Here is a 56,392-nt window from a genome sequence, read left to right on the forward strand (position 1 = left end):
CGCTCATGCAAACAGAAGAAGAAGTGTGTAGGCCGAGAAGAGGTTGAGAGATCTTTTTTTAGCTTACAGGTTTACTTCAATTCCGCTTGAGTGAGTGAGTTTTTAAGAGATCGAACTAAAGAGTTTGATCCTGGCTCAGATTGAACGCTGGCGGCATGCTTTACACATGCAAGTCGAACGGCAGCACGGGTGCTTGCACCTGGTGGCGAGTGGCGAACGGGTGAGTAACACATCGGAACATGCCCAGTCGTGGGGGATAACTACTCGAAAGAGTGGCTAATACCGCATGAGATCTACGGATGAAAGCAGGGGACCTTTGGGCCTTGCGCGACTGGAGTGGCCGATGGCAGATTAGGTAGTTGGTGGGGTAAAGGCCTACCAAGCCTGCGATCTGTAGCTGGTCTGAGAGGACGACCAGCCACACTGGGACTGAGACACGGCCCAGACTCCTACGGGAGGCAGCAGTGGGGAATTTTGGACAATGGGCGCAAGCCTGATCCAGCAATGCCGCGTGCAGGACGAAGGCCCTCGGGTTGTAAACTGCTTTTGTACAGAACGAAAAGGGCTGGGTTAATACCCTGGTCTGCTGACGGTACTGTAAGAATAAGCACCGGCTAACTACGTGCCAGCAGCCGCGGTAATACGTAGGGTGCGAGCGTTAATCGGAATTACTGGGCGTAAAGCGTGCGCAGGCGGCTATGCAAGACCGATGTGAAATCCCCGGGCTCAACCTGGGAACTGCATTAGTGACTGCATGGCTGGAGTGCGGCAGAGGGGGATGGAATTCCGCGTGTAGCAGTGAAATGCGTAGATATGCGGAGGAACACCGATGGCGAAGGCAATCCCCTGGGCCTGCACTGACGCTCATGCACGAAAGCGTGGGGAGCAAACAGGATTAGATACCCTGGTAGTCCACGCCCTAAACGATGTCAACTGGTTGTTGGGAATTAACTTTCTCAGTAACGAAGCTAACGCGTGAAGTTGACCGCCTGGGGAGTACGGCCGCAAGGCTAAAACTCAAAGGAATTGACGGGGACCCGCACAAGCGGTGGATGATGTGGTTTAATTCGATGCAACGCGAAAAACCTTACCCACCTTTGACATGTACGGAATCCTTTAGAGATAGAGGAGTGCTCGAAAGAGAGCCGTAACACAGGTGCTGCATGGCTGTCGTCAGCTCGTGTCGTGAGATGTTGGGTTAAGTCCCGCAACGAGCGCAACCCTTGTCATTAGTTGCCATCATTAAGTTGGGCACTCTAATGAGACTGCCGGTGATAAACCGGAGGAAGGTGGGGATGACGTCAAGTCCTCATGGCCCTTATAGGTGGGGCTACACACGTCATACAATGGCCGGTACAAAGGGTCGCGAAGCCGCGAGGTGGAGCCAATCCCATAAAGCCGGTCGTAGTCCGGATCGCAGTCTGCAACTCGACTGCGTGAAGTCGGAATCGCTAGTAATCGTGGATCAGCATGTCACGGTGAATACGTTCCCGGGTCTTGTACACACCGCCCGTCACACCATGGGAGCGGGTTCTGCCAGAAGTAGGTAGCTTAACCGCAAGGAGGGCGCTTACCACGGCGGGGCTCGTGACTGGGGTGAAGTCGTAACAAGGTAGCCGTACCGGAAGGTGCGGCTGGATCACCTCCTTTCTGGAAAAGACAAGCGAAGGCTTGCCAAACGTCCACACTTATCGGTTGTTGGAAGACGAGCTGTTGATTACATCCTGGTGCCGAGGGTTCTGGGTGTGGTTGGTAGTGCTTGGGTCTGTAGCTCAGCTGGTTAGAGCACCGTCTTGATAAGGCGGGGGTCGTTGGTTCGAGCCCAACTAGACCCACCAAGAATCCAATGGATAGAGGATAGTAGGGGGATTAGCTCAGCTGGGAGAGCACCTGCTTTGCAAGCAGGGGGTCGTCGGTTCGATCCCGTCATCCTCCACCAAGAATCGTTGAACACCAAAGGAGCTTTCGCCAAAAGGCGAAGGATTCTTTGTTGTTTGTCGATGGAGATCGATGAATACGGCTGTTCTTTAAAAAATCATAGAGTCGAATCATTGTTGCTGATGGAAAGAGTGCGAAAGTGCTCACCGTGCCATCAGCGGCAAAATTGATTGCGTCAAGAACGAACATGCGGGCGAGGCGAAAGCTGAGCCTGGATGCTTCAAGTAATTGACGATTGTTCTCAGGGCATGCACGCGAGTGCGTGCCTGGCAAGACAAGCGTGAATTACGGCAATAACGCGTTAGAGAAGTTTGCTTGATTGAGATGGCAGAGGGCTTTGTGGTGAGAGCTGCAGAGGCCAAAGTTATAGGGTCAAGTGACTAAGAGCATGTGGTGGATGCCTTGGCGATTACAGGCGATGAAAGACGTGATAGCCTGCGATAAGCTTCGGGGAGCTGGCAAATGAGCATTGATCCGAAGATTTCTGAATGGGGAAACCCACCCGCGAGGGTATCCTTGGCTGAATACATAGGTCAAGGAGGCGAACCTGGGGAACTGAAACATCTAAGTACCCAGAGGAAAAGAAATCAACCGAGATTCCGAAAGTAGTGGCGAGCGAAATCGGAGCAGCCGTCTAGAGATAGCACAGGGGATATTGGAACGCATTGGAAACTGCGGCCATAGTGGGTGATAGCCCCGTACAAGAAAGACCTGTGTGGTACTAAGCTAGAGACAAGTAGGGCGGGACACGTGAAATCCTGTCTGAAGATGGGGGGACCATCCTCCAAGGCTAAATACTCGTAATCGACCGATAGTGAACAAGTACCGTGAGGGAAAGGCGAAAAGAACCCCGGGAGGGGAGTGAAATAGATCCTGAAACCGCATGCTTACAAAAAGTCGGAGCCCTGAAAGGGGTGACGGCGTACCTTTTGTATAATGGGTCAGCGACTTACATTCAGTGGCGAGGTTAACCGAATAGGGGAGCCGAAGAGAAATCGAGTCCGAATAGGGCGTCTAGTCGCTGGGTGTAGACCCGAAACCGAGTGATCTATCCATGGCCAGGTTGAAGGTGCCGTAACAGGTACTGGAGGACCGAACCGACTACTGTTGCAAAAGTAGCGGATGAGCTGTGGATAGGGGTGAAAGGCTAAACAAACTCGGAAATAGCTGGTTCTCTCCGAAAACTATTTAGGTAGTGCCTCAAGTATTACCTGCGGGGGTAGAGCACTGTTTTGGCTAGGGGGTCATGGCGACTTACCAAACCAAGGCAAACTCCGAATACTGCAGAGTAGAGCTTGGGAGACAGTGCACCGGGTGCTAACGTCCGGACACGAGAGGGAAACAACCCAGACCGCCAGCTAAGGTCCCTAAAATTGGCTAAGTGGGAAACGAGGTGGGAAGGCACAGACAGTCAGGATGTTGGCTTAGAAGCAGCCATCATTTAAAGAAAGCGTAATAGCTCACTGATCGAGTCGTCCTGCGCGGAAGATGTAACGGGGCTAAGCCAGTTACCGAAGCTGCGGATGCACAGATAACTGTGCGTGGTAGGAGAGCGTTCTGTAAGCCTGCGAAGGTGGCCTGTGAGGGCTGCTGGAGGTATCAGAAGTGCGAATGCTGACATGAGTAGCGTTAAAGGGGGTGAAAAGCCCCCTCGCCGTAAGCGCAAGGTTTCCTACGCAACGTTCATCGGCGTAGGGTGAGTCGGCCCCTAAGGCGAGGCAGAGATGCGTAGCTGATGGGAAGCAGGTTAATATTCCTGCACCGATTACAAGTGCGATGTGGGGACGGATCTTAATAGGTTATCTGGCTGTTGGAATAGCCAGTTTAGGCAGAAGTAGGCGTGTGTTAGGCAAATCCGGCACACATAAACCGAGGCTGTCGATCGAGCGGGCTTGCCTGCGAAGTAACTGAACGGGGTCCCAGGAAAAGCCACTAAGCTTCAGCTTGTAACGACCGTACCGCAAACCGACACTGGTGCGCGAGATGAGTATTCTAAGGCGCTTGAGAGAACTCTGGAGAAGGAACTCGGCAAATTGACACCGTAACTTCGGGAGAAGGTGTGCCCTAGTAGTGTGAGGTGAACAGCCGAGCATGAATGGGTTGCAAAAAATAGGTGGCTGCGACTGTTTATTAAAAACACAGCACTCTGCAAACACGAAAGTGGACGTATAGGGTGTGACGCCTGCCCGGTGCTGGAAGATTAAATGATGGGGTGCAAGCTCTTGATTGAAGTCCCAGTAAACGGCGGCCGTAACTATAACGGTCCTAAGGTAGCGAAATTCCTTGTCGGGTAAGTTCCGACCTGCACGAATGGCGTAACGATGGCCACACTGTCTCCTCCAGAGACTCAGCGAAGTTGAAATGTTTGTGATGATGCAATCTCCCCGCGGAAAGACGGAAAGACCCCATGAACCTTTACTGTAGCTTTGTATGGGACTTTGAACAGATCTGTGTAGGATAGGTGGGAGGCTTTGAAGGCAGGATGCTAGTTCTGCTGGAGCCGTCCTTGAAATACCACCCTGGTGTGTTTGAGGTTCTAACCTGCGCCCTTGAATCAGGGCGGGGGACAGTGCATGGTAGGCAGTTTGACTGGGGCGGTCTCCTCCTAAAGCGTAACGGAGGAGTTCGAAGGTACGCTAGGTACGGTCGGACATCGTGCTAATAGTGCATAGGCATAAGCGTGCTTGACTGTGAGACTGACAAGTCGAACAGGTACGAAAGTAGGACTAAGTGATCCGGTGGTTCTGTATGGAAGGGCCATCGCTCAACGGATAAAAGGTACTCTGGGGATAACAGGCTGATACCGCCCAAGAGTTCATATCGACGGCGGTGTTTGGCACCTCGATGTCGGCTCATCTCATCCTGGGGCTGAAGTCGGTCCCAAGGGTATGGCTGTTCGCCATTTAAAGAGGTACGTGAGCTGGGTTTAAAACGTCGTGAGACAGTTTGGTCCCTATCTTCCGTGGGCGCTGCAGATTTGAGGGAACCTGCTCCTAGTACGAGAGGACCGGAGTGGACACACCTCTGGTGTACCGGTTGTCACGCCAGTGGCATCGCCGGGTAGCTATGTGTGGACGAGATAACCGCTGAAAGCATCTAAGCGGGAAACTTCTCCCAAGATGAGATCTGCCGGGGCCTTGAGCCCCCTAAAGGGTCGTTGAAGACCACGACGTTGATAGGCTGGGTGTGCAAGTGCAGCAATGCATTGAGCTAACCAGTACTAATTGCCCGTGCGGCTTGACCCTATAACTTTGGTTTCTCACCAACCAACCAAGGCAAACCAACCAACGCGTTGCCTCGCAATCAATTACCATTCGACTCTATGATAGGCTCGCAGCTTGAAACACCAAAACCCTCAAGCCGCAGCCTCACCAGTTATGCCTGATGACTATAGCAGTCTGGTACCACCCCTTCCCATCCCGAACAGGACCGTGAAACAGACTCGCGCCAATGATAGTGCGGATCCCCGTGCGAAAGTAGGTCATCGTCAGGCTCCTACTCCAACAAGCCCCTTGCAATCCCCTTTGCAAGGGGCTTCGTTCTTTCTAATTCCCCCCTCTTGCCTTCGCGCCTCGGGCGGGTGAGCTAAAGTGAAGTGCTTCGTGCCGCCGCGCACACCTCGTGGGGCAGCAGGAGCGTGATTGCATGACAAGTGGTCAGGTCGGCCGCGTGTCTTCCGTTCCTATCCCCTCGCGGACAACGTGGTGTGCCCTAAATCTCGTGACCAGGTCTTGGAAATGGGTTGTCGTCTTTCAGACGCGCGGCACAATGGCTGCTTTGCAGCGTTTGGGCAGCGAGACTTCGGGTGAGGCGTCTGCCGCTTTGGTTTCCCCTTTTGGACAGGCAGGAATGCGACGATGATTAAGTCCGCAAGTGGTGCATTGACTGCGGTCACTCTATCGCCTCGCCAACGCGCGTGGAGGCGCTTTAAGCGCAACCGGCTGGGTTATTGGAGTCTGCTGCTGTTTGCCATGATGCTTGTGCTCAGTCTCGCTGCAGAGCTGTGGTCAAACGACAAGCCACTGCTGCTCAAGTATCAGGGGCAGTACTACGTGCCGCTGCTCAAGACCTACTCCGAAAAGACGTTTGGCGGTGATTTTGACGCGGAGGCCGATTATCTGGACCCGTTCATCCGCGAGCGCATCACGACGGGGGGCAATTGGGCGCTGTTTCCGCTCAACGAGTATGGCGCGCGAACCATCAATTACTACAGTACGACGCCCGATCCGGCGCCTCCCTCTGCGGACAACTGGCTGGGGACGGATGATCGCGGGCGCGATCTTCTCGCACAGCTGGTTTACGGGTTTCGGGTCAGTGTGTTGTTCGCGTTGGCGTTGACGGCAATCGGCGTGGTGCTGGGGGTGCTGGCAGGCGCCATCCAGGGTTTTTTTGCCGGCAAGGTGGACCTGGTGGGTCAGCGCTTCATCGAAGTGTGGAGCTCGATGCCCGAGCTTTTCCTGTTGATTATTCTTAGTGCCATCTTTCAGCCAAGTATTGGCCTGTTGCTGGTAATTCTCAGTCTGTTCGGTTGGATGGGCCTGTCAGATTATGTGCGTGCCGAGTTCTTGCGCAATCGGCAGCTCGATTACGTACGCGCCGCGCGCGCACTTGGGGTGTCGAACTGGCAGCTGATTCGTCGGCACATTCTGCCCAACAGTATGACTCCGGTCGTGACTTTTCTGCCGTTTCGCATGAGTGCGGCGATTGCATCGCTGGTCGCGCTGGATTTCCTGGGGCTTGGTGTGCCCCCTGGTACGCCGTCCCTGGGCGAGTTGCTCAATCAAGGCAAAAGCAATTTGGACGCATGGTGGATAGGGGTGTTTACCTTCGGGCTGATGGTATTGACCCTGTTGCTGTTGACGCTGATGGGCGATGCGTTGCGTGACGCATTGGATCCCCGCAAGACAGTCGCCACAGAAGGTGGCGCGTCATTGTCAGGGAGCGCGTGTGAACACGCGGTGGATAGCCTTCCGGATGGATCTGATGCACCGGCACTGAAAGGTGGTACGTCATGAAGGTGGAACAAACATCCGCGGATGGGGGAGGCAGGGACCACGCTGCGCCCCTTCTTTTGGTGCGGAATTTCTCCGTACGATTTGGCGGCGCCGCGGCGCGCGCGGTTGTCGATAACGTCCACTTCGACGTTGTGGCCGGTGAAAAACTTGCGTTGGTGGGTGAGTCCGGCTCCGGCAAGACGGTCACTGCGCTGAGTCTGCTGCGCTTGCTCGAAGGAGCGCAGCTGTCAGGCCAGGCGGTGTTTGATGGCCAGGATTTGCTGCGATTGCCCGACAAGCAGTTGCGTGCTGTGCGCGGTGGTGACATCGCCATCATTTTCCAGGAGCCGATGACAGCACTGAATCCGCTCATGTCGGTGGGGCAGCAGATTGCGGAGGTGGTGCAGCTCAAGCAAGGGCTGCAGCAGCGCGCAGCGTGGCAGCAGGCCATCGCGCTGCTGGAGAAAACTGGTATTCCCGAGGCGCAGCGCCGCGCGGCCAGTTACCCGCACCAGCTAAGCGGCGGGCAACGGCAGCGTGCCATGATTGCGATGGCACTGGCCAATCGGCCGAAGCTGCTGATTGCTGATGAGCCGACCACGGCGCTCGATGTAAGCTTGCGCCAGCAAGTCATGCAGCTGCTGGGCGATCTGCAGGCCGAGACGGGTATGTCCATCTTGTTGATCACCCACGATCTGCATCTGGTGCGTCAGTTTGCTGACCGGGTGGTCGTGATGCGTGCTGGCCGCGTCGTCGAGCAGGGGCCTGTCCAGCGGGTGTTTGACGCGCCTGCACAGGCCTATACCAGGCAGCTGCTCGATAGCCGCCCGGTTCGTGACGTGGCAGATGTGCCGGCGACAGCGTTGCCCGCTTGCATCGAGGCCAGTCAACTAGCGGTGCATTATCCGATCCGTGAGCCTGGCCTGCGTGGCTGGTGGCGCGCAGGGCGGTTCACTGCGGTCCACCCGATGGACTTTACGATGCAGCCGGGAGAGACACTGGCGGTGGTCGGAGAGTCAGGTTCTGGCAAGACGACGCTTGCTCAGGCCGTACTGGGCCTTCTGCCGTTCGACGGCGCGCTAAAGCTTGGCGGGCAGCACTGGCAGCAGCCAGCGATGCGCAACTGCGCGCACAATCGGCGCCTGCGCCAACGGGTGCAGGTCGTATTTCAGGATCCTTTTTCGGCGCTGTCTCCGCGCTTGACGATCGGTGAGATCGTGGAGGAGGGGCTCCTCGTGCATGCGCCAGCGCTGTCTCAACAGCAGCGACGTGAGCGCGTGCTGGCGATGCTGGCTGAAGTGGGGTTGACGCAGGTGCAGTTTCCCGGTCTGCTGGAGCGGTACCCGCATGCTTTTTCAGGAGGCCAGCGACAGCGCATTGCCATTGCGCGTGCGCTGATGGTCGAACCGGAAGTGCTTGTGCTGGACGAGCCGACCAGCGCGTTGGATGCAACAGTCCAGCAACAAGTGCTGATGCTGCTGCAGCGTTTGCAGCGCGAACGCAAGCTGGCCTATCTGCTCATCACCCATGACGTGGATGTCGTGCGCGCGATGGCGCACCGCGTGCTGGTCATGCGGCGCGGCGAGGTGGTCGAGTGCGGCGCTGTGCAGGCGGTGCTCGGTGAGCCGCAGCACGCATACACGCAAGCGCTGGTTGCCGCTGCCGGATATGGTCGGCAGCAGTCTGCGCCGAGCGTTGTGCGGGAGGCATGAGAGCTGGCGCAGGGCGCTGCCGTAGCCGCCCGCTCAACGCGTTCGCTTCCGGCGCACGGGGCTACTGAGTGGCCGACGGCACCTTGTCAGCCCGTTGGGCATCTGTGGTTTTTGCGTCCTTGTCAACGCCAATGCCGGCGCCATGCAGGATCAGGTCGATGGCGTCGATCGTGGCTTCGCGCAGGTCGAACGCGCCCGGGGTGAGGACCCAGCTGTCAATCATGCCCATCAGTGCATGTTGCATGGTACGCGCGACGGCTTCCGGCTGTACGCCCGGCCGCAATGCTGCCATGACACGGGGATGCCGAAAGGCGGCCAGGTTGCGTGCGTAGACGGCACCTCGCGCCTGCAGCATGCGCTGGCGCACGGCCGCCATTTCCCCGGTGTACTCCGTCTGGTAGGAGCAGATGCTCAGCAGGCGCTGTACTTGGGCGTCTCGTGCGATGATGTCCACGCATTCGAGCATCACGGCTCGCAGTGCGCCAATGGGATCGTCCTGTTCTCTGACACTCGTCTGATCTTCGCGGTACAGATAATCCCATTCAATGGGCCAGGCGATGCGGTCCATCATCGCGTTGAAGAGGTCGGCCTTGTCCTTGAAGTGCCAATAGATGGCTCCGCGGGTGATGCCGGCTTCCGCGGCGATGGCCTGCAGCGTGGTGCGCGAGACGCCGTCGCGTTCGAACAGGCGCTCCGCAGCGTCCAGAATGTCCTCTCGCGTTTTCAGCGCATCTTCCTTGGTACGACGAGCCATGACAAGTGTGTCTCCTTCATGATCCAGGTGCCGTCGCGCACCGTTGCGTTTGTGTTCCGAATTTCAGTCGCCTGTCAAACAACCGCAGGAAACGGACAGATACCTTTGGGGATTCTATACATGCATTCATGAATGTATATATACTCCGCGGCTTCGACTCAAGTTTTCAATCCGCCTTGCCTTTTCTCATTCGATGTGCTGCATGGCGCTGTCGGGAATGAGCCAGATCCCTTGGCCAGGGTACCGATCGCGAGAGCGTGCGGTGATCACGAACTTGTATTTGTTGCCATGCACAATGACGTGCTGACACGCATGGTTCTTGCTACTGTGTGCGGTGCTCGTATGATTTCCAGCCCTACCTCTATGACTAGGCTTCCTATGCTTGATCCTTTGCACTCTCCTGCCAGTGGTGATGCGCCCGCGCACCGCCGTGGTCCGCTGTCGCTGCGCGCTGCGACCTTTTCCGCTGTTCTGGTGACCGCGTTGGCGCTGGCTGCCTGCTCGCAGGATGGCGGCCAGACTTCAGAGGCCGCTGCGGGCGGTGCCGCTGCGCAGGCTCCGGCGCCAGAGGTTGGCGTGGTGATTGCCAAGCGCGAGGTCGTTGGAATGATGGCCGATTTGCCGGGCCGGGTGGAAGCCTCCCGTGTCGCGCAGGTGCGCGCACGCGCGGCCGGCATCTTGCAGAAACGACTGTTTACCGAAGGTAGCGACGTCAAGGCAGGTGAGCTGCTGATGAAGATCGATCCGGCGCCCTATCAGGCCGCCGAGCAGAGTGCACGGGCGCAGCTGGCGCGTGCAGAGGCCGCACTGGCGCAGGCCAAGGCGGTGGTCGATCGCTATCGGCCACTGGTAGCGGTCAATGCCGTCAGCCAGCTGGAGTTCGACAACGCCGATGCAGCCTTCAAGGCGGCGCAGGCTGATGTTGCGGCCAGCCGCTCGGCCCTGCGCACGGCACAGATCAACCTTGGCTACGCGGATGTGACGGCCCCGATCTCGGGACGTATCGGCCGCGCGCTGGTTACCGAAGGTGCACTGGTGGGGCAGGGCGATGCGACGCCGCTCGCAGTGATTCAGCAAATCAACCCGGTGTACGTCAATTTCACGCAGTCCAGCACGGAGATGCTGGAGTTGCGTCGCCGCATGCGTGAGGGGCAACTGCTGCGGGTTGAGGGCGAGGATGCGGCGCAGGTCCAGCTGGTTCTGGAGGACGGTACGATCTACGGCGAGCCGGGCAAGCTGCTGTTTTCCGACGTGTCGGTTGATCCGGCCAGCGGCCAGGTCATGCTCCGCGCGGAGGTGCCCAACAATGACGGCACGCTGCTGCCAGGCATGTATGTGCGCGTCAGACTGGAGCAGGCCAAGCTTGCCGATGCCATTGCCGTGCCTCAGGAGGCTGTCACGCGCACCCAGAATGGTGATTTCCTGACGATTGTTGATGCCAAGGGCAACCGCCAGCAGCGCGAGGTGAAGATCATGTCCGCCAGCGGCAACCGCTGGTTGGTCACGCAAGGCCTGGAGGAGGGCGAGATGGTCATGGTGGACGGGCTCTCGCGTCTGCAGATGTTGCCACCCAATGTGCAGGTCAAGCCGGTTGTAGTGGATGGAGCAGGGGGCCAGCCCGTTGCACCAGCTCCCGTGCAGAGTCAGGCAGCGGGTGGTAGTGATGCGGCGTCGGAATAAGTTGGCCCCAGCAGCAGACCCAGGAAAGTCGCATCATGCCTAAGTTTTTTATTGACAGACCCATTTTCGCTTGGGTCGTATCGCTGTTCATCATCATCATCGGTCTGGTGTCGATCACGCAGCTGCCCATTGCGCAGTATCCGCCGGTAGCGCCGCCTACGATCAGCGTCTCGGTTACCTATCCTGGCGCGTCCGCCGAGGTGCTGGACGAGACGGTGCTGTCAGTCATTGAGCGTGAAATGAACGGCTCGCCCGGCCTGGCCTATATGGAAGCCAGCAGTGAAGCCAATGGCCGCGGCCAGCTTTCGCTGAGCTTCGAGCCGGGCACCGACCCTGACATGGCGCAGGTGGACGTGCAGAACCGGTTGGCGCGTGCCACACCCAGGCTGCCCGCGGCGGTGACGCAGCAGGGCATCCGGGTCGAGAAGTCTTCCTCCAACTTCCTGATGTTCGTGACGCTGGTATCGAGCCGCGACGAGCTGACGGTGTATGACCTGGGTGACTATGTCTCCCGCAACGTGTTGCCGGAGATCCAGCGTATCGATGGCGTGGGGCAGGCGCAGTTGTTCGCCGCCGAGCGTGCGATGCGCATCTGGCTTGATCCCCAGCGCATGGCCGGGTTTGATCTGTCCGTTGCCGAGGTCAACGCTGCCATTGCTGCGCAGAACGTGCAGGTCTCGGCCGGCACCATCGGCGCGCTGCCGAGCGTGGATGAGCAGACTATGTCGGCGACGGTGGTACTGCGCGGGCAGCTGACGACTCCCGAGCAGTTCGAGGACATCGTCTTGCGTGCCAACACCGATGGCTCGACGGTCCGGTTGCGTGACGTTGCACGGATTGAACTGGGCTCCGAGAGCTATGCATTCTCGTCGCGTTTTGACGGTCAGCCTTCCACCGGCATCGGTGTGCAGCTGGCGCCCACGGGCAATGCGCTGGCCACGGCCACGGCCGTGCGTGAACGCATGGAAGAACTGGCGCCGTACTTTCCGGAAGGTGTCAGCTGGGCAGTCCCCTATGACTCGTCCACCTTTGTGAAGGTCTCCATCAAACAGGTGGCCAAGACGCTGCTTGAGGCGGTGGTGCTGGTGTTCCTGGTGATGTTCCTGTTCCTGCAGAACTGGCGCTACACGGTCATTCCGACGATTGTCGTGCCGATTGCGCTGCTGGGGACCTTTGGCGTGCTGCTGGCGGCGGGATTCTCCATCAACGTGCTGACCATGTTTGGCATGGTGCTGGTGATCGGTATCGTGGTGGACGATGCCATCATCGTGGTCGAGAACGTCGAACGCATCATGAGCGAGGAGGGGCTACCGCCTCGCCAGGCGGCGTACAAGGCGATGAAGCAGATTCAGGGCGCCATCATCGGCGTGACGCTTGTGCTCATTGCGGTGTTTGTGCCGCTGGCGTTCTTCGCCGGCTCGATTGGCAACATTTACCGCCAGTTCTCCGTCACCATGGTGGTGTCGATTGCATTTTCGGCTTTTCTCGCGCTGTCGCTCACGCCGGCGCTCTGCGGCTCGCTGCTCAAGCCGGTCAAGGCAGGTCATCACCACGCCGGTCGTGGTTTCTTTGGCTGGTTCAATCGGTCGTTTACACGTACTGCCAAGACCTACGAGCGGGGGGTGTCCTGGGCGCTGCGGCGCAGCGTGGTCATGATGGCCGCTTATGTGGCGGTCGCCGCTGCCGCCGCATGGATCTACATGAAGCTGCCAACGTCTTTTCTGCCCAATGAGGATCAGGGCTTTGTGGTTGTCAATGTGCAGCTGCCGCCTGGTGCTACGCAACAGCGGACGCTGGAAACCGTCAAGCGCATTGAGCAAGTTGCACACGGCATCGATGAAGTGCAGCACGTGGTGTCGATTCTCGGCTTCAGTTTCACAGGGCAAGGCCAGAACGCTGCATTGATGTTCCTGCCGCTCAAGGATTGGTCCGAACGGCATGGTCCGGGTCAGAGTGCGGAGGAGATTTCCGCGCGTCTGATGGGGGGCGCAGCAGATGTGCGCGATGGGCTGGTTTTCGCACTGTCACCGCCTCCTATTCCTGAGCTTGGAACCGGCTCCGGTTTTGATCTGCGTCTGCAGGACAGGGCCGCGCAGGGCCATGCGGCGCTGCTGAATGCACGCAACCAGCTGCTGGGCATGGCCCGACAAAGTCCGTTGCTCAAGGATGTGCGACCGGACGGACTGGAAGATGCGCCGCAGTTGCATCTGGAGATCGACCGCGACAAGGCCAATGCGCAAGGGGTTGACTTCGCGGCCATTGCCAACACGCTTTCGAGCAGCCTTGGGTCTGCTTACATCAACGATTTTCCCAATCGGGGGCGACTGCAACGCGTGATCGTGCAGGCCGAAGCCGCAGCGCGCATGCAGCCGGAAGATCTGCTGGAACTCAACGTTGTCAACAACCAGGGTGTCTCGGTGCCACTGTCGTCGTTCGCCACCACGCGCTGGGAGGTCGGTGCCATGCAGGCGGTGCGCTACAACGGCTATCCGTCGATGAAGATCACTGGCGAGCCTGCGGCGGGCGTCAGCAGCGGCGAGGCCATGGCGGAGATGGAGCGACTGGTCGCGCAGCTGCCGTCGGGCTTTGGCTATGAGTGGACCGGCACGTCCCGCGAGGAAAAGCTTGCCGGCAATACGGCGCTGATCCTCTACGCTTTCTCGGTACTGGCGGTGTTCCTGTGTCTGGCAGCGCTGTATGAGAGCTGGAGCATTCCGTTTGCGGTGATCCTGGTGGTGCCGCTGGGTGTGCTCGGGGTGGTGTCCGCTGTGTTCCTGCGTGGACTGCCGCAGGACGTGTATTTCCAGATCGGTCTGGTGACCATCATCGGCCTGTCTGCGAAGAATGCGATTCTGATCATTGAATTTGCCAAGGACCTGCAGGCGCAGGGCAAATCCGCCCTGGAGGCGGCATTGCAGGCGGCGCATCTGCGGTTCCGCCCTATTCTGATGACCTCGCTGGCCTTCACCTTCGGCGTGATTCCGCTGTTCTTTGCCTCAGGCGCCAGTTCAGCCAGCCAGCGTTCCATCGGCACCGGCGTGGTCGGCGGCATGATCACGGGCACCGTGCTGGCGCTGGTGTTTGTACCCACGTTCTATGTGGTGGTGCGCAAGCTGTTTGGCTCGCGAACAAAATCGGAGCACGGCACCGGCGCTTACGATCCGGTCGACCCGAGCGTGCCTGCTTTGGACCAAGACAATGCAACCCGGGGATAAGCATGCCTGATTCCACCATGACGTTTTTCCTGGCTCGCAGCCTCACTGCGGCCGCTGCAGTGGCCGTGCTGGCAGGCTGCTCCCTGATGCCGACCTATGAGCAGCCGCCTTCACCGGTGGCTAGCGACTGGCCGCTGCACGGCCTCAGTGATGTCGACGCGCAAAATGCGCAGGGCGGCCAGGCGCTGCTGCAGTGGCAGCAGTTCGTGGCCGATCCCAATTTGCGCGAGTTGATTGCGCTGTCGCTGCAGAACAACCGTGACCTGCGCGCAGCCACCCTGGCCATTGAACAGGCGCGCGCGCAATACAACCTTGCTGGCGCCGGGCCGTTCCCGACTATCAACGCAGGCGTAACCGGGCAACGCCAGAGCACAGGCGAAGACCAGCCCATCACCTCGATGTATCAGGGCGGACTGATGGTCAGCGCCTGGGAGATCGACCTATTTGGTCGCCTGGCCAGCCTCACCGAAGCCGCGCGTGCGCAATTCTTTTCCACGGCCTATGCCCGTGAAGCCGTGCAGACCAGCCTGGTTGCCGGTGTGGCCAGCGCCTGGCTGAACCTGCAGACGGCCGAAGCAATGCTGGCGCTGACCGAGCAGACACTGGCCACCCGTGAAGAGTCGCAGCGGCTGATGCAGTTGCGATTTGATAACGGCGTGGCCTCGGCGCTTGAGATGCGCCAGGTCGAAACCCTGACCGCAACGGCCCGCGCCACGCTGGCAGAGCAGCGGCGTCTGCGGGCGCAGGCGATCAATGCGCTGGAATTGCTGGTTGGACAGCCGATTGCGGAGCAACTGCTAGTCAAGAGTGATCTGCCGCTGGATGTGTTTGCCGATGTGCCCGCAGGACTACCCTCGGATCTTCTCATTCGCCGGCCCGATATTCAGCAGGCGGAATGGACGTTGCGCGCGGCCAACGCGAATATTGGTGCGGCACGTGCGGCGTTCTTCCCAAGCATTTCTTTGACTGCCAGCCTCGGTTCGGTCAGCTCCAGCCTTTCTGACCTGTTTTCCAGTGGCACTTTTGGCTGGTCACTTGCACCGCAGGCCATCCTGCCAATTTTTGATGCCGGTCGCAATCGTGCCCGTCTTGAAGGCGCGCAAGTGGAGCGCGACATCGCTGTGACGCGCTATGAGCAAGCGATTCAGACCGCATTCCGCGAGGTTTCCGATGCGCTGGCTGGCCGCGCTACCCTGGGCGAGCAGTTACAGGCGCAGCAAGAACAAGTGCAGGCCGAGCAACAGCGCTATGAGCTGGCCAATATGCTCTACCGCAGCGGGGTTTCCAGTTTCCTGGACGCGCTGGATGCACAACGCGCGCTTTTCAGTGCTCAGCAGGCTGTGCTGCAGACGCGCTCGGCGCTGCTGGCCAATCGCATCGAGCTGTACCGTGTGCTGGGAGGGGGCTGGTCGCCCGAGCAGGCCGAGACGGCTGCCATGCCTTCCACCAGTTCGTAGCAGGAGCGGGAGGAAGTGCTGCCAGGCGTGTCCTGACGCGTGTCGTGTACCTTGCGCAGTTGTGGCGTCGGCGCCCGGCAGCATTGCCCACTGCATGATTGCCGAACTGCGCAACGCATGAAGAGATTGTGAGCAGATTCTGAGGGATGGCACCTGCAGCGCTTGCGCGGGGCATGCTGCATGGCTTGCTGTGCGCGCCTTGTGTTGGTCGGCAGAGGGCGCGATGCGTGCTATCCAGCGGCTATTTCTGCGGTCCTGCGCGTTTGCGCAGGGCCGCTCATCGTTCTGGGCCTCGGTTAGGAGTGTGCAGACGGGTTCTGTCAAAGGTTGTTTGATTATTTCTTTGGGAGAGACAATTTGTCGCGTGGATGCGGATTGTTCTTTTGATTGGCGTTTCTACAATGGCAGCAGGCCCGTATTGGGTGATGAGGAAATCTGCCATGATGCAACGTCGCCATTTGCTGGGTGCCCTGTCGGCGCTGGCCAGTCCCGGATTTGCCGCACCTCAGGTGCAGCCCCTGTCTGCTGCCACTCTGGCGCAGACCTTTGGTGGTCTCAGGCCGTCCACGCGCCAGCCCGTATTGTTCGTGGGGCATGGCAGTCCGCTGAACGTGCTGCCCGGCAATGTCTGGCACGATAGTTGGCGGCAGCTGGGCGCGCGTTTGCTCGCACAGGCAGAGCCTCCACAGCTGATTGTCAGCATCTCGGCCCATTGGCTTACGCGGGGGGGCTGGCAGGTCACGGGCATGGCCACGCCGCGCACCATCCATGACTTTGGGGGATTCCCCGACGCGCTGTATACCATGCAGTATCCGGCGCCAGGCCATCCAGCCGCCGCAGCTGCACTGGCTGACGCCTTGGGGCAGGGATTGCCCGAGGGCATCGGAATGGAAGTGGACACGCAAGACTGGGGGTTGGACCATGGCACCTGGTCGGTACTGCTGCCCATGTTTCCACAGGCTGCGATACCGGTGCTGCAGCTGAGCCTGGACTACGCCATGCCCTGGGCCGAGCACTATCGGTTTGGCCAGCAGTTGCGGCAGTGGCGCGACCATGGTGTGCTGGTGCTGGGCAGCGGCAATATCGTCCACAACTTGCGCCGCATGCAGTATGAGGCGTCGCCGCATCAGGCCTACGACTGGGCCTTGGAATTCGACGAGGCGGTGTACCAGCGCATCCAGCGTGGCGAATTGGCTGCCCTGGCGGAATTCTCGCCAGATGACCCGCTGGTGCGCCTGGCGCATCCCACGTACGACCACTATTTGCCGTTGCTCTACGCGGCAGCGGCCACGTATCCAGACGAGCCGGTGGAGGTCTTCAATCGCGGCTTCCAGCTCGCCTCCGTCTCGATGCAGTCCGTTCTCTGGGGAGCCGCGTCTTCCTGAAGCCGCGCGCCTGACTGTTCCGAGGGGATTGCGGTGCCGGCGGCAGCGTGCCGGTCAATGGCAAGGTGCAAGCGGACAATCGCGCGGCGGCGCCGCTGCCGGCCTGGCCTCGGCATGCGGGCCAGTCCCCGCGCGTTAATGCACGCTTGCGCAAATTGCCCCGGTGCGCAAGTGCCCTGCGATATTGCCATGCGAAAAGGTCTGTCAAGCCATTTCACCTATTGATATTTGCGGGGGCAAGGGCCAGAATACGCCGCTTTCGCAATTACTCGTTTTCCCTAGTTTTGACCATGTCGACAATCCAGGTTCGAGCCGCCACGCTTCGCGATGCCAAGGCCATCGCGCAAATTCACACCGCAGCCATGCAGGCCGCCTACAAGGGGCTGGTGCCGGACGAGCATCTGAAATCGATCAATCTGGAAAAGCGCATCGCTTACTGGCGTGAAGCCATCGAGTACTGCGAGCCGCAGGTCAAGGTCGCACTCGAGAACGACAAGATCGTCGGTTTCGTCGGTTTCGACCGCTCCCGTGATGAGAAGACCCGTCCCACTACTGGCGAGATCTGGGCCATCTACATCGCGCCGAGCCATTGGAACAAGGGCGTTGGTGCTGCACTGTGGCAGGCCGCACGGGAAGGACTGCACGAGGAAGGCTGCACCAACGTGACGGCCTGGGTGCCGGTGCAGAACGAGCGTGCCCTCAAATTCCATGAAACAGCGGGCTTCGAGCGTGACACCTGCAGCGTCAAGACTGCTGTGATCGGCGGCATGAAGCTTGAGGAGATCCGCGTCAAGCGTTCGCTGACTACCGGACGAATCTGATTGGTGCAGGGCCCACTGTCAATTGAATGGGTGCCGGGAGCGGCAGACCGTTGCAGAGGCCGCTCAGATGCGGCCTTTGTCATGTGGGCAGGCGCTGCGTCTGCCGTGGGAGTGCCGTGCGGTAGGGACGTGATGGATAATGGACCGGGCGATGCGTCCGATGGTATCTGGCTATTTGCGTCCGATGCAAGAAGGAGAGATGTGCGGTGATGGTGACAAAAACTATGCAGGGCGGTGTGAGTAAAAAACTGCTCGTTGCAGTCGCGCTGGCTGTCACGGTGGCCGGGTGTCAGCTTAACGACGGCATCCTGAATGCCGGAGGCAAGGCGCTGGCGGCTGCCTTTCTGAGCGATCAGGATGTGGCTGCGCTGTCGCAGCAGGCCTGCGAGGCCGCCGACGCGGAGAACCGTGTTGCCGCCAGCGGCAGTCGCTACGCGCAGCGTCTGGCGCGACTGGTTCAGCCGTTCCCGCGGCAAATCAATGACCAGCCACTGAACTACAAGGTCTATGAGGGAGAGGAAGTCAACGCGTGGGCCATGGCCAATGGCTGCGTGCGCGTCTACACCGCGCTGATGGACCTGATGAACGACGCAGAACTGCAAGGCGTTATCGGCCATGAAATCGGGCACGTTGCGCTGGGGCACTCGGCCGCGCGGCTTCGCACCGCGTACATGACATCGGCAGCGCGCGAGGCCGTTGCTGCCAGCGGCAGCACGACAGCGGCGGTGTTGTCGCAATCGGTGGCGGGGGACCTGGCGGAGACCCTCATTCACGCGCAGTTCTCGCAGGCCAACGAGCTGGCTGCAGACGACTATTCAGTGAGCCTGCTGCAGCAGCTGGGCATCGATCCGCGCGCGCTGGTGACGGGTTTCCAGAAACTCAGTGCGCTCAGCAGTGGCGGTGGTGCCATCGCCAATCTGGTCAGCAGCCATCCGCCTTCGGCGCGGCGCGCCGAGCATATCGAGCGGCGTCTTGCTGGCGGCCGATGAGCGGCTGCACCGACCGCCATATTCTTTTGCAACCAGGAGCTGTATTGCCGTGACTGATGAATCGCCATCCAAATACGCTGCGGACATCCTGCCCGAGCAGGCCTGGGAGTGGGTGCAGCGCGGTGAAGCGGTGCTGGTTGACGTGCGCAGCGATGCCGAGCGCGAGTGGGTCGGCGCGGTGCCGGGCGCACTGGCCGTGCCGCTGAAGCAGTGGCCGGGGATGGCCATGAATCCGGACTTCGACGCAACACTGCTTGCCCAGGTGCCGGTGGGAAGCAAGAAGCTGCTCATGCTCTGCCGCAGCGGCGTGCGCTCGATGGCTGCCGCAGAACGCGCCACGGCACTGGGCTACGAGGCCTACAACGTGCTGGAAGGCTTTGAAGGCCCACTCGATGAGAACGGGCACCGTGGCACATTGGGCGGCTGGCGCAAGCGCGGTTTGCCATGGGTACAGCGTTGAGGCGCTGTTGACGGGTGCCCCCAGAGGCCCCGGGCAGTCGGGCAATGCCGCTGCACCGGGCGTAGCCCAGCGGCCCGTGGGCGTTTAACCTGCCAGCGGCCTCGCTGCTGCGTGGCAATTCCTCGGCGAGCATCCTGCCCGGATGGGTGTTTGTGCCTTGCAGGCCATTCCCTGGAAATGCTAGCGGTGGGGCCTTGCTGTGTCGCAGCCGCAAAAAAAACGGCGCCACGAGGCGCCGTCCATGGTTGTTGGGTGGCACTGGACCCTATGACGTCAGAGGGGCGGGATGCGCAGCTTCTGGCCAGGATAGATCTTGTCCGGATCGCTGAGCATGGGCTTGTTGGCTTCGAAGATCACCATGTATTTGTTGGCATCGCCGTAGTATTTCTTCGCGATGGCCGAGAGCGTGTCGCCTTTTTCGACGTCGTGATACTGCGCCTCGGGCTCCGGGTTGGTGACGGTCAGCTGGTTGTCCACCTCCGTGACGTTGGCCACGTTGCCGGCGCTGAGGATGACCTTTTCCGCGTCCTGCTGCGTCGCCGCCGTACCCTTGACGGTGACCTTGCCGGTGTTGCCATCGAACGTGACATGCAGATCCGTCACGTTGAGATTCTGGGCCTGGATGTATTTCGTGATGGCTTGCGCGGCGCTTGTGTCAAGCTGCGCCTGTGTGGCCGCACCGTTGGCATCAGCGGCGGGAGCCGCTGTAGCTTCCTTGCCTCCAAACAGTTTCTCCCCTGCGCTTTGGATGAACTTGAAAAGTCCCACAGTCAACCTCCTGGATGAACGTGCCGCGCCGACATGGCGCAGCTTGTATACCCGGAGTGTAGCAACCTCGCAGGCCGAGCCCAGCTGGCTGGCGCGCATACCCGAGCGTATGATTTTGCCCTTGCGTCCCACAATGGTTCCATCGCGATGACTTTTCTTGCTATCGACATAGGCAATACCCGATTGAAATGGGCGCTCTACAGCCAGGCCCGCAAGGGCGCTAAACTGCAGGCGCAGGGCGTGGAGTTTCTCGATCACATCGATCGCCTTTCGGAGAATCATTGGGCGGGTTTGCCCGCACCGTCGCTGATGCTGGGCTGTGCGGTGGCCGGCGATGCGGTGCGCCGCCGCGTCATTGAGCAGCTGGAGATCTGGGACATTGAGCCCCAGTGGGTGCATTCCAGCAAGCAGGCAGCGGGGGTGATCAATGGCTACGACCATCCCGGTCGGCTGGGGGCCGATCGCTGGGTGGCGATGATTGGCGCGCGCAATCGCATGCTGGCCCGAGAAGCCGAACCGCGGCCGATCATTCTCGTCATGGTCGGCACTGCCGTGACGGTGGAGGCCATTGATGCGCAGGGCCATTTTCTGGGCGGGCTGATCCTGCCTGGGCATGGCATCATGCTGCGGGCGCTGGAATCGGGAACGGCGGGCCTGCATGTGCCAACCGGCGAGGTCAAGCCGTTTCCGACAAATACCAGCGATGCCCTGACCAGCGGCGGTACCTATGCCATTGCCGGGGCGGTCGAGCGCATGACGCAGCACCTGCAGCAACGCACCGGCCAGGCGCCAGCCTGCATCATGACTGGCGGTGCAGGCTGGAAGATGGCGCCCAGCATGGTGCGGCCCTTCGAACTGGTGGAAAGTCTCATCTTCGAGGGATTGCTGGCGCTGGCCGAGGAGCGCGCCGACGCGGCCGTCGGCGCATAGCGGCGCAGGCCGGGATGCGGCGGCGCATTCGTTTCTGACAGACCCTGGCGGCGTAGAGCAATGGCCGGCAACAGGGCCTGTCCTGCGCTGTAGCTGAAGCGGGGGTGAGAACGGGGCCTTGTAGGGTCAAGGCCCCTTGAAAAGGCCCCTTCGTTGCCGGAGCGAGGTCGGGCGCGGCTAGTGACTTTCCCTAGATGTGAGACAGGGTCAGGGAAAAGTCAGGTTTATCTCCTTATGCTCACGTCAGGCGCGGGCCTGCCGAGCGCTGACACGGGTTTCCGGGAAGAACGAGAACTGGAGTTGGAATGCTGATAAAGAGCCAAAAGGATTTTTTTGCCGGGTTGATGTTTGCGGTTGTAGGCGTGGCCTTTGCCGTGGGCGCTACGAACTACAGTATCGGCACGGCGGCGCGCATGGGGCCGGGATACTTTCCGCTGCTGCTGGGGATTTTGCTGGCCGTGCTGGGGGGGCTGATCATGTTGACAGCCATTTTCCGCCGCAACCCGCGGGCCGACGGCGATCCTGTCGGGTCGTGGGCATGGCGACCACTGGTGCTGGTGCTGGGGGCGAACTTTGTGTTTGGCATCCTGCTGGTGGGGCTGCCAAGCCTGGGCATACCGTCGATGGGGTTGATGGTGGCGATTTTTGCGCTTACGGTCATTGCCAGTCTGGCCGGTCATGCCTTTTCTTGGCGCAGCGCCATCGTGCTGGCTATCGTGCTGTGCATCGGCAGTTATCTGGTCTTCATCAAGAGCCTGAATCTGGTGATTCCCGTCTGGCCCAGCTTTTTGGGTGGGTGATGGACATTCGGATCGTTTCTAGGAGCCATTGCCATGTCTGACATGCTTGCCAACCTGTCGCTGGGTCTGAGCGTTGCGTTCACGGCCACCAACATTCTCTACGCCTTCGTCGGCTGTCTGCTGGGCACGCTGATTGGCGTGCTGCCCGGGCTGGGGCCCGTGCCTACGATCGCGATGTTGCTGCCCATTACCTATGGGCTTGAGCCGGTCTCGGCGCTCATCATGCTTGCCGGAATTTACTATGGGGCCCAGTACGGCGGCTCGACCACGGCGATTCTGGTCAACCTTCCGGGGGAGGCTGGATCGGTGGTGACCGTGATTGATGGACACCAGATGGCCCGCCGTGGCCGGGCCGGGCCTGCGCTTGCGGCAGCGGGCATCGGCTCGTTCATTGCCGGCAGCTTCGCGACGCTGGTGATTGCCGCCTTTGCCGTGCCGCTGACGGCGGTGGCGTTCATGTTTGGTCCCGCAGAGTATTTTTCACTGATGGTGCTTGGCCTTATTGGCGCGGTCGTACTGGCTTCGGGCTCGCTGCTCAAGGCCATCGCGATGATCGTGCTGGGACTGCTGCTCGGCATGATCGGCACCGACATCAACTCCGGGGTGGCGCGATATGCGTTCGATATTCCGGAGCTGACAGACGGTATTGACTTCGTCGCCATTGCCATGGGGGTTTTTGGGTTCGGCGAGATCATCGCCAATCTCGGGCGGCCTTCCGAGCAGCGCGACATCGTGGCGACCAAGGTCACGGGCCTGATGCCCACCCGGGATGACTTCAGGCGCATGGCACCAGCCATCCTGCGCGGTACGCTGATGGGATCGGTGCTGGGCATCTTGCCGGGCGGTGGGGCATTGCTGTCGTCCTTTGCGTCGTACACACTTGAGAAAAAGACCCGGCTACGGCCGGGCGAGCTGCCGTTTGGCCAGGGCAATATCCGCGGGGTGGCCGCGCCGGAGTCTGCCAACAATGCCGGTTCGCAAACCTCGTTCATCCCGCTGCTGACACTGGGTATTCCATCCAACGCGGTGATGGCGCTGATGGTGGGCGCCATGACTATCCATAACATCCAGCCCGGTCCCGAGGTGATGAACAGCAATCCCGAGCTGTTCTGGGGTCTGATCGCATCGATGTGGATCGGCAATGCCATGCTGATTGTGCTCAACCTGCCGCTGATCGGCATCTGGGTGAAGCTTCTGACTGTGCCTTACCAGTGGCTGTTTCCCGCCATCGTGCTGTTCTGCTCGCTGGGGGTCTACACCACCAACAACAATGTGTTCGACATATGGATGGTGGGAGTTTTTGGCCTCGTAGGCTACCTCTTCCACAAGCTGGACGTGGAACCTGCGCCGCTGATCCTGGGCTTCATCCTGGGGCCGATGATGGAGGAGTACCTGCGCCGGGCACTGCTTCTGTCGCGCGGTGATTGGTCCGTGCTGGTCACGCGCCCGATCTCGGCGGGGCTGCTGACTGCTGCCGCCATACTGTTGTTGGTGGTGCTACTGCCCTCGGTGCGCAAGAAGCGCGAGGAAGCCTTCGTCGAGGAAGGCTGATACGCCTTTTGCAGACGATGGGTGCGGCCGCTCCGCGCGCACCGGGCCTACCCGGATCTGCGGCTGCGCGAGATGGGTCGCCAGCTTGGCGGTTATCCGATGGTTTCTTTGCTGCCGGCGGCGCTGCAAACCTGCGTACGATTGTGGCATGCGTAGTGCAGCGGACGCGGCTCGCAGCCCACAAACCGCAAACAGGTTCTAATGCGCAATAACAGACGTTCAGCAACGCAATTCAAGGAGGCTTTAGCGATGGATGTTGCACTCAGAGTAGGCTTTGCCGCGAACGTGGCGCATCATCAGAGCGTGTTGCGCGACTGTCTGTCTGCGTGCGAGCAGGGTGTTCGTGAACTGGGCGTGCAGCTGCGGGTGGTGGGCCGCACGTATGACGCGATTGCCGAAGCAGGCCTGCTGCAGGGCTACGACGGCTTGCACAAGTATCCCTACGGCAGGGATGGCGGGCTGATGCGTCTGGTGGCCGAGGTCGTCGGACTGGGGCCGGACCGCACGCTCGACGGGGTGATTTACCTGATCGATCCGGTCGATCCCTCGTCGATATTTCCGGAGGCCCTGGCGCTCAAGCGCCAGTGCGTCATTCATGGCAAGCCCTTCGTTTCCACGATGGCGGGCTTGCGCGACTGGCTGGAGATGGAGCGAGTGACGCGTGGCCTAGCGCCGGACGCGCAGGTCGACGATCTGCACCAGTTCGAGGCGCAGACGCTCGCGCTGATTGCGCACGATGCGCTCAAACCGCAGATGCTGGCGTTCGTCGAGCGCAATTTTGCGCTGCTCTCACGCTTTGGCCAGCGGGTGGGCACGGGAACCACGGGCCAGCAACTGAACGAGCTTGCGCGGCGCCTCGGCTGGCAAGGCCCCGGAGACTGGATACAGCGTTTTCAGAGCGGCCCGCTCGGCGGCGACGCGCAGATCGCCGATCTGGTGTTGCAGGGGCGATGCCAGCGCGTGATCTTTTTCGAAGACCCGCACGTGGCGCGCCAGCACGAAGCCGATATCCAGTTGCTCGAGCGCGCCGTCACCACCCGCACGCGCAGCGTGGTGTGCACGACCAGCCCGCCGGTAGCACAGCGCTGGTGCGACGCCGCGCAGGCGCGTGCCCGCGCGCGCGGCGCCTCACACTGATACGCGTTGCCTCACCGGGCGAGCGCGCTGGCTTCACGCGCGAGTTCGGTGATGCGGCGCCAGTCGCCGGCGCGCACGGCGTCATCAGGCACCAGCCAGGAGCCGCCGACGCAGGCGACGTTGGGCAGGGCGAGGAACTGCCCGACGTTCTCTGCGGAGATGCCTCCCGTCGGGCAGAAGCGGATGTCGCCGAACGGCCCGTGCCACGCCTTGAGCAACGCAGCGCCGCCGGCCGGCACGGCCGGAAAGAACTTGAGCACCTCGTGGCCGTCATGCGCAGCCTGCATGATCTCGCTGGCGGTGGCCACGCCGGGCAGCAGGGGCAGGCCGGCCTCGCGGCAGGCCGCGCCGAGCGTGCCGCAGTAGCCAGGGCTCACCGCAAAGCGGGCACCGGCGGCAGCCGCCGACGTGACGTCCGCAGGGGTGCGTACGGTGCCGGCGCCCACGACCGCCTGCGGCACTTCGCGGGCAATGGCGGCAATGCAATCCAGCGCAACAGGTGTGCGCAAGGTGACTTCGAGCATGCGGATGCCGCCCGCCACCAGAGCCTGGGCAAGGGGCACGGCATGCGCCGTCTCACGCAGGACGATCACGGGAATGACGGGTGCGTCGGCCACCACGTCGTGGGCAGAAAGAGAATGCTTGAGTGTCATGATGTCAGGCGCACCGGGGTTGGGCGCAGATCGATTCGAGTTGGGCACGAGTGGGCAGGCCGTCGGAGTCGCCCGGAAACTGCACGACGCGCGCGCCGATGGCATTGCCACGCGCGGCCGCCTGCGGCAGGCCCAGCCCTTCGAGCAGGGCGCTGATGACGCCCACTGCAAAGCCGTCGCCCGCCCCCACCGTATCCACGACGTGAGCGACGGGGATGGCTTCGGCGATTCCGCCTTCGCTGGCGTCCTGCCACCAAGCGCCTTGCGGACCGAGCTTGACCACCACGCGCTGCGCGCCGGCTTGCAGATAGTGGCGGGCGATCGCCTGCGGATCGCGCGTGCCGAGCAGCACTTCGCCTTCCGCCCTGCCCGGCAATATCCAGTCGGCCAGGGCGGCGATCCGGTTGAGCGTATCGACCATGATCTGCTGCGAGGGCCACAGACGCGGACGCAGGTTGGGATCGAAGGAGATGCTCGCGCCGGCCGCACGAGCGCGCGCCACCAGTTCCAGCACCATGGCGAGCGTGCTGCCCGACAGCGCGGGCGTGATGCCGGTCAGGTGCAGGTGACGCGCGGGAAAGACGCGGGGCAGATCGTCCACCCCGAGATGGCTGGCGGCCGAGCCCGCGCGATGGTATTCGATCTGCGGGTCGCTGCCGTCGTCGGTTTTCGACTTGAGCATGAACCCGGTGCGCTGCGCGGCATCGCGCACAACGTAGCTGTCGTCGATGCCTTCCCGGCGCAGTTCGCCCGCGAGATAGTCGCCGAACGAATCCTGGCCGAGCCGCGTGATGTAGCCGCAGCGCAGCCCGAGCCGGGACAGGCCGATCGCCACGTTCAGTTCGGCGCCGGCGGCGCAGCGCACAAAGCGCGATACGCTGTGCAGCGGCCCGGGATCGGCCGCGGCAAACAGCACCATGGGCTCGCCCACGGTCAGGACGTCCAGGCGCGCTGAGGCGCCGGAGGGTGTGTCGGACATTACGGAGACGGTCATGCGTTGCGTCACATTACAGCGCCGAGTTGCCACGGCAGGAATTCGTTGTCGCCCAGGCCATTGAGCTCGCTCTTGCTGCGCTCGCCCGATGCAGTGGCGATCATCAGCTCGAACAGCGCCTCGGCCGCCTCATCGATGCGCATCGTGCCGTCGATGATCTCGCCGCAGTTGAAGTCCATGTCGAGCTCCATGTGCCGGAACATCGCGGTATTGGTGGCGAGCTTCAGCGAAGGCGTGGGCTTGCAGCCATACGTCGAACCACGGCCGGTGGTGAAACAGATCAGGTTGGCGCCACCGGCGACCTGGCCAGTGGCCGAGACCGGATCGTAGCCCGGGGTGTCCATGAACACCAGCCCTCGGGCGGTCACGGGTTCGGCATATTCGTACACGGCCATCAGCCCGCTGGAGCCGGCCTTGGCGACCGCGCCCAGGGACTTCTCCAGAATCGTGGTGATGCCGCCGGCCTTGTTGCCCGGCGACGGGTTGTTGTCCAGGTCGCCGCCGTGCAGCGCGGCGTAGCGCTCCCACCACGCCAGACGCTGCATCAGCCGCTCGGCGACCTCGGGGCTCGCGGCCCGGTGCGTGAGCAGGTGTTCGGCGCCATAGATCTCGGGCGTCTCCGAGAGGATGGCCGTGCCGCCGTGCGCGACCAGCAGGTCGACCGCGGCGCCCAGCGCGGGGTTGGCGCTGATGCCGGAGTACCCGTCGGAGCCGCCGCATTGCAGGCCGACGACGAGGTGATCGAGCGGCACGGGCTGACGCCGACACGCGTTGGCCTGTGGCAGCATCGCCTGTACCAGTTGACGGCCCCGCTCGATGGTGCTGCGCGTGCCGCCTTCTTCCTGGATCGTCAGGGTTGCGAGCAAGCCCTCATCGCGCGGCTGCAGCGTGCCCAGCAACGGCGCGATCTGGTTGACTTCACAACCGAGCCCGATGATGACGATGCCCGCGAAGTTCGGATGGTTGGCGTAGCCGCGCATGGTCCGCTGCAACAGTGCCAACCCCTCGCCGTTGCCGCCCATGCCACAGCCGCTGCCATGCGTGATGGCCACCACGCCATCGACGTTCGGAAATGCCGAGGACACGTCCGCAAAGCCATTGGCGATGTGCCGACAGACCGTCGCCGAACAATTGACGCTGGAAATCACGCCGATGTAGTTGCGCGTGCCCACGCGTCCATCGGCGCGCACGTAGCCCGCAAAGGTACGGGGCTGTGCGACCGGTACGGTGGGGACGTAGCCAGCCCCGGCCTGATGTTGCTGGTGCGAGGCCACCATGCCCAGGTTGTGCACGTGAACGTGCTCGCCCGGCGCGATGGCCTGCGTGGCCACGCCGATGGACTGGCCGTACTTGCGCACCACGGCCCCGGCCGCAATCGCCTCAAGTGCGAATTTATGGCCGGGCGCCACGGCCTCGGACAGGGTGACCTCCAGATTACCCAGGCGAACACGGCGCCCGGCTGACAGCGGCACGCGCGCCACGCCGACGTTGTCGCTGGGCGACAGGCGTATGGCCGTGATCGCATTGGGCGGGGTTATGGCGGATTCAGTCATGATACAGAGATCCTGGAAGGGGTGGCTTGCGCGCTTTCGCGGCCCGAACACGTGGCCAGCGCCGCGCGCAGACGCGGCTGTGGCAGTTGCAGCCCCAGCGCCTCGGCCCGGGCAATGATGGGCGCGAGCCGCCGCTGCTTTTTCTGGGCATGGTTCTGCGCGATGTCGGCGAGTCGATGGTGCAGGAAGGGATTCTCGAAGCGCTCGCGCACGGACCCGACATACGCGAGCGCGACGGCGTGGCCCGCGCTGCCGGATGCGCCGAAGACAGGCAATATTTCCTCGGCCCAGAGCGCTTCGAGCTCGGCGCGCAGGGCCGCATCGCACATGGCCTGACGCACGATTTCATCGGCCGGGCGGCTGCCGTCGGCCTGGCCTTGCAACCAGCGCTCGGCCAGAAAGGTATGGGCGGCATTGAGCAGAAAGAGCTTGAGCTGCTCGAACTGCTCGAGGTTGTCGGTGAGCGTAATGGCCGGATGCTCACACGGCAATTGCAGGCCGTCCTGGGCTTCGATGGCCCACAGCGCATACGGCTCGGCGACGGCGCCCACGGGCTCAATGGCCTCAGACACGATGCGATCGACCAGCGAATTGGCCCACACGCACCGGGTGCCTAGCCAAGCGATGAACGCCTCATCCAGGCGCCACCGCGCGGCCAGGGTGCAGACCAGTTCGTGCAGCACCTGCCCGTTGCGCTCGATCAGCTCGCAAGGCAGCAGCGTGAGCGGCGCATCAGGGCTGCTCGTCCAGCGCCCATGCAGCAGTACCAGCAGCTTGGCCGGAAAGCTTGCCGGGGCGGGCGCATCGGCCGCCAGGGCGGCCGGGCCGTCCTCATCGCGCAGGGCATATCCGCGATCGGCGGTGTTTGACAGGATCACCCTGACGGCCGGACTGGCCACGCCGGCGCGCAACGCCTGCCAGTGCGCAGGATCGTGCGTGCGCAGGGCCTGGCGCACGGCCGTGCATTGCACGCGCTCATCGACCTGCCTGCCTGCTCCGATCCCGCGGATTACCACGGGATAGCCGCTGCCCGCGGCGAGCGCGGCAACGCGCGCACTGCTGGCCGGATTGTCGGTGGTTTGCACGACGGTGATTCCGCCGATGGCCGAGTGCGCGCCCGCGCACCCCTGCAAGGCATCGGAGACGAACAGGTCGGCATGGGCAAGGAGAAATCGGCTGGTGCCGAACTGGACGATGGGTTCGATCATGACAGGAAGGACGTCGGGCAAGCGCATGTGCGCGTTCGAAAGAGCACATGCGCGGCGAGCCACAGCGGCTCGGAAATCAGGTGAGCGCCAGAGAAATGGCTGGAATGTAGGTCACCAGCATGAGCGCCACCAGCAACGCGAGAAAGAGCGGCAGGCCCTGCTTGAGAAAGTCGTTCATCTTCACGTTGGTGATGTTGCAGACCAGCAGCATCACGGTTCCCACCGGCGGGGTGAGCGTACCGATCGAAAGATTGAGGATCATCACCAGCCCGAAATGCACCGGGTCGATGCCCAGCTGCAGCACGACCGGCTTGAGCAGCGGCACCAGCACGATGATGAGCGCGGTGCCTTCGATGAACATGCCGACCGTCAACAGCAGGATGTTGACCAGCGTGAGAAAGACGTACTTGTTGTCAGTCAGGCTGGTGATCCAGTCGGCCATGGCCACGCCGGCCTGCTCCAGCGAAAAGATCCATGCCAGGGCGGAACTGGCCATGATCACCAGCATCACGGCGGCCGTGGAGCGAGCCGTGTCGACCAATGCCGATGCGACGTGCGAGACCTTCATTTCCCGGTAGATCACGAAGCCGATGAAGGTCACCAGCAGCACGGCCGCAGCGCCAGCTTCGGTCGGCGTGAAAATGTTGGCCCGAATACCGCCAACCACGCCAACGAGCACGAATACTGCAGGCCAAGCGTGAATCAGCGCGCTGCCGTACTCCCGGGGCTTGGGCCATTCCTTGAGGGCGGGCTGATAGCCGCGTTTGACGGAAATAAGCCAGATCGTGAGCATCAGCAGAACCGCGCACAGCAGCCCGGGCAGAATGCCCGCCATGAACATGCTGCCGATTGACACGTCGGCGACCATGCCGTAGATGATGAGCGCGATGCCGGGCGGGATGATGGGAGTGACCAGAGAGCCGCAGCCCGTCACCGCCGCGGCGAACGCGCGGTTATAGCCCGAACGCTCCATCTCGGGCACCATCATGCGCGAGAGCATGGCCGCATCGGCAAGGTTCGAGGCACTCACGCCTCCCATCAGCGTGCTCATCATGACGTTGGCCATGGCCAGGCCGCCGCGCAGCCTGCCGACCAGCAGGCTCGCCAGGCGCAGGATGCGTTCGGCCACGCCGGTGTGCGAGAGCAAGGTGCCCAGCAGGATGAAGAAGGGGATCGCCAGCAGCGAACTGTTCTGCGTGGGTGCCACCAGACGCTGTACTGCGATGCCCATGGGCACGTTGCTGAAGAAAACGAAATAGATGATGATGGCCGTGAACATGGCCAGGTAGATGCGCATGTTCAGCAGCATTAGCGCGAACATGATGGGCAGTATCAACATCCAGCTCATGGCGTGGTCACTCCTTGACGGCCCAGCAAATGGCAAAGATTTCGCTTGATCTGGGGCAGGGTAAACAGTGCGGTCAGACAGGCACCGATAGGGACGGCCAGGTACACCCAGTACCAGGACACCTTGAGAATCTGGGTGAGGCGAAACTTAGCGCCACCGGCAAGCTGCCAACCCAGCCAGGCCATGTAAAGCAGCAACGCTACCGACAGCACGCACATGATCAGGTTCACCAGTGCGGCAAGTTGCGGGCGCATGGCATCAGTCAGGAAGGAGATCGTCAGATTGCTCTCCTGGCGCTCGGCCACCGCCATGCCGAGAAAAACGATCCAGACCATCAACAGACCGGACATTTCTTCCGTCCAGTGCCAGGGGCTATTGAAAAAGTAGCGCATGATCACGCCGCCGATCGTGATCGCTACCAGCGCGAACAAGGTGCATCCGGCCAGAATCATGGCCAGTCTTTCAAGGGTTTTCATAGGAAGAATCTGTCTTCGACACGCCTGCAGAAGGTGTGTAGGAGGAGATGGCCAGCCCGCATCTAACTGCAAACCAGCCTGACCCGTAACATGCAATGAATCTGGGCCGACGCTGCGGGCTTGTGTGTCACTTCAGCTGCTGCTGAATCGTCTCGTAGAGATTTGGCGACCATTCGGGAAACTGCTGGTAGACCGCCAGCGCTTTTGCGCGGAACGGCGCAAGATCGGGATAGATCACCTCTACGCCGGCAGCCTTCATCGCCTCGATGATCTTGGCGTCTTCTTCCGTGGCGACCTGCTGGCTGTACAGACCCGCTTCGCGGCCAGTTTCGTGAATGATCTCCACCAGCTGCGGATCCAGTGTGCTAAAGAACGCTTCCCCACCGACCCAGACCGAAGTATTGGTGATGTAGCTGATCATCGAAAGGTATTTAGCCTGCTCATGCAGCTTCTGGCCATACAGCACCGGTAGCGGATTTTCGACTCCGTCGATCATGCCCTGCGTGAGTGCGGGGTAGACGTCACCCAACGGCATTGGCGTTGGAGTGGCGCCCATGACCTCGAAGGTCTTGATCTGCATGATGTTGTTGGGCACGCGAATCTTCATGCCCTGGAGATCTTCTGGCGTGTTTACGGGCTTCTTGGCCAGCAACTGGCGCACGCCGTACAGGTAGTTGGTCATTACCAGATGCACGCCCTTCTGCTTGAGCGACTCGTTCTTCTCCTTGAACCAGTCACTCTCGTAGATGGCGAACAACTTGTCCGGATTGTCCGTCAGGTAAGGTCCGAACAGCACGCCTAAGTCTGGTTCGTAATCCGCCAGAAAGGCCACGTCACTGAGCGTGATGACGTTCATGCCCATCATCGCCTGGTCCATGACGTCGTTTTTGGAGCCCAGTTGCGAGCTGGGGTACAACTCGAACTTCACCTTGCCACCGCTGCGCTCTTTGACCAGATCGGCCCAGTGGCGCATGACCTTGTCCAGCGGCTCGCCAGGATGATTCTCGTAGGCCACCTTGATGGCAACAGACTCTTGCGCCAAGGCGCCGGACGCTAGACCTAGGGCCAGCACGCTGGAGGTCAAGAAGGTCTTGCACACTGAGGAAAGTTTCACGGTTGTCTCCTGTGAGTAGAAAAGAAAAGTAAAAAGCGCGGGCCGTTCGTCCTGAATGCCGTGTCTTTCCACCTGGCGTGCCCTGTGGTTGGCGCAGGGCTGATTAAGTCAGCACTCGATGAGCACCTTCAGCGTCCTCGCGCGCTCGGCGTCCCAATACGGCAGCGCCTGGTCTGCCTGCGCTAGCGGAAATACACGGCTGATCAGCCGGTCGGCATCGTCGCGTCGCTCAAGGAAGTCGATGACGGCGGCGAAGTCGGCCATCGTGGCGTTGCGAGAGCCGTGTATATCGAGCTCTTTCAGGTTGAAGAACTGAGTCTGGTAAGAGACGGGCTGCTTGGCGTAGCCGACATAGACAACGCGTCCGGCGTAGCACGCCAAGTCGATCGCCTGCGTGAAGGTCAGTGGCAAACCCACGGCTTCAATCACGACGTCGGCGCCATGGCCATCGGTTAAAGCGAGAATCTGCTCGGTAAGGTCGGCAGCAGTTGCATTGACCGTATGGGCGGCGCCGAAGTCGCGGGCCAATGCGGTCTTCTCGGCACTTGGATCGATGGCAATCACTTCGCCACCGTAGTGTGCGGCGCCAGCCACCGCGCCCATGCCGATCATGCCGCAGCCTATTACCACCACCTTGTCGCAAGGACCGACGCGTCCACGCGCGGCAGCGTGAAAGCCAACCGAAAGCGGCTCGACTAGCGCAAGGTGTTGCGGCGCGAGCGTGTCGTTGAGAATCAGCTTTTCGTAAGGCAGGGCAATGAACTCGGCAAGCCCTCCCTCCTGCTGTACGCCCATTGTGCGGTTGTACTTGCACGCATTGACGCGGCCTTTCAGACATGAAGAGCAATGGTTGCAATTGGTATAGGGCATCACAATCACCCGCTTGCCAGGCGCGTAGGTGGCAGGGACTTCTGCGCCGACCTCTGCAATCTCGCCACCGATCTCATGCCCGGGCACGCGCGGTAACTGCACCAGCGGATTCAGCCCCTTGAAGGTGTTGAGGTCACTGCCGCACAGACCGACGTGGCGCACGCGTACCAACACCTCGCCTGCATTAGGTTTGGGGATCGGGATATCCTGCAAGACGCTTTTGCCTTCGGCAGAGATCAGTAGGGCTTTCATGGATATTAATGTGGTTGACGAAGTTTGAAGGTGCCAGCGTCCGTGGTATGCAGGACTGAGCAGAAGATGTCTAGCGTTCCTCGGCGGAACTGACATCCTCGCTATGCGCAAAGTGTTCTAGCAGTGCCTGCTGCATGCCCTCAAGTGACTGCTCGCGCAGTGCCTGAACGATCTTGCGATGCTGGGCAGTGGCCTTGGCGTTGTGGGCGGAGTTTGACTTGCCGATTTCGAGGTAGTAGATCAGCGTCGGCGACATCACCCTGTAGAGCTGACTGAAGACTTCATTGCCGGCGGCATGTAGCAGCGCCGCGTGAAAGTCATGGTCCGCCTGCGCAGCTTCGTGCATCGTCATGGCCGTATCCATGCGCGCGTTCGCTGCGTCCATTGCGGCGATGTCCTTTTCGCAGGCATGAAGCAGTACATCAGGAAGGCATCCATATTCGACGATGCGACGAAAGCGCAATACGTCACGCAAGGTCTTCCGGGTGGTGCCGAATGCATCGTTGAGCAAATGGAACATCGGCTCGAAAGACGGCTCGCGCACGCGCGCGCCGCGCTGGGTCTTCTCAACGAGTTGGTAGGCTTCAAGAAAAATCATGGCTTCGCGCACTGTGTTGCGGCCTACCTGAAAGCGCTCGGCCAGTTCTCGCTCGGTGGGCAGCACATCGCCAGGCTTGTAGCTGCCTTGGATGTCTTTCTTGAGGGTATCGAGAACGTGTTGAACAGCAGAAGTACGCATGATGGTTGCTTGGTCCAACAATTGGGCCAAATATGTTTCGCGAAATATATGACAGAGCCGTCAATTCCTGATGAGGGGTATCCCTAGGTCTGATTTACTGTGGCACCGACGCTGCTTGGAAGGCGGCAGTGCATAGCGCGGTGGGCAGGATGGGCAATGCGGACGCTGGGCTCGCCAATGGGCGCTCATAACCTGTTGCGGGTATGGCATGGCCTGTGCTGCTGCAACACCATGCATCTTCACTCGCGCGCCATCATCTACTTTGACATGATTCGCCGCTGCGGCTCGATCCGCGAAGCGGCGCGGCGACTGCACGTGTCGTCTTCCGCAGTCAACCGCCAGCTGTTGCAGCTGGAAGAGGAGTTGCAGGCACCGTTGTTCGATCGGTTGCCGACCGGGCTGCAGCTCACGCCCGCCGGGGAGGTTTTTTCCCGCCATGTATTGACGGTGCTGCAGGACCAGCACCGCCTGGCGTCCGAACTGGGGCTGCTGCGCGGTGTGCACCGCGGCTCGGTTAGCGTCGCCGCGGTCGAGGGACTCAACGCCGACATCCTGCCGCTCGCCATGCGGCAGATGCACCAGCGCCATCCTGGCATCACCATGCGTGTGCAGACCTGCGGATCCACGCAGGTGGTGCAGGCGCTGATTGCGGGCGAGGCGGATGTGGGCATTGGCTTTGCCATCGAGCGCCACGAACATATCCGGCAATGCGCGCTGCGCAGCTTCGGCCTGGGCGCCGTGGTACCGGGTGCGCATCCGCTGGCTGGCCGTGCCCGCGTAACATTTGCCGATTGCGCCGCCTATCCGTTGATTCTGCCGACGCCGGCGCTGTCGATCTGGGCACTGCTGCAGCCGGTCATGCGCCACTTTAAGGGCCGTGTGCATGTCGGCGTGGAGGTCTCCTCGGTGGAACTCGGCAAGAACCTCGCGGCCCAGGGCCTGGGTGTGTTCTTTCAAAGCCGCATTGGGCTGGAGCGTGACATTGCCGAGGGCGTGCTGGCACACGTGCCGCTGGATGCACCGCAGGCCATGCTGTCCGAACTGGGCGTCTACGTGCGCGCCGGCCGTGCGCTCTCACCCGCGCTGGACGCGTTTCTGCAAATTCTGCTGCAGGTGATCGAGCGCTATCCGCAGCCTGCCGATCCAGAGGCCGTCCTGCCCTGAACGGCGCCCCGGTTGGGGCGGTCGCCCCCGTCCATCGGGCGCAGTGCACCGGGGCATTGCCTCACAGCAAGGCGCGCCTCGGCGCTGTCCCATGCCAACAATGCTGTGACCGCGCCTGATCTAAGAACCTGTTTACGATCTTTTCATGCGCCGCGTCCTCCCGCCAAGCGCCTTGCACGCGCGGCGATGCAGCGGCAGCGCACTGTAGGAAGCGATCGTCAACGAGCTCCTCGATATTCTGGTGCATGCACTGGAAAAGTGCATAGTGCAATTACGGTTTTGGTGCGAAGGGCTGCTGTGCACATTTTGGCATCGCCCATGGCGAAAAAAACTGCTATTCAGCGCAGCGGCGGATTCCTACACTGCACGGACATTACAGCTGCATTGCCTGCTCGCCTCCTGTTTCCATTTTTGCCATGTCCAGCCCTTCCTGCCTCCCAGTTATTGATGTCGCTGCATTGCATGATGGCAGCCTTGCCGAGCGTCGTGCCGTGGCCGAGCAGTTGGGCCGCGCTTGCGAGCAGCATGGCTTTTTCTATATCGTCAATCACGGGGTGGATGCGGCGCTGATCGATGCGGTGTTTGCGGCCAGTCGCCGCTTTTTTGCCCTGGATTTTCCGGTCAAGGCAGCGCTGGACAAGCGGCACTCCCGCTGCAATCGTGGCTATGAGCCGCTACGAGCCCAGACGCTGGAGGCCGGCGCCGCGCCGGATCTGAAAGAGAGCTTTTATATCGGCGCAGAGGTGCCGGGGGACGACCCGCGCGTGCTCGCCGGGCGTTTCAACACTGGGCCCAACCAGTGGCCTGTGCAACTGCCCGCATTCCGCGCCGTGATGCAGGACTACTATGCCCAGGCCTACGCACTGGGCGTGCGTCTGATCCGCGGCTTCGCCCTGTCGCTGCAGCTGCGTGAAGACTACTTTGACGCCTACCTCGATGATGCGGCTGCGACGCTGCGCTTGCTGCACTACCCGCCACAGCCGGCCAACCCAGCGCCCGGTGAGAAGGGCTGCGGCGCACACACCGATTTCGGTGGGTTGACGCTGCTGCTGCAGGATGCCGCAGGCGGACTGCAGGTATGGGATGCGCAGGCCGGCGGCTGGATCGACGCACCCCCGATTGCTGGCGCCTACGTCGTGAACATTGGCGACCTGATGGCGCGCTGGACGAACGATCGATACGTTTCCACGCTGCATCGCGTCATTAATCATTCGGGCGGTGCACGCTACTCCGTGCCATTTTTCTTCACGGGCAATCCCCTGCACGAGATTGCCTGCATCCCTTCCTGCCTGCGGCCCGGTGAGCAGCCCAGGTATCCTGTCGTGACGGTTGAGCAGCATCAAAGAGACTGCTATCAGCGTACCTATGGCTGAGTGCGCGCCCCTGGCTGGAACTGGCCCGATTCCGGTGCGGCACATCGTGCTGATTCACGGCGCCTGGCAGGGCAGCTGGGCGTTTGCGGCCTGGCAGCCGCTGCTGCGTGCTGCGGGCTGGCAGGTGCATGCGGTGGACTTGCCAGGCAATGCGGTGCCGGCCTTTCAGCCGTGGCCCGGAGGTTCATCGCCGGATCTATGCGACTACACCGAGCACGTCCTGCAACTGCTGAACCGGCTGGATGGGCCGGCGGTTCTGGTCGGCCACAGCGGCGGTGGCATCACCGCCGCGCAGGTGGCTCAAGCGCGCCCGGACGCGGTCGCCGCCCTGGTGTTTCTGGCGGGCATGATGCTGCCTGACGGCATGGACTTTGCCGCGTTGATTGACGCGTGCAGGCAGGCCCATCCGCACTTTGCCTATACCGGGGTCGGCCCGCTGTTGCAGTGGGATGCCAACGGCAGCGCCAGCCGCGTGCCGGTTGCCGTGGCCCGCGAAATATTCCTGCATGACTGCCCACCGGCGCTGGCCGCTCAGGCGCAGGCGCGACTGGTGTGGCAGCCGGAAAGTGGCCGTGCCATGCGCAATCGCCTGACGGCGTCGCGCTACGGCCGTGTTCCCCGTATCTATGTCGAGTGTCTGCGTGACCGCTCCGTGCTGCACGTGCTGCAGCGGCACATGCAGCAGCTCTCGCCGGGCGCGCTGCGCGTCACGCTCGATTGCGGGCATGTCCCGCAGCTGGCTTGCCCGCAGTTGCTGACGCAGCGCCTGACCGATGCACTGGTACGCGTTCAGGTGCAGGCGCGTCGCGACGATGGCATGCCCCTTGCTGTATGTACGCAAGGGCGAGCATTGCCGGGCGCGCAGAGTTCCTCCCACCCCTTGCCATGACCGTCGAGCGCGGTTGCTTGTTTTGACTCCAGGAGAATTTCCCATGACCTTGCGCCCCTTGTTCGCTTCCCTGATGCTGGCCTGCGCCAGCCTAGCCGGTGCCGCTGCACAGGCTGCCGACAAGCTGACCGTCCAGCTCGACTGGCTGCCCGGCGGCGACAAGGCGTTCGTCTATTCGGGCATCGAGCAGGGCTTTTTCGAGGAGGAGGCCCTGGATGTGACCGTGTTGACCGGTCGAGGCTCGTCCGATGCCGTCACCAAGATCGCCACCGGCACTGCCGATGTCGGCTTTGCGGGCATCTCCGCGCTGATGATGGCCGCAGCCGAGGGCGAGGTGCCGGTCAAGGCTGTGCTGTCGCTGTATTCCAAGCAGCCTGATGCGCTTTTTACCCGTGCCGGCAGCGGCATCGCTTCCCTCAAGGATATGGAAGGCAAGACGGTGGCGATGCCGACCTTCTCGTCGTCCAATGCGCTGTGGCCGGTCGTGCTGCAAAAGAACGGCGTCGATGGTGACAAGATTCGCGTCATCAAGACCGATCCGTCAACCATGGCGCCGATGCTCGCGCAGGGGCGGGTGGATGCCACCATCAATTGGGTCACCGTCGCGCCGGCTTTTCGCCAGGTGCTGGGTCAGGCCAAGCAGGAGCTGGCCGTGCTGCCCTGGAGTGACTTCGGCCTGGACGGATACGGCTGGTCGGCCATGGCCAGCACCCGTTTGATTGACGAGCAGCCTGAGGTACTGCAGCGCTATCTGCGCGCCCTGCGCAAATCCGTGGCGTTCGCCATTGCCAATCCGCAGCAAGCCGCCAAGGACCTGCAGGCGCACGTACCGGAGGCCAACGTCGAGGTGGTGCAGGCCGAGTTCGAGGCCTCTATCCCGCTGCTGCAAAACGAGGTCAGCGAGCAGTTCGGCTTCGGCACTTTCGATCCGGCCTTGCTGAAAGCCACCTGGGACTGGGTGGCCGCATCCATGAACTATGCGGCTGACAAATTGGATCCGGAAACGTTGGTCGAGCGCGGTTTTGCCGCGCCCTGAGGCGCAGGGCAGGCCCGGCGCCGCCCGATTCTGCATTGGAACCACCCGCGAGCTACTTCATGGAACATGTGATCGACCTGGATGCGGTCGGACAGGTCTTTGCTGCCAGTGACGGCGGCAGCGTCACCGCGTTGCAGGATGTGCAACTGCACTTGCGCAGAAACGAGTTCGTCTCGCTGATCGGCCCATCGGGCTGCGGCAAATCGACCATTCTGCGGCTGATTGCCGGACTGCTGAGGCCGACTTCGGGCCTGATACGTATCTTCGACACGCCGGTGACGGAGCCGCGCGATGAGATCGGTATGGTGTTTCAGAAGCCCACGCTGCTGCCGTGGCTGACGGTGCTGGACAACATCACTTTCCCGATGAAGCACAAGTACGGGCGCGTCACGGTGCAAGAGCATGCGCGTGCGCGAGAGCTGTTACGCATGGTGGGCCTGACGGACTTTGGCCACAAGCGCCCCGGCGAACTCTCCGGAGGCATGCAGCAGCGCGTGGCCATTGCGCGTTCGCTGCTGCATGACCCTGACATCTTGCTGATGGACGAGCCGTTTTCCGCACTCGACGCACTCACGCGCGACGAGATGAGCTTCGAATTGCTGCGCATTTGGAGCGAGCGGCCCAAGACGGTGGTGTTCGTAACCCACTCGATCCAGGAAGCGCTGCTGCTGTCTGACCGCATCGTCGTGATGAGCGCGCGCCCCGGCAAGGTAGACGATGTCATTGACGTGCCATTGCCGCGTCCTCGGGACATGGCGACCCTGGCCGATCCGCTTTTTACCGAGATGGCTAACGCGATTCGTGTGCAGGTATTCAGCCGCGCGCCAGCCTGAGGACACCATGCCCACTCCATCTTCCCCTTCTGCAACAGCTCCGGAGACGCCAGGCGGCGTGCCGCAGCCGGGAGCGCTGCGCGCCCTGGTTGGCCGCAATGCGTCGCTGCTGGTGTTCCTGCTGGTATTGCTCGCCTGGGAACTGGCCTGCCGGTTGGCCACCATTCCGGAGTACGTGCTGCCTGCGCCAAGCGCGATTGCCCATGCGGCTACGGCACTGACGCCGTCGCGCTGGCTGGAGCATGCCATGGCGACACTGCAGGTGGCGCTCGGCGGCTATCTGGTGGCCATTGCGCTGGCGCTGCCGCTGGCGATCACGATCACCCGTTCCGCCTTGCTCTCGCGCATCATCATGCCGTGGCTGGTGGTCATCCAGTCCACCCCCATCGTGGCGATCGCGCCCATCATCGTCGTCACGCTCGGGGCGGGATGGCTGCCGCGCATTGTCATCACCACGCTGATCGCGTTCTTTCCGCTGGTAGTGTCCACGGCGCTGGGGCTGTCCTCGGTGCCCGCCGAGCTGATTGAGCTTTCGCGCTCGCTGCGAGCCAGCACCTCGCGCCAGTACTGGCAGATTCGCATGCCGTATGCCGTGCCTTATCTGTTTTCCGCGCTCAAGGTGTCGATCACGCTGGCCATCGTCGGCGCGGTGGTGGCCGAGTTCGTGGCGGCGGAAAAGGGGCTGGGTTACCTGATCCTGTATGCCACATCGTCCTTTCAGGTACCGGTGGCGTTTGCGGCGTTGGTGTTGCTGGTGCTCAGCAGCCTAGTGCTGTACGGCCTGGTTCGCTGGCTGCAGCAGCGCCTGTTTCCCTGGAGCCAGGGGACCCAGGCCTGATGCCCGTCGATGCCCGTTGTTGCCCAAACCGCAGCGCCGCTGTGGCCTTTCTCCTTGCCTTGCAGTCATGACTCACGCCCAGATTCCTCTGTCTCCTCCGTGCACGGCGCCTACCTCGGCGCAGATCCAGCGTCATCTGCGCCGCGCTGGCGAGGTTGCGCAGCGCGCCGTCTCGCTGGGGCGGCATCCGTTCGGGGCCATTCTTGTGGCGCCCGACCATGAGACAGTGCTGCTGGAGCAGTGCAACATCGATACCGTCAACCACGCGGAATCGACGCTGGCGCGCATTGCTGCGCTCAACTACAGCGCAAGCTATCTGTGGGAATGCACGCTCTACACCACGGTGGAGCCGTGCTGCATGTGCGCTGGTACGGTGTACTGGGCCAACATCGGCCGTGTGGTGTTCGGCATGACCGAGCATGCATTGCTGGCCTGTACCGGTGCGCATGGCGAGAATCCTACGATGAGCGTCGCTTCGCGCTATGTGTTCGATCATGGCCAGAAGCCGGTCGAGCTCATCGGCCCGGTGGCGGCGCTGCAGGATGAAATCCAGGCCCAGCATCAGGCTTTCTGGGCCGGACGCTGAGTGCGGGCGTCGCGGCCATGCGCCTGATTCGTCCACCCTCGCCGCAGCAGGCCCAGCAGCTGGCCGACAGGCTGGGCCCGCTGGCGCGCTATCTGGCCGGCGCGACCGTGGTGCAGCAGGAGTGGCCCGAGCCGCGCCTTGCACCGACGCAGACCACGTTCATCGATGTGATGGGCTGGCCACAGACGCAGCAGATCACGCTCGCGGAGCAGGGCCTGCGTGTGGGGGCCGCGGCGCGGCTGGAGACGGTGCGCTGCCACAGCCTGGTACGCCATCACGCGCCGCTGCTGTGCGAGGCGCTTTCGCAATTGGGTGCGCCGGGTGTGCGCAGGCTGGGGACACTCGGCGGCAACGTGGGCTGGGGCGAGGGCGATTGTGGCCCGGTCCTGCTCGCGCTGGACGCGCAGGTCGAACTGGCCGATGGTGTGGTACTGCCGCTTGAAGCGCTCGCGCAGCGAGCGTCCAGACCGTTGATGGTCGCGTTCTGGTTGCCGCGCGCCGACAGGAGGGCGCTTGGCCGCTGCGTGTTCGAGAAGGTGGGGTACCGCGCGGCATTCTCGCCCGCGCGCATTCGTCTGGCGCTGCGTTGGAGTCCGGGGGACGCGCAGATCGTACGGGTGGCCGCGGCAGCACCGGGCACGCCGTTGCATCGCCTGCACGCGGTGGAAACAGCGCTGGCGCGCCAGGCGGTGACACCGCCCGATCTGCAAACAATCCGGGCGGCCTGCCGCATTACGCTGCCTGCGGATCTGGCGTTGATTGCCAGCCGTCTGATTGCCGGGCATCACGGCTGTCTGGAGGGAGTCTGATGGCCCTTGCATTCGATGCGCCGCATCGCATCGTGCCTCTGCACGAGGCGCAACTGGACCGCCGACCCGACGTACAGGCCAAGCTGGGCGGTACGCCGGGCTATCTGACCGACCGTGTCGCCACGGGCCAGCTGCGCGGCTTGGTGCTGGGCAGTCCATGGCCGCATGCCCGTATCCTTCGCATCGATACCCGCGTCGCCCGCGCCATGCCAGGGGTGCACGCGGTGGTGACACATGCGGACATTCCCTCTCAGGCCTACTATGGCCTGCGCAAGGTGGACCGTCCGGTGCTGTGCGACGACAAGGTGCGCTATGTGGGCGATGCCGTGGCGGCAGTGGCCGCAATTGATCTGGAGACGGCACGCGCAGCGTTGCGAGCCATCGTGGTGGACTATGCGCCCCTGCCCGTCGTGGACGATCCCGACGCGGCGCTGGCGCATGATCTGCCGGAAGCCTGCCATGTACATCCGCAGGGCAATCTGTTGCATCAGGCAACCTACCGCCGTGGCGACATGCAGGCCGCGCGAGCGCGTGCGGTGCACGTGGTTGAGCATGTCTATACCACGCCGCGCCAGCTGCATGCCTATCTGGAGACGGAAGGCGGTGTGGCCGAGCCCGACGGGCGCGGTGGCTTGCGGCTGTTCTTTGGCGGGCACAACCCGGCGCGGGAATGCCGGGTCGTTGCCGACATGCTCGGCCTGGCGCCGACGCAGGTGCAGGCCACCGGCTCACCGGTGGGCGGCTCCTACGGTGGCAAGGACGAGCTAACCATTCAGCCGATTGCCGCGTTGCTGGCGTGGAAGGCGCAGCGCCCGGTACGTCTGCATCTGACGCGGCCCCAATCCGTGGATTTTGGCGTCAAGCGCCATCCGATGCGCATCCGCATGCGCACCGGTTGCGATGCACAGGGCCGACTCTGTTTTCACCAGGTGGACATTCTTGCCGACACCGGTGCCTATGCCACCCACGGGCCAGAAGTGCTGGATGCGGCGCTGGAGCACGCGCCGGGCCCGTATCGCTACGACGCCGTGGACCTGCGTGCGCGCCTGGCCTATACCAACAACGGGGTTGCCGGTGCGTTCAGGGGCTTTGGCGCGGTGCAGGTGCAGTATGCGCTGGAGCAGCAGATCGCCCAGCTGGCCGCGCTGGTGGGCCTGGATGAGGCCGAACTGCGTGCCCGCAACCTTGCCGAGCCAACGGCACCGGGTCCTCTCGGGCAGGCGGTGGTGCCATTCGATGGCGCGCAGCGCGCTCTGGACGTGGCGCGCCAGCATCCGCTGTGGCTGGGGCCGCACCGCTGGCGCAGCGAAGCTGGTCGCTACCTGCATGGAGTCGGGCTGGCGCTGGTGCATCGCAGCGACGGCTTCGGCAAGGGCGGACCCGGCGATAGCCGCATGGTATTGGCGCTGGCTGCCGACGGCCAGATTGAACTGCGTTGCGGCTTCACGGAGCTGGGTCAAAACCTTGCCGGCAGCATGCGCAACGTCTGCGCGCGGCATCTGGGCTGTGCGGAGGAGGACGTGCGTGCAGTGCTGGGGGACACCGCCTGTACACCAGACTCCGGGCCCGTGGCGGCCTCGCGCGCCACCACGCTGGCGTGGCGGGCCGTGGTGCGGGCGCGTAAGCCATGGTTCCACGCCATGACGGCAGCGGCAGCGCGGCTGCTACGATGTCCGCCTCAAGCGCTGCACCCGGGGCGTGGAGGCATGTTTCGCGACGGCCAGTGTGTGCTGTCTTACGCCGAACTCGCGGCAGGCACGGGCGATGCACGGCCGTGCATTGCCATCGAGCTGCCGGCTGAAGATCCAGCGGGCAATGCACCAGACACCCATTTCGTGTTCGGCGCCTGTGCGGCCTTGGCACAGGTGCGCGTCGACTGCTGGAGTGGCGCCGTAGGCGTCGAGCGCATGGTGATGTGCGCCGCGCTGGGACCGGTCGTTTCCGTACAGGGCCTACTCGGACAGATGGAAGGAGGTGCCGTCATGGGCATGGGGCTATGCACGCAGGAGTCGCTGGAGTGCATTGGGGGCCACTACACTGCGCGCAATCTGGATGCCTACTTCATCCCTACATTTGCCGATGCGCCGCAGATGGAAGTGCTGGCCATCGAGAACCTGCCTGCAGGCGATCCCATCGGGCCACGCGGGGCAGGCGAGATCAGCGTCAACGTCGCCGTGCCAGCAGTGGCCAATGCACTGGCGCAGGCGCTGCAGCGCCCGGTCACGCGCCTGCCCGTGTTTCCCGCTGATGTGATTGCCATGCTGGAGCGCGACAATGCCATCTGAGCGTGCCGCTGCGCGGCAGACCGAGACGCAAGACGTGACCGCGATCGTGCTGAAGTTCTCACTCAACGGCAGCGTCGTCAGCGTGCGCTGTCGTCCCGACACCCGTCTGCTGACGCTGCTACGCGAGCACTGGCAGCTGTTGGGCGCCAAGCCAGGGTGCGAGGTAGGCCGCTGCGGCGCCTGCATGGTGTGGTTCAATGGCGCGCCGGCCAACGCCTGCCTGCTGATGGCCTACCAGCTACAGGGCCAGTCGGTGCAGACCATTGAGTTGCTTCGCGAGACGGCCCAGGCCCGGCCAGTGATGCGGGCGATGGACGCATGCGGTGCCGTGCAGTGCGGCTACTGCACGGCCGGCATGGTGGTGCATCTGACCTGGCTGCACCAGCAGCGGCCACAGCCATCGCGCGCGGACGTGGAGGCGCAGATGTGTGGCAATCTGTGCCGCTGCACAGGCTATGGTGGAATTCGCCGCGCCATCGCGGCATTGTTTCCTGCCGAGGCGGCGCACAAGTGAACGTCCAATGAATGTCCAATACGAACCGGACATGCAAGCGCATGCAACGGACGTGGTTGTGCTGGTGCTGGCGGGTGGGCAGGGCTGCCGGTTTCGCGCCGCAGGCGGGCAGGGCCACAAACTGGACGCGGTGGTGGCAGGGCGCACATTGCTGGAGACCACGCTTGCGCAGGTCGCCGCCAGCGGTCTGCCCTGGCGGCTGGTTTGCCCTGCGCACGATAGCCCCAGCATGGGCGATACGATTGTGCGTGGCGTGCAGGTCACTGCCGAGGCGGCGGGGTGGCTCATTCTGCCCGGCGACATGCCGTTGGTGCAGCCCGGCAGCCTTCGCACCGTGGCCCGAGCTTTGCAGGCGAAGGTCGCGCCGGTGGTGGTGCCGAGCTACCTTGGCCAGCGTGGCCATCCGGTTGGCTTTGCTGCAGCGTATCGTCAGGCCTTGCTGTGCCTGCACGGCGCAGGCGGTGCACGCAGTGTCGCCGCACGGGCAGAGGCACAGGGGCAGATGGTGGTGCTGCCGCTGCAGGATGCCGGGGTGGTGTTTGACGTGGATACGCCCGAAGATCTGGCCTTGGCCGAAGTGCGGCTGCGCACGGTTGGCGCGCAGCACCAGTGAGAAGACGCTGGGCGAGCCAGCCAGACGCCCGTTATGCGCTGGGAGGCACGTAGCCTTGCGCCGCGTCAGCGCCACTGCCGAAGAAGTGCTGCTCCATCTGGCGCGCCAGGTACTGGCGGGCACGTGCGTCGGCAAGGTTCAGGCGGTTTTCGTTGACCAGCATGGTCTGGTGGCGCAGCCATGCGGCCCAGGCTTCCTTGCTGACGTTTTCGTAGATACGTTTGCCCAACTCTCCCGGGTATGGAGGGAAATCCAGACCTTCGGCCTCGACTCCTAGTTTGACGCAGTGGACCATGCGGGCCATGTGAGATGCTCCTTGCAATGCGATCAATCAACAGGGCGGTCGCCACGAGATGCAGCGGTCGCAACAGTGGCTGCACTGTAGCAAGAATTCTCCGAACTGGGATTATCCCGCTGGCTGGTGCGGAAAGTGCACAGATGGTGCAAAGTGCATGTCCAACGGAACGCGGTGCAACGGCTTGCGCGCATGTAGCGACAAGCCTCGCGGACTAGGCTCAAGCAGGCCCATCAGGCGGATTGAAGCAAGAATTGCTGCGATGGGGAAAAAAAGCCTGGCTAATCCGCACGCGCACATTGGTGGGCGTTTGGCTGGCAAAAACGACCTTTTGAGAATCCTCAAGAGGATTGTCGGTCGCCCCACGATGAAACGGTCAGAGATGTGGATGCTGGTGCAGCAGCAGTATCAACAGGGCTGGGTGGGTGTCGAAAAAAATGCCTGGCTACCGGGCCAAAGCCATTGGCTGGCAAAAACGACCTTGATGGAGACTCCAAGAGAACTCCGGTCGCCCCACGATGAAAAGGTCCTGCGCGTGCTGTTGCCGCTCCACGTCCAAGGTTCTTTGCTTACTTTGTCAGAATGAGTTTGCCCAGTTTGGTGGCCTGCAGGCGATAGAGCGCACCGTTGTGCTGAATGGTGACCGACTTCTGGCCCTTGAGCAGCTCCAGGCTATCCAGGTCGGCGCCGCGAGGCAGCAGATTGCGCGATGCGCCAAGAGAAGCTTCGGTGGTCGACTTGCTGGCGGGTGTCATTGCAAAGTAGCTTCAGATGCTGGTTGGTGGGAATGCAGGCATCACAGTGAACGGCTACCTGCTGTTGTTGAAGCTAATGATAATTATTGTTATTCATGAATGCAATAGTTTTTTGCGAATGCCCCTACGATTTTTCGGATACCTGATGAAATCAGTCAGGTAATGGCGCGCCCTGACGTGCCATATGCGCGGAGCCGTGCGTCGTAGCGGCCAGATCACTGCGGAATTTCGCGTGATCAGGTTGTCAGGGACGCTCGTGCACATCCAGGTAGCGCCACTGGCCCAGGGGCAGCTGACCCAGCGTCAGGCTCCCGATGCGCACGCGCTTGAGCGCGGTCACATGCAGGCCGACCTGCTCGCACATGCGCCGGATCTGCCGCTTGCGGCCTTCGCGCAGGACGAAGCGCAACTGTTCGGGGTTCTGCCAGTCGACCTGTGCGGGCTTGAGGGGGACGCCGTCCAGTTCCAGTCCATGGCGCAGGCGCGCCAGCTGCTCTGCCGGAAAGGCCTGGTCCACGGCGCTGTCGATGACCGCGCCGTCTGGCGCGTGGTAGCGTACCCGCACCAGGTATTCCTTGTCGATCTGGCTGTCTGCGCCGATGATTTCGCGCGCGATGCGCCCATCCTGGGTGAGGATGAGCAGTCCGGTGGAGTCGATGTCCAGGCGGCCAGCGGGCGCGAAGCCCTTGAGCGAGTGCGGCGCGGGTTGGTTGGCCAGGGGATCGTGCCGCCAATGGTTGGCATCGGTGAGCAGAACCAGCGCCGGTTCATGCCCGTCCTCGGGCTGACCACTGACGTAGCCGACCGGCTTGTGCAGCAGGATCGTGCGCTGGGTGCTCTGCTGCGCGTGCGCGGCTGGCAGGATGGTGATGCGGTCCTCGGTCTGGATGCGCTGACCCATCCGGGCGGGCCGTCCGTTGACGAGCACCCAGCCGCGCTCGATCCACACATCGGCCTCGCGCCGCGAGCAGTACTGCGCATCAGCAAGGTGCTTGTTCAACCGGATGCCTGAGGGCGCAACGCTTGAACGGACAGGGCTGGCGGCCGCGCGCTCGTGCGCGTGCGTGCTGGGGCGCTGCGAGGTTGTCTTCCCGGCTGCCGGGCGCGTCTGCGCGCCTCGCGACGCGGGCGCGTCCCCGCGTTGGCGCGTGCGCGCGGTCGGCGAGGCTGAGCGGGAAGGTGCGACGGTCGGAGCGGCCGTTTTGCCGCTGAGCGAAGACGCGGTCTTGCCGCTGGATGGGGCGCGTGCGCTGCTGCCACCGTTGGTTCCGGTGGCCTTTTTGCCGCCCGGGCGCACGGGCTTGGTACGCCGGCTCTCGGTGGTGGATTGGGGCTTCTGGGGAATACGCAGGGTGGGTCGGGGGGATGGAGCGGACATGGCCAGCGGCATGCAATGCGGAATCGTCAATCCCGCACTGTAGCCCAACGCTAGGCAGTGTGGGCGCTGGCGGCGCGGTCATCCGCGTCGTCACCAAGGTAGCGCTTGCGGCGACTGGCCTTGAGGCGGTGCAGGTCCACGACCACGAGCGCATCGATGCAGTTGCCGAACGCGGCGTCGCGGCCGAATGCGACGAACTGCGTGCCGCCGGGTTCGCTGACCTCGCTGTACTGCTTGAACAGCGGGGGAATGGCCAGGCCCGCTTGCGCCAGCTGCAGCTTGAGCTGCTGAAGCCCGCTGCGGCTGTCGGTAGCAGCCCAGTCCACCGGGCAGACATCCTGCGGCGGCTGATAGGGCACCCTGGCTGTGGCCAGCGGCGTCTGGGCCGGCCAGTGATGGCGGTAAAAACCAATGAGCGCGCTCTGCGCCCAGGGTGGGAACTGCGCACTCAGCGTAACCGGCCCGAGCAGATAGCGCAGCTGCGGATGGCGCTGCAGGTACGCACCGATGCCACGCCAGAGCAGGTCCAGCCCATTCTGGCGCCAGTAGCGTGGCTGCACGAAGCTGCGTCCGAGTTCCAGGCCTTGCTGCAGCACCGGCAGGGCCTGCTCGTGGTACTCGAACAGGGTGCTGCTGTAGAGCGCTGCGCTCAGATGCCGCACGGTCGCAGCCGCCCCGGCAGGAGCAGCGGCTGCGCGCTCCTGCTCCTGCTCCTGCTCCTGCGCAATGCGGCGCAGGCGGTAGGCCCCGACGATTTCCAGGGCCTCGTCGTCCCACAGGACAAGGTGTTCGTAAAGCGCATCGAAGTGGTCGATGTCGCGCTTGCGCCCGGTGCCCTCGCCGACGGCGCGAAAACTGATCTCGCGCAGCCTGCCAAGCTCGCGCAGAATGCACGAATCCTGCTCGTATTGAAACAGCCGGATGTGCAGGCCCTCGCGGGTGGTGCCCAGCAGCTCGCACTGGCGCAGCGCCTCGCGCAGTGCCTGCCTTGCCTCCGGATGGGCCACGCTCTCTGGCATGCTGCGAAACGGCGCGGCCGAGCGGCCCTTGCCGACCCTGTAGACATGGTGCTTGAAAAGCTTGACCTGATCGGGCAGCGTGCCCGGCAGTGTCCGATACTGCGCGAAGGGAATCGGCAGGCCGATGCGCACCTGCACCGTATCGTTGGCGTGCTTGAACATTTCGCGCACCAGCCACAGCGTTGACAGCGGCTTGGCAAGCATCGACAGCGCATAGAAGAACACCGAGTTGTGTGCCTCGATGCAGATGGGCAGGATCGGCGCCTGTGCGCGCCTGGCAAAACGCAGAAAGCCGGCGTTCCAGCGTCCGTCGCGCACGCCCTTGGGGCTGATGCGTGAAACCTCGCCGGCGGGAAAGATGATGACTGCGCCATTAGCCTGCAGGTGCGCGTCGATGGCGCGCAAATGTTCATGTGCGGTGCTGCCACCCATGTTGTTGACGGGCAGCAGCAACTGCTGCAGCGGCGCGAGGTGCTGCAGCATGTCGTTGGCAACCACACGGACATCGCGGCGGACCTGGCCCACCATCTTCAGCAGCGCCAGACCATCCAGGCTGCCAATGGGATGGTTGGCGATGATGACCACACGCCCCCAGGCCGGGATGCGTTCGCGGTCGCGGTCCGTCACTGCAGTGGCAAACCCAAAGTGGTCTAGCACCTGCTCGACGAAGTCAAAGCCACGCAGGTGCGGATAGCGCTGCGCGAACGACTCGAACTCCGATTCCCGGAAGACGAACCGCAGCAGTGTCAGCAACGTGCCGTAGGCGCGCGGGCTGCGCTGGCTGAGTTGCGGAAAGCGGGACTGGAGCACATGGTCAACGGAAAACATGACATCAGGCGTAAGGATGGCAAGGTGCCCCAGTCTAGTGACCGGTTATGAACGCTCTGTGACGCCGGGTGTGTCGCGTGCCAGACATCGGCGCGCGTACCGCACGGTTATCGTGGCGCGTATGAAAACCTTTGCTAACTATGCCGAGCTGGCCGCGCTCCAGGGACAGGAAGTGGCCGTGACCGGTTGGCGCACGGTCACGCAGCAGCACATTGATCTATTCGGACAGGCCACGGGCGATCAGCAGTGGATCCATGTGGATCCGGTGCGTGCCGCGGCGGGGCCATTCGGCACCACGGTGGCACATGGCTTTTTCACGCTGTCACTGCTGGCCTCGTTCATGGAGGAGGCCTTTCGCATCAAGGGCGTGGACATGGCCGTCAACTATGGATTGAACAAGGTGCGCTTTACCGCACCCGTGCCGGTGGGCAGCCGGCTGCGCGCGCGGCTGGTGCTGCTGGAGGTACAGCCCGTTGCGCCAAGCGGATTGCAGATGACGTGGCAGGCAACCATTGAGCGTGAAGGTCAGGACAAGCCGGTGTGCGTGGCCGAATCGTTGACGCGTGTCTACGGCGGCAGTGGGTGAAGGCGGGAATGTGCCGTCCGCGGCGACGCCGAGCATGACGCATGTTCCAGTGAGCACCGCGCCGACAGGGTGGCGGAGCCGCATGCCATGGAAAAAAGCGCCCATTGGGCGCTTTTTAGATAGGGTGGCCCGTCGCAGGGCCGCGCTGACAGGATCAGCGTTGCCCGATGGGCTGGACCTGGCGCGGGGCGTGGCCGGTAAAGAGTTGGCGTGGACGGCCGATCTTGTACTCGGGATCGGAGATCATCTCGTTCAGCTGCGCAATCCAGCCCACGGTGCGGGCCAGCGCAAAGATACCGGTGAACAGGTTCACGGGAATACCGATGGCACGCTGCACGATGCCGGAATAGAAGTCCACGTTCGGGTAGAGCTTGCGCTGCACGAAGTAATCGTCTTCCAGCGCGATCTTTTCCAGCTGCTTGGCCAGCGCAAAGAGCGGATCCTTTTCCAGGCCAAGCTCGGCCAGCACCTCGTTGCAGGTTTCCTGCATCAGCTTGGCGCGCGGGTCGTAGTTCTTGTAGACACGGTGGCCAAAGCCCATCAGCTTGACCCCGGAGGACTTGTCCTTGACCTTCTCCATGAACTCGCCGACCTTGGCCACGCCGCCGTTGCGCTGGATGTCCTCGAGCATGTTCAGGCAGGCCTCATTGGCACCGCCGTGCGCCGGCCCCCACAGGCATGCGACGCCAGCTGCGATGGCGGCAAACGGGTTGGTGCCCGAGGAGCCGCACAGGCGCACGGTGGAGGTGGAGGCATTCTGCTCATGATCGGCGTGCAGGATGAAGATGCGGTCCATCGCCCGTTCCAGCACGGGGTTGACCTTGTACTCCTCGCAGGGGTTGCCAAACATCATGCGCAGGAAGTTGCCGGCGTAGCTGAGGTTGTTCTGCGGGTACATGTACGGTGCGCCGATGCCGTACTTGTAGGCCATGGCAACCAGCGTGGGCATCTTGGCGATCAGCCGGATAGCGGCGATCTCGCGGTGCTCCGGATTGTTGATGTCAGTGCTGTCGTGGTAGAAGGCTGACAGCCCGCCCACCAGCCCGGTCAGGATGGCCATCGGGTGCGCGTCCCGGCGGAAACCGCGCAGGAAGAACTGCATCTGCTCGTTGACCATGGTGTGGCGCGTGACGCGCTCATCGAACTCGGCTTTCTGCGTGGCATTGGGCAGTTCACCGTAAAGCAGCAGGTAGCAGGTTTCAAGATAGTCACAGTTGGTCGCCAGCTGCTCGATGGGATAGCCGCGGTACAGCAGCTCGCCCTTGTCGCCATCGATGTAGGTGATGGCGGACTGGCACGACGCGGTGGAGAGAAAGCCCGGATCATAGGTAAACATGCCGGTCTGACCGTAGAGCTTGCGGATGTCGATGACATCCGGGCCCATGGTGCCTTCGTACACGGGCAGCTCAACTGCCGCTTTGCCATTAGAAAATGACAGGGTTGCTTTGTTGTCGGACAGCTTCATATTTACCTTCCTCTGATGGCGCCTGGCATGGGTGTGCAGCAAGGCTGCACGACCAGGCATAGATTTCAAAAAGGGGTGTGACAGCAGTGCAGCGCGTAGCAGCAGCCTGTAGTGCGTCAGGACGCAGCAGGCAGCGGCGCTGGGCGCAGCAACTCCAGCACATGACGAATCGCGGGGGTGGCAATCTCTCCTTGTGGTTCGGTTCGGCGCAGCAGCAAATCCAGCAGGTCGTTGTCGGGCAGGTTCATCAGGGCCGTCATGGCCTTGCCCTGTTCCACCGTCAGGCTGGCGCCGTGGCGGGCAAAGAATTTCTCGATCAGCAGGTCGTTTTCCAGCAGCCCTCTGCGGCTGCGCCATTGCAGCTGGCGCAACTCCAGGTCGGTCATCAAGCGTTGTTCCGAGTCGGTGGTTGCAGCAGTCATAGGGCGGGGCCAGTGGGCAACGGGTGATGGGATGGGACTCGACAATGCGTTGGTACGCGTTGTCAGGGCGGGATGGAAAAACGCGCGCCGAATTGGCGCGCGCAGCTCAGGCAGACTCAAATGGCGCGGCGGACCATGAGTTCCTTGATCTTGCCGATCGCGCGCGTGGGGTTGAGGCCCTTGGGGCACACATCCACGCAGTTCATGATCGTGTGGCAGCGGAACAGGCGGTACGGATCCTCAAGGTTATCCAGGCGGGCGCCGGTAGCGTCATCGCGGCTGTCGGCAATGAAGCGGTAGGCCTGCAGCAGGCCAGCGGGGCCGACGAACTTGTCCGGATTCCACCAGAACGACGGGCAGCTGGTCGAGCAGCTGGCACACAGAATGCACTCATACAGGCCGTTGAGCTCCTCGCGCTCCTCGGGCGACTGCAGACGCTCGCGTTCGGGCGGGAGATGGTCGTTCTGCAGGTAGGGCTGGATGCTGTGGTACTGCTTGAAGAACTGGGTCATGTCCACGATCAGGTCGCGGATGACGGGCAGGCCGGGCAGCGGCTTGAGCACAATGGTGCCCGGCAGCGTGTTCATGTTGGTCAGGCAGGCCAGCCCATTCTTGCCATTGATGTTCATGGCATCGGAGCCGCACACGCCCTCGCGGCAGGAGCGGCGGAACGCAATGGACGGATCCTTGGCCTTGAGCTTGACGAGGGCGTCGAGCAGCATGCGCTCGTGGCCGTCGAGCTCGACTTCCACCTCCTGCATGTACGGCTTGGCGTCCTTGTCAGGGTCGTAGCGATAGATCTGGAATTTGCGGATGGTCATGGTGTTCTTCTCTCGTGGGCGGTGATTAGAAGGTACGCACCTTCGGTGGCACGCTGTCTACCGTGAGCGGCTTGAGGTTGACCGGCTTGTAGTCGAGGCTGTTGGTGGCGCTGTACCACAGGGTGTGCTTGAGCCATTCCTTGTCGTTGCGGCCCAGTGGGAACTCGGGGTGATCCGCCGGGTGCTCGTAGTCGTAGACGGTGTGCGCGCCACGGCACTCGTGCCGTGCGGCCGCCGAGGTCATGGTGGCCTGTGCCACTTCGATCAGGTTGTCGATCTCCAGCGCCTCCATACGCGCGGTGTTCCAGACCTTGGACTTGTCCTTGAGGGTGACGTGCCCGACCTTTTCGCGAATGGCGTTGATCTTGACGACGCCCTCGTCCATGCCTTTTTGCGTGCGGAAAACGCCAGCGTGGTGCTGCATGGTTTGCCGGATTTCGTTGGCCACTTCCTGCGAATAGATGCCGGAGTTGGAGGTTTGCAGGCGGTTGAGGCGCTCAAGCGTACGGTCGGCGGCATCGGCGGGAAGTGGCTTGTGCTCGTGCTGGTTACGCACCGATTGCACGATGTGCTTGCCTGCGGACTTGCCGAACACCAGCAGGTCAAGCAGCGAGTTCGTGCCCAGGCGGTTGGCGCCGTGCACGGACACGCACGAGCATTCGCCGACGGCATACAGACCATGCACGACATCGGCGTAGCTCGATGCCGTCTTGACGACGACCTGGCCGTTGATGTTGGTCGGGATGCCGCCCATCTGGTAATGGATGGTCGGCACGACAGGAATTGGCTCCTTGGTGATGTCGACGTTGGCGAAGTTGTGGCCGATTTCTTCCACCGATGGCAGGCGCTTGCGGATGGTCTCTGCACCCAGGTGGGTCATGTCCATCAGGATGTAGTCCTTGTTCGGGCCGCAGCCGCGGCCTTCCTTGATCTCCTGATCCATGGAGCGCGAGACGAAGTCGCGCGGCGCCAGATCCTTGAGCGTCGGCGCGTAGCGTTCCATGAAGCGCTCGCCTTCGCTGTTGCGCAGCACGGCGCCTTCGCCGCGGCAGCCTTCGGTCAGCAGCACGCCTGCACCCGCCACGCCGGTGGGGTGGAACTGCCAGAACTCCATGTCCTGCAGCGGAATGCCCGCACGTGCCGCCATGCCCAGACCGTCGCCGGTGTTGATGAAGGCGTTGGTCGAGGCGGCAAAGATGCGGCCGGCGCCGCCGGTCGCCAGCAGCACCGCCTTGGCGCGCAGAATGTACAGGTCACCCGTTTCCAGTTCGATGGCAGTGACGCCCACCACATCGCCGTCCTGGTCGCGGATCAGGTCCAGCGCCATCCATTCGACAAAGAAATTGGTCTTTTCCTTGACGTTTTGCTGGTAGAGCGTGTGCAGCATGGCGTGGCCGGTGCGGTCTGCCGCGGCACAGGCGCGCTGCACGGGCTTCTCGCCGTAGTTGGCAGTGTGGCCGCCGAACGGGCGCTGGTAGATGGTGCCATCAGGGTTGCGGTCGAACGGCATGCCAAAGTGTTCGAGCTCGATCACCACATTGGGCGCCTCTCGGCACATGAACTCGATGGCGTCCTGATCCCCCAGCCAGTCCGAGCCCTTGATGGTGTCGTAGAAGTGGTAGTGCCAGTTGTCCTCGCTCATGTTGCCCAGCGATGCCGACACGCCACCTTGTGCAGCCACGGTGTGCGAGCGCGTTGGGAAAACCTTCGACAGTGACGCCACGGAAAGGCCGGCGCGCGAGAGTTCGAGCGCTGCACGCAGGCCGGAGCCACCCGCGCCGACGATCACGACGTCGAATTTGCGGGTGATGATGTTCTCTTTGGTGTAGCTCATGATGTGAGGAATTCTTCTAGGTGTCAGAGTGGGGCGATGGACGGCATGCGGGACTTAAGCGCCTGCATGCGGGCAGCGCATTCAAATGTTCCAGAGAACCTGGAAAACCCAGCCAGCGCAGCCGACCAGCCAAACGATGGCCAGTACATCGACCACCAGGCGCAGCGCAACGTTGGAGACGTAGTCCATGCCGATTTCGCGAATGCCAACCCATGCGTGCCAAAGCACGGCCACGGCAATGACGAAGGTGAAGATGCGCATCCACTGCGCAGCGAAGATCGACTGCCAGGCGGCATAGTCGATGGGGCCACTGATGCAGAGTACCTGCACGATGAGCGTCAGCGCGTACAGTGCAATCAGCACTGCGGTGACGCGCTGGCTGAGCCAGTCGCGCAGGCCGTAGTGAGCACCGACGACGATGCGCTTGGAACCGTAGTTGACGGACATGGGGCTATCTCCTTGCTAAAACGTGAGGGGCGGTGCCTTACCAGAGGCCAAAGACCTTGGCGCCGAAGATGACCGTCAAGCCCAGGCTGATGGCAAATGACGCCAGTGCCGAGCTGCGACCGAATTGCTTGGTCACGCGGTGGTGGTCGATGTCCATCCAGACGTGGCGCAGGCCTGCGCAGAGGTGGTGCAGGAACGCCCACAGCAGCACCAGCACGCCCAACCGCACCAGCACGCCGGGGAAGATCCACAGCCCCTCATGGAAGATGCTGGTGACGCGGGCATACGTCTGCGGTGAACGCAGCGACTGGTCAAACACCCAGATCACGAATGGCAGCAGCAAGAACATGATGGCGCCGCTGGCACGGTGCAGGATCGACAGGATGGCTGCGGGAGGCATCCTGTAGGTGCGCACATCGTTGAAAAGGTTGATGTTGCGAAACTCTGGCCGCTTCTTGGTGATTTCATTCATGGGATTGATGACGTTATGTGCTGCGAAGGTGGAGTCAGCCTGCCTAGGGCAAACCAGCGGATTTTAGTGGCAAGCGCGTCACGTGTGTCGGCGCGCCTCGCGCGCCCAGGCAGGCGCAGCAGCAGCGCGCCGCAGACGCGTGCCGAGGATGGTTAGCATAACGGGAAACCCTAGCAATTCAGTGCGGCATGACTGGTCGCTGCACGGTGCAGATAGTTGGTTGGGTGACTGCCGGGACATCAGTTGAGCTCGTTGAGGTAATGATGGGTGTCGGTGCGGTAGAGTCCGCGCCGCAGCTCCATCGGCACATCGTTGTAGGTATAGGCCACACGTTCGACCTGCAGCAGCGGCGTTGATGGGGGTACCTGCAGCAGCTGCGCCGCTTCCGCATTGGGTGCGGCAACAGCCTTGATCTTCTCGACGGCGCGCACCATGTGCACGCCGAACTCCTTTTCCAGCAGCGCGTAGGTCGGCCCCGCGTACTCGGTGACGAGCTCGGCGGTAATGGCCTTGAAGGTGTGGCCGGGCAGCCAGATGTCCTCCAGCACCGTGGGCGTGCCCTGCATGGAGAGCGTGCGGCGCATGTGCACGACCGATTCGCCCGCCCGCAGGCCCAGCGTACCGGCCAGCTCCGCCGAGGCCCGCTCGCGGCGGCAGTAGAGGATCGTGCGCTGCGCCTGGCCTTCGTCGTCGAGGTCGCCGGTGTCCGGACGCAGGCGCAGAAAGCGGTAGCGCACGTGCCGCTCCGAGTGCGTGGCCACGAACGTGCCCTTGCCTTGCTTGCGCACCAGCAGGTTTTCGGCGGCCAACTCGTCGATAGCCTTGCGCACCGTGCCCTGGCTGACGCGCAGTTGCTGCGATAGCTCCATTTCGCTCGGAATGGACTCGCCCGGGCGCCATTGCCCGGCTTGCAGGCGCTGCAGCAGCAGACCCTTGATTTGCCGGTACAGCGGGCTGAACGCTGGCGCGGCCATGGCAGCGCCCACTTCCTCCGTTGAAGTGGGGGGCGGCGGTGAATGGGGCTGACTCATGCGCTGCAACGGTCACGGTGTGAAATTGCCCGGGATTCTACGCATGAACCGCAATAGCTACAACGTCTTATATAAGACATAAGAATTTTTGACGGCCTGTTTGCAACGCTAGTAGAATGCAGCCCGCTTTCCCCATGAACCCGGCTTTCGTCATGCGCCAATGGCGTGCAGGCGCCCGAGGCTTCCGCGACAGGGCCGGGTGACCCGTTTTCAACCTCAATGCTGAGTGGAGATTTCTATGAGCAAAAAAGCGGCCCGCGTCGCGGTGACTGGCGCAGCTGGTCAGATTGGATATGCCTTG

At 62.4% G+C, this 56,392-nt stretch carries 50 protein-coding genes, 2 tRNA genes and 3 rRNA genes (1 of these 55 cut by a window edge); 33 read left to right on the forward strand and 22 right to left on the reverse strand.

All coding sequences use genetic code 11. The features are described from left to right. Positions 1–112 precede the first annotated feature (112 nt). From AAV94_RS11995 to AAV94_RS12025, 7 genes are all read left to right on the forward strand, one after another. Positions 113–1,650, forward strand: a 16S ribosomal RNA gene (locus AAV94_RS11995). Positions 1,651–1,761: 111 nt separating this feature from the next. Beyond that, positions 1,762–1,838, forward strand: a tRNA-Ile gene (locus AAV94_RS12000). Positions 1,839–1,863: 25 nt separating this feature from the next. After that, a tRNA-Ala gene (locus AAV94_RS12005) sits at positions 1,864–1,939 on the forward strand. Positions 1,940–2,308: 369 nt separating this feature from the next. Further along, positions 2,309–5,183, forward strand: a 23S ribosomal RNA gene (locus AAV94_RS12010). A gap of 135 nt (positions 5,184–5,318) precedes the next feature. Then, positions 5,319–5,431 (forward strand): 5S ribosomal RNA (gene rrf, locus AAV94_RS12015). The 16S, 23S and 5S rRNA genes sit together here with 2 tRNA genes alongside, the layout of an rRNA operon. Before the next feature lie 364 nt (positions 5,432–5,795). Then, the gene (locus AAV94_RS12020; protein WP_084824906.1) at positions 5,796–6,953 is read left to right on the forward strand and encodes an ABC transporter permease; all 1,158 of its coding nucleotides are present in this window, start codon (positions 5,796–5,798) and stop codon (positions 6,951–6,953) included. Continuing rightward, positions 6,950–8,644 carry an ABC transporter ATP-binding protein gene (locus AAV94_RS12025; RefSeq protein ID WP_046742467.1) on the forward strand — a complete coding sequence of 565 codons (1,695 nt, stop codon included), beginning with the start codon at positions 6,950–6,952 and terminating at the stop codon, positions 8,642–8,644. Before AAV94_RS12020 ends, AAV94_RS12025 begins: the two co-directional genes overlap by 4 nt. 61 nt (positions 8,645–8,705) lie before the next feature. Here the strand turns inward: AAV94_RS12025 and AAV94_RS12030 are convergent, their stop codons facing one another. After that, positions 8,706–9,398, reverse strand: a complete 693-nt coding sequence (locus AAV94_RS12030) for a TetR family transcriptional regulator (RefSeq protein ID WP_046742468.1) — start codon at positions 9,396–9,398, stop codon at positions 8,706–8,708. Between the two features lie 378 nt (positions 9,399–9,776). On the opposite strand from AAV94_RS12030, the gene AAV94_RS12035 reads away from it, so the two are divergent. The 7 genes from AAV94_RS12035 (at position 9,777) to AAV94_RS12065 (ending at position 19,405) form a co-directional block, all read left to right on the forward strand. After that, entirely contained in the window at positions 9,777–11,078 is a 1,302-nt protein-coding gene (locus tag AAV94_RS12035; RefSeq protein WP_084824907.1) for an efflux RND transporter periplasmic adaptor subunit, read from the forward strand. 35 nt (positions 11,079–11,113) lie between these two features. Then, positions 11,114–14,293 (forward strand): efflux RND transporter permease subunit, encoded by a 3,180-nt coding sequence (locus tag AAV94_RS12040; RefSeq protein ID WP_084824908.1) that lies wholly within the window; start codon positions 11,114–11,116, stop codon positions 14,291–14,293. 2 nt (positions 14,294–14,295) lie between these two features. Continuing rightward, positions 14,296–15,750 (forward strand): efflux transporter outer membrane subunit, encoded by a 1,455-nt coding sequence (locus AAV94_RS12045; RefSeq protein ID WP_231731385.1) that lies wholly within the window; start codon positions 14,296–14,298, stop codon positions 15,748–15,750. A gap of 440 nt (positions 15,751–16,190) precedes the next feature. Further along, complete coding sequence (gene ygiD, locus AAV94_RS12050) at positions 16,191–17,135, forward strand: 4,5-DOPA-extradiol-dioxygenase (protein ID WP_331396818.1); 945 nt, start codon at positions 16,191–16,193, stop codon at positions 17,133–17,135. A gap of 290 nt (positions 17,136–17,425) precedes the next feature. Further along, on the forward strand, positions 17,426–17,956 hold the full coding sequence (locus AAV94_RS12055; protein WP_046742469.1) for a GNAT family N-acetyltransferase: 531 nt from the start codon (positions 17,426–17,428) through the stop codon (positions 17,954–17,956). 224 nt (positions 17,957–18,180) lie between these two features. Next, the gene (locus tag AAV94_RS12060) at positions 18,181–18,945 is read left to right on the forward strand and encodes a M48 family metalloprotease (protein ID WP_046742559.1); all 765 of its coding nucleotides are present in this window, start codon (positions 18,181–18,183) and stop codon (positions 18,943–18,945) included. Positions 18,946–18,994: 49 nt separating this feature from the next. After that, entirely contained in the window at positions 18,995–19,405 is a 411-nt protein-coding gene (locus AAV94_RS12065; RefSeq protein WP_046742470.1) for a rhodanese-like domain-containing protein, read from the forward strand. 273 nt (positions 19,406–19,678) lie between these two features. On the opposite strand, the gene lysM is transcribed toward AAV94_RS12065, so the two are convergent. Beyond that, on the reverse strand, positions 19,679–20,173 hold the full coding sequence (gene lysM, locus AAV94_RS12070) for a peptidoglycan-binding protein LysM (protein ID WP_046742560.1): 495 nt from the start codon (positions 20,171–20,173) through the stop codon (positions 19,679–19,681). A gap of 147 nt (positions 20,174–20,320) precedes the next feature. Here lysM and AAV94_RS12075 point away from each other — a divergent pair, with 147 nt between their 5' ends. The 4 genes from AAV94_RS12075 (at position 20,321) to AAV94_RS12090 (ending at position 24,591) form a co-directional block, all read left to right on the forward strand. Then, positions 20,321–21,103 carry a type III pantothenate kinase gene (locus AAV94_RS12075; RefSeq protein WP_046742471.1) on the forward strand — a complete coding sequence of 261 codons (783 nt, stop codon included), beginning with the start codon at positions 20,321–20,323 and terminating at the stop codon, positions 21,101–21,103. 305 nt (positions 21,104–21,408) lie between these two features. Further along, positions 21,409–21,903 (forward strand): tripartite tricarboxylate transporter TctB family protein, encoded by a 495-nt coding sequence (locus AAV94_RS12080; protein ID WP_046742472.1) that lies wholly within the window; start codon positions 21,409–21,411, stop codon positions 21,901–21,903. 33 nt (positions 21,904–21,936) lie between these two features. Beyond that, a complete protein-coding gene (locus tag AAV94_RS12085) occupies positions 21,937–23,454 on the forward strand; it encodes a tripartite tricarboxylate transporter permease (RefSeq protein ID WP_046742473.1) in 1,518 nt (505 codons plus the stop codon). Between the two features lie 249 nt (positions 23,455–23,703). After that, positions 23,704–24,591: a methylglyoxal synthase gene (locus AAV94_RS12090; protein WP_046742474.1), complete on the forward strand. Its 888-nt coding sequence runs from the start codon at positions 23,704–23,706 to the stop codon at positions 24,589–24,591. An 11-nt stretch (positions 24,592–24,602) separates the two neighbouring features. Here AAV94_RS12090 and eda read toward each other — a convergent pair whose 3' ends face one another. The 9 genes from eda to AAV94_RS12135 form a co-directional block, all read right to left on the reverse strand. After that, the gene (gene eda / locus AAV94_RS12095) at positions 24,603–25,244 is read right to left on the reverse strand and encodes a bifunctional 4-hydroxy-2-oxoglutarate aldolase/2-dehydro-3-deoxy-phosphogluconate aldolase (protein WP_046742475.1); all 642 of its coding nucleotides are present in this window, start codon (positions 25,242–25,244) and stop codon (positions 24,603–24,605) included. A 4-nt stretch (positions 25,245–25,248) separates the two neighbouring features. Further along, on the reverse strand, positions 25,249–26,238 hold the full coding sequence (locus tag AAV94_RS12100) for a sugar kinase (RefSeq protein ID WP_231731387.1): 990 nt from the start codon (positions 26,236–26,238) through the stop codon (positions 25,249–25,251). Positions 26,239–26,246: 8 nt separating this feature from the next. Beyond that, positions 26,247–27,791 (reverse strand): UxaA family hydrolase, encoded by a 1,545-nt coding sequence (locus AAV94_RS12105; RefSeq protein WP_046742477.1) that lies wholly within the window; start codon positions 27,789–27,791, stop codon positions 26,247–26,249. Continuing rightward, positions 27,788–28,999, reverse strand: coding sequence for a mannitol dehydrogenase family protein (locus AAV94_RS12110; protein ID WP_046742561.1), 1,212 nt, complete (start codon positions 28,997–28,999; stop codon positions 27,788–27,790). Before AAV94_RS12110 ends, AAV94_RS12105 begins: the two co-directional genes overlap by 4 nt. Positions 29,000–29,075: 76 nt before the next feature. After that, positions 29,076–30,347 carry a TRAP transporter large permease gene (locus tag AAV94_RS12115; protein WP_046742478.1) on the reverse strand — a complete coding sequence of 424 codons (1,272 nt, stop codon included), beginning with the start codon at positions 30,345–30,347 and terminating at the stop codon, positions 29,076–29,078. Then, positions 30,344–30,823, reverse strand: coding sequence for a TRAP transporter small permease (locus AAV94_RS12120; protein WP_046742479.1), 480 nt, complete (start codon positions 30,821–30,823; stop codon positions 30,344–30,346). The genes AAV94_RS12115 and AAV94_RS12120 overlap by 4 nt, the downstream gene beginning before the upstream one ends. 127 nt (positions 30,824–30,950) lie before the next feature. Further along, positions 30,951–31,937 carry a C4-dicarboxylate TRAP transporter substrate-binding protein gene (locus tag AAV94_RS12125; RefSeq protein WP_156454430.1) on the reverse strand — a complete coding sequence of 329 codons (987 nt, stop codon included), beginning with the start codon at positions 31,935–31,937 and terminating at the stop codon, positions 30,951–30,953. A 108-nt stretch (positions 31,938–32,045) separates the two neighbouring features. Beyond that, entirely contained in the window at positions 32,046–33,059 is a 1,014-nt protein-coding gene (locus AAV94_RS12130; protein ID WP_046742480.1) for a zinc-binding alcohol dehydrogenase family protein, read from the reverse strand. Between the two features lie 70 nt (positions 33,060–33,129). Beyond that, positions 33,130–33,798 carry a FadR/GntR family transcriptional regulator gene (locus AAV94_RS12135; protein ID WP_046742563.1) on the reverse strand — a complete coding sequence of 223 codons (669 nt, stop codon included), beginning with the start codon at positions 33,796–33,798 and terminating at the stop codon, positions 33,130–33,132. 231 nt (positions 33,799–34,029) lie between these two features. Between AAV94_RS12135 and AAV94_RS12140 the strand changes: the two genes are divergently transcribed. The 11 genes from AAV94_RS12140 to AAV94_RS12195 all read left to right on the forward strand — a co-directional run bounded on the left by AAV94_RS12140 (position 34,030) and on the right by AAV94_RS12195 (position 44,738). Then, positions 34,030–34,962, forward strand: coding sequence for a LysR family transcriptional regulator (locus tag AAV94_RS12140; protein WP_046742481.1), 933 nt, complete (start codon positions 34,030–34,032; stop codon positions 34,960–34,962). Positions 34,963–35,378: 416 nt separating this feature from the next. Then, complete coding sequence (locus tag AAV94_RS12150; protein WP_046742483.1) at positions 35,379–36,335, forward strand: isopenicillin N synthase family dioxygenase; 957 nt, start codon at positions 35,379–35,381, stop codon at positions 36,333–36,335. After that, positions 36,328–37,224: an alpha/beta fold hydrolase gene (locus AAV94_RS12155; RefSeq protein WP_084824910.1), complete on the forward strand. Its 897-nt coding sequence runs from the start codon at positions 36,328–36,330 to the stop codon at positions 37,222–37,224. The genes AAV94_RS12150 and AAV94_RS12155 overlap by 8 nt, the downstream gene beginning before the upstream one ends. 43 nt (positions 37,225–37,267) lie before the next feature. Beyond that, on the forward strand, positions 37,268–38,260 hold the full coding sequence (locus tag AAV94_RS12160; protein WP_046742484.1) for an ABC transporter substrate-binding protein: 993 nt from the start codon (positions 37,268–37,270) through the stop codon (positions 38,258–38,260). 59 nt (positions 38,261–38,319) lie between these two features. Then, a complete protein-coding gene (locus tag AAV94_RS12165) occupies positions 38,320–39,093 on the forward strand; it encodes an ABC transporter ATP-binding protein (RefSeq protein WP_046742485.1) in 774 nt (257 codons plus the stop codon). 7 nt (positions 39,094–39,100) lie between these two features. Next, positions 39,101–39,931, forward strand: coding sequence for an ABC transporter permease (locus tag AAV94_RS12170; protein WP_231731389.1), 831 nt, complete (start codon positions 39,101–39,103; stop codon positions 39,929–39,931). 67 nt (positions 39,932–39,998) lie between these two features. Beyond that, complete coding sequence (locus AAV94_RS12175) at positions 39,999–40,517, forward strand: nucleoside deaminase (protein WP_046742486.1); 519 nt, start codon at positions 39,999–40,001, stop codon at positions 40,515–40,517. A 17-nt stretch (positions 40,518–40,534) separates the two neighbouring features. Next, positions 40,535–41,326 (forward strand): FAD binding domain-containing protein, encoded by a 792-nt coding sequence (locus tag AAV94_RS12180; protein WP_046742487.1) that lies wholly within the window; start codon positions 40,535–40,537, stop codon positions 41,324–41,326. Then, a complete protein-coding gene (locus AAV94_RS12185) occupies positions 41,326–43,611 on the forward strand; it encodes a xanthine dehydrogenase family protein molybdopterin-binding subunit (RefSeq protein ID WP_084824911.1) in 2,286 nt (761 codons plus the stop codon). Before AAV94_RS12180 ends, AAV94_RS12185 begins: the two co-directional genes overlap by 1 nt. Beyond that, positions 43,601–44,125, forward strand: a complete 525-nt coding sequence (locus AAV94_RS12190) for a (2Fe-2S)-binding protein (RefSeq protein ID WP_046742488.1) — start codon at positions 43,601–43,603, stop codon at positions 44,123–44,125. Before AAV94_RS12185 ends, AAV94_RS12190 begins: the two co-directional genes overlap by 11 nt. A gap of 7 nt (positions 44,126–44,132) precedes the next feature. Then, a complete protein-coding gene (locus tag AAV94_RS12195) occupies positions 44,133–44,738 on the forward strand; it encodes a nucleotidyltransferase family protein (RefSeq protein WP_231731404.1) in 606 nt (201 codons plus the stop codon). 31 nt (positions 44,739–44,769) lie between these two features. On the opposite strand, the gene AAV94_RS12200 is transcribed toward AAV94_RS12195, so the two are convergent. Further along, entirely contained in the window at positions 44,770–45,042 is a 273-nt protein-coding gene (locus AAV94_RS12200) for an oxidative damage protection protein (protein WP_046742489.1), read from the reverse strand. Between the two features lie 253 nt (positions 45,043–45,295). On the opposite strand from AAV94_RS12200, the gene AAV94_RS12205 reads away from it, so the two are divergent. Continuing rightward, entirely contained in the window at positions 45,296–45,619 is a 324-nt protein-coding gene (locus tag AAV94_RS12205) for a hypothetical protein (RefSeq protein WP_046742490.1), read from the forward strand. Here AAV94_RS12205 and hemP read toward each other — a convergent pair. Next, on the reverse strand, positions 45,603–45,788 hold the full coding sequence (gene hemP / locus AAV94_RS12210) for a hemin uptake protein HemP (RefSeq protein ID WP_046742491.1): 186 nt from the start codon (positions 45,786–45,788) through the stop codon (positions 45,603–45,605). The two genes, AAV94_RS12205 and hemP, sit on opposite strands and share 17 nt — an antisense overlap. A 244-nt stretch (positions 45,789–46,032) precedes the next feature. Then, a complete protein-coding gene (locus tag AAV94_RS12215) occupies positions 46,033–46,788 on the reverse strand; it encodes a pseudouridine synthase (protein WP_231731412.1) in 756 nt (251 codons plus the stop codon). A 202-nt stretch (positions 46,789–46,990) separates the two neighbouring features. Between AAV94_RS12215 and AAV94_RS15245 the strand changes: the two genes are divergently transcribed. Beyond that, positions 46,991–47,209 (forward strand): hypothetical protein, encoded by a 219-nt coding sequence (locus AAV94_RS15245; protein WP_231731414.1) that lies wholly within the window; start codon positions 46,991–46,993, stop codon positions 47,207–47,209. A 7-nt stretch (positions 47,210–47,216) separates the two neighbouring features. On the opposite strand, the gene AAV94_RS12220 is transcribed toward AAV94_RS15245, so the two are convergent. Then, on the reverse strand, positions 47,217–49,013 hold the full coding sequence (locus AAV94_RS12220) for a GNAT family N-acyltransferase (RefSeq protein WP_046742492.1): 1,797 nt from the start codon (positions 49,011–49,013) through the stop codon (positions 47,217–47,219). 121 nt (positions 49,014–49,134) lie between these two features. On the opposite strand from AAV94_RS12220, the gene AAV94_RS12225 reads away from it, so the two are divergent. Further along, positions 49,135–49,599 (forward strand): MaoC family dehydratase, encoded by a 465-nt coding sequence (locus tag AAV94_RS12225; RefSeq protein WP_046742493.1) that lies wholly within the window; start codon positions 49,135–49,137, stop codon positions 49,597–49,599. A gap of 154 nt (positions 49,600–49,753) precedes the next feature. Here the strand turns inward: AAV94_RS12225 and AAV94_RS12230 are convergent, their stop codons facing one another. The 7 genes from AAV94_RS12230 to AAV94_RS12260 form a co-directional block, all read right to left on the reverse strand. After that, positions 49,754–51,064 carry a citrate synthase gene (locus tag AAV94_RS12230; RefSeq protein ID WP_046742494.1) on the reverse strand — a complete coding sequence of 437 codons (1,311 nt, stop codon included), beginning with the start codon at positions 51,062–51,064 and terminating at the stop codon, positions 49,754–49,756. Between the two features lie 116 nt (positions 51,065–51,180). Next, on the reverse strand, positions 51,181–51,486 hold the full coding sequence (locus AAV94_RS12235) for an FAD assembly factor SdhE (RefSeq protein ID WP_046742495.1): 306 nt from the start codon (positions 51,484–51,486) through the stop codon (positions 51,181–51,183). Between the two features lie 116 nt (positions 51,487–51,602). Next, entirely contained in the window at positions 51,603–52,307 is a 705-nt protein-coding gene (locus AAV94_RS12240; RefSeq protein ID WP_046742496.1) for a succinate dehydrogenase iron-sulfur subunit, read from the reverse strand. Positions 52,308–52,332: 25 nt separating this feature from the next. Further along, the gene (sdhA, locus tag AAV94_RS12245; RefSeq protein WP_046742497.1) at positions 52,333–54,141 is read right to left on the reverse strand and encodes a succinate dehydrogenase flavoprotein subunit; all 1,809 of its coding nucleotides are present in this window, start codon (positions 54,139–54,141) and stop codon (positions 52,333–52,335) included. 81 nt (positions 54,142–54,222) lie between these two features. Next, positions 54,223–54,588 (reverse strand): succinate dehydrogenase, hydrophobic membrane anchor protein, encoded by a 366-nt coding sequence (gene sdhD, locus AAV94_RS12250; RefSeq protein ID WP_046742498.1) that lies wholly within the window; start codon positions 54,586–54,588, stop codon positions 54,223–54,225. A 37-nt stretch (positions 54,589–54,625) separates the two neighbouring features. Then, positions 54,626–55,060, reverse strand: a complete 435-nt coding sequence (sdhC, locus tag AAV94_RS12255) for a succinate dehydrogenase, cytochrome b556 subunit (RefSeq protein WP_046742499.1) — start codon at positions 55,058–55,060, stop codon at positions 54,626–54,628. A gap of 239 nt (positions 55,061–55,299) precedes the next feature. After that, entirely contained in the window at positions 55,300–56,091 is a 792-nt protein-coding gene (locus tag AAV94_RS12260; protein WP_046742500.1) for a GntR family transcriptional regulator, read from the reverse strand. Positions 56,092–56,329: 238 nt separating this feature from the next. Here AAV94_RS12260 and AAV94_RS12265 point away from each other — a divergent pair, with 238 nt between their 5' ends. Further along, positions 56,330–56,392, forward strand: partial view of a malate dehydrogenase gene (locus tag AAV94_RS12265; protein WP_046742501.1) — the 5' end (the start) only. Its footprint extends 924 nt past the window's final position; the window shows 63 of its 987 coding nt (coding positions 1–63); its start codon is at positions 56,330–56,332; the stop codon falls past the right edge of the window.

The sequence above is a fragment of the Lampropedia cohaerens genome, assembly GCF_001005215.1.
In the GTDB taxonomy this organism is placed as follows: domain Bacteria; phylum Pseudomonadota; class Gammaproteobacteria; order Burkholderiales; family Burkholderiaceae_C; genus Lampropedia; species Lampropedia cohaerens.

What these genes read in the sequence shown, in the direction of transcription:
- AAV94_RS12020 (WP_084824906.1), top strand. Translation starts at nt 5,796, where the DNA reads ATGATTAAGTCCGCAAGTGGTGCATTGACTGCGGTCACTCTATCGCCT.
- AAV94_RS12025 (WP_046742467.1), top strand. Translation starts at nt 6,950, where the DNA reads ATGAAGGTGGAACAAACATCCGCGGATGGGGGAGGCAGGGACCACGCT.
- AAV94_RS12030 (WP_046742468.1), bottom strand. Translation starts at nt 9,398, where the DNA reads ATGGCTCGTCGTACCAAGGAAGATGCGCTGAAAACGCGAGAGGACATT.
- AAV94_RS12035 (WP_084824907.1), top strand. Translation starts at nt 9,777, where the DNA reads ATGCTTGATCCTTTGCACTCTCCTGCCAGTGGTGATGCGCCCGCGCAC.
- AAV94_RS12040 (WP_084824908.1), top strand. Translation starts at nt 11,114, where the DNA reads ATGCCTAAGTTTTTTATTGACAGACCCATTTTCGCTTGGGTCGTATCG.
- AAV94_RS12045 (WP_231731385.1), top strand. Translation starts at nt 14,296, where the DNA reads ATGCCTGATTCCACCATGACGTTTTTCCTGGCTCGCAGCCTCACTGCG.
- ygiD (WP_331396818.1), top strand. Translation starts at nt 16,191, where the DNA reads ATGATGCAACGTCGCCATTTGCTGGGTGCCCTGTCGGCGCTGGCCAGT.
- AAV94_RS12055 (WP_046742469.1), top strand. Translation starts at nt 17,426, where the DNA reads ATGTCGACAATCCAGGTTCGAGCCGCCACGCTTCGCGATGCCAAGGCC.
- AAV94_RS12060 (WP_046742559.1), top strand. Translation starts at nt 18,181, where the DNA reads ATGCAGGGCGGTGTGAGTAAAAAACTGCTCGTTGCAGTCGCGCTGGCT.
- AAV94_RS12075 (WP_046742471.1), top strand. Translation starts at nt 20,321, where the DNA reads ATGACTTTTCTTGCTATCGACATAGGCAATACCCGATTGAAATGGGCG.
- AAV94_RS12080 (WP_046742472.1), top strand. Translation starts at nt 21,409, where the DNA reads ATGCTGATAAAGAGCCAAAAGGATTTTTTTGCCGGGTTGATGTTTGCG.
- AAV94_RS12085 (WP_046742473.1), top strand. Translation starts at nt 21,937, where the DNA reads ATGTCTGACATGCTTGCCAACCTGTCGCTGGGTCTGAGCGTTGCGTTC.
- AAV94_RS12090 (WP_046742474.1), top strand. Translation starts at nt 23,704, where the DNA reads ATGGATGTTGCACTCAGAGTAGGCTTTGCCGCGAACGTGGCGCATCAT.
- eda (WP_046742475.1), bottom strand. Translation starts at nt 25,244, where the DNA reads ATGACACTCAAGCATTCTCTTTCTGCCCACGACGTGGTGGCCGACGCA.
- AAV94_RS12100 (WP_231731387.1), bottom strand. Translation starts at nt 26,238, where the DNA reads ATGACCGTCTCCGTAATGTCCGACACACCCTCCGGCGCCTCAGCGCGC.
- AAV94_RS12105 (WP_046742477.1), bottom strand. Translation starts at nt 27,791, where the DNA reads ATGACTGAATCCGCCATAACCCCGCCCAATGCGATCACGGCCATACGC.
- AAV94_RS12110 (WP_046742561.1), bottom strand. Translation starts at nt 28,999, where the DNA reads ATGATCGAACCCATCGTCCAGTTCGGCACCAGCCGATTTCTCCTTGCC.
- AAV94_RS12115 (WP_046742478.1), bottom strand. Translation starts at nt 30,347, where the DNA reads ATGAGCTGGATGTTGATACTGCCCATCATGTTCGCGCTAATGCTGCTG.
- AAV94_RS12120 (WP_046742479.1), bottom strand. Translation starts at nt 30,823, where the DNA reads ATGAAAACCCTTGAAAGACTGGCCATGATTCTGGCCGGATGCACCTTG.
- AAV94_RS12130 (WP_046742480.1), bottom strand. Translation starts at nt 33,059, where the DNA reads ATGAAAGCCCTACTGATCTCTGCCGAAGGCAAAAGCGTCTTGCAGGAT.
- AAV94_RS12135 (WP_046742563.1), bottom strand. Translation starts at nt 33,798, where the DNA reads ATGCGTACTTCTGCTGTTCAACACGTTCTCGATACCCTCAAGAAAGAC.
- AAV94_RS12140 (WP_046742481.1), top strand. Translation starts at nt 34,030, where the DNA reads ATGCATCTTCACTCGCGCGCCATCATCTACTTTGACATGATTCGCCGC.
- AAV94_RS12150 (WP_046742483.1), top strand. Translation starts at nt 35,379, where the DNA reads ATGTCCAGCCCTTCCTGCCTCCCAGTTATTGATGTCGCTGCATTGCAT.
- AAV94_RS12155 (WP_084824910.1), top strand. Translation starts at nt 36,328, where the DNA reads ATGGCTGAGTGCGCGCCCCTGGCTGGAACTGGCCCGATTCCGGTGCGG.
- AAV94_RS12160 (WP_046742484.1), top strand. Translation starts at nt 37,268, where the DNA reads ATGACCTTGCGCCCCTTGTTCGCTTCCCTGATGCTGGCCTGCGCCAGC.
- AAV94_RS12165 (WP_046742485.1), top strand. Translation starts at nt 38,320, where the DNA reads ATGGAACATGTGATCGACCTGGATGCGGTCGGACAGGTCTTTGCTGCC.
- AAV94_RS12170 (WP_231731389.1), top strand. Translation starts at nt 39,101, where the DNA reads ATGCCCACTCCATCTTCCCCTTCTGCAACAGCTCCGGAGACGCCAGGC.
- AAV94_RS12175 (WP_046742486.1), top strand. Translation starts at nt 39,999, where the DNA reads ATGACTCACGCCCAGATTCCTCTGTCTCCTCCGTGCACGGCGCCTACC.
- AAV94_RS12180 (WP_046742487.1), top strand. Translation starts at nt 40,535, where the DNA reads ATGCGCCTGATTCGTCCACCCTCGCCGCAGCAGGCCCAGCAGCTGGCC.
- AAV94_RS12185 (WP_084824911.1), top strand. Translation starts at nt 41,326, where the DNA reads ATGGCCCTTGCATTCGATGCGCCGCATCGCATCGTGCCTCTGCACGAG.
- AAV94_RS12190 (WP_046742488.1), top strand. Translation starts at nt 43,601, where the DNA reads ATGCCATCTGAGCGTGCCGCTGCGCGGCAGACCGAGACGCAAGACGTG.
- AAV94_RS12195 (WP_231731404.1), top strand. Translation starts at nt 44,133, where the DNA reads ATGAATGTCCAATACGAACCGGACATGCAAGCGCATGCAACGGACGTG.
- AAV94_RS12200 (WP_046742489.1), bottom strand. Translation starts at nt 45,042, where the DNA reads ATGGCCCGCATGGTCCACTGCGTCAAACTAGGAGTCGAGGCCGAAGGT.
- AAV94_RS12205 (WP_046742490.1), top strand. Translation starts at nt 45,296, where the DNA reads ATGGGGAAAAAAAGCCTGGCTAATCCGCACGCGCACATTGGTGGGCGT.
- hemP (WP_046742491.1), bottom strand. Translation starts at nt 45,788, where the DNA reads ATGACACCCGCCAGCAAGTCGACCACCGAAGCTTCTCTTGGCGCATCG.
- AAV94_RS12220 (WP_046742492.1), bottom strand. Translation starts at nt 49,013, where the DNA reads ATGTTTTCCGTTGACCATGTGCTCCAGTCCCGCTTTCCGCAACTCAGC.
- AAV94_RS12225 (WP_046742493.1), top strand. Translation starts at nt 49,135, where the DNA reads ATGAAAACCTTTGCTAACTATGCCGAGCTGGCCGCGCTCCAGGGACAG.
- AAV94_RS12230 (WP_046742494.1), bottom strand. Translation starts at nt 51,064, where the DNA reads ATGAAGCTGTCCGACAACAAAGCAACCCTGTCATTTTCTAATGGCAAA.
- AAV94_RS12235 (WP_046742495.1), bottom strand. Translation starts at nt 51,486, where the DNA reads ATGACTGCTGCAACCACCGACTCGGAACAACGCTTGATGACCGACCTG.
- AAV94_RS12240 (WP_046742496.1), bottom strand. Translation starts at nt 52,307, where the DNA reads ATGACCATCCGCAAATTCCAGATCTATCGCTACGACCCTGACAAGGAC.
- sdhA (WP_046742497.1), bottom strand. Translation starts at nt 54,141, where the DNA reads ATGAGCTACACCAAAGAGAACATCATCACCCGCAAATTCGACGTCGTG.
- sdhD (WP_046742498.1), bottom strand. Translation starts at nt 54,588, where the DNA reads ATGTCCGTCAACTACGGTTCCAAGCGCATCGTCGTCGGTGCTCACTAC.
- sdhC (WP_046742499.1), bottom strand. Translation starts at nt 55,060, where the DNA reads ATGAATGAAATCACCAAGAAGCGGCCAGAGTTTCGCAACATCAACCTT.
- AAV94_RS12260 (WP_046742500.1), bottom strand. Translation starts at nt 56,091, where the DNA reads ATGAGTCAGCCCCATTCACCGCCGCCCCCCACTTCAACGGAGGAAGTG.